The following is a 56,680-nucleotide window of genomic DNA, read 5'->3' as shown; positions in this document are numbered from 1 at the left end:
AGGCCTTTTCGTTCGGGTCGGTCGAGTGGTAGCGACGGGTCCACTCCGGGTCCTCAGTGGTTTCGATCTTGTGCCACAGCTCGACGGTGTCGGGACGACCGGCGCGCTCGGGAGCGTAGGAGTGCTCGTGGTGCCAACCCTGGTCCTGCATGGCCACGGCGAAGATGTACATGATCGAGTGGTCGAGGGTCTCGCGGCTGGCCTTGGGATCCATCTTCTGCGGATCGTTCGCGCCGGTGCCGATGACGTAGTGGGTGTGGTGCGAGGTGTGGATGACGACGCGCTTGATCTTCGTCAGATCCTCGATCTGTCCGCCGAGCTTGCGCGCAAGGTCGATGAGCGCCTGCGCCTGGTACTCGGCCGAGTGCTCCTTGGTGTAGGTGTCGAGGATCGCACGCTTCGCTTCGCCCTGGCCCGGCAGCGGGACGGTGTAGCGGGCCTCGGGGCCGGAGAGGATCCAGGCGATGAAGCCGTCCTCGCCTTCGTAGATCGGGTTCGGTGCGCCTTCGCCGCGCATCGCACGGTCGACGGCCTCGACGGCCATCTTCCCGGCGAAGGCGGGAGCATGAGCCTTCCAGGACGAGATCTCGCCCTTGCGCGACTGACGGGTCGCGGTGGTCACGTGCAGCGCCTGCTGGACGGCCTGGAAGGTGACCTCGGTGGGCAGGCCGAGCAGCGCGCCGATGCCGGCGGCCGCGGAGGGGCCGAGGTGGGCGACGTGGTCAATCTTGTGCTCGTGCAGGCACATGCCCTTGACCAGGTCGACCTGGATCTCGTAGCCGGTGGCGATGCCGTTGATGAGGTCCTTGCCGCCGATGCCCTTGTGCTGGGCGACCGCGAGGACGGCCGGGATGTTGTCGCCGGGGTGCGAGTATTCGGCAGCGAGGAACGTGTCGTGGAAGTCGAGTTCACGCACGGCCACACCATTGGCCCAAGCGGCCCATTCCGGAGAGAAGCGATCGGTCACGGGCAGACCGAAGATGTTGGCACCCGGGTTGAACGGATGAGCCTGCGCCTGCTCACGAGCGTGCGTCGGAGCGGAGCGGCGCACCGAGGCGGCTGCCACGGCGGCGTTGTCGATGATGCGGTTGATGACCATCTCGGTGACGTCTGCGTCGACCGGCGTCGAGTCGGATGCGACTTCGGCGATCTTCCAAGCGAGCTGATCTTCGCGAGCCAGGTTCTCTGAGCTCTTATGAGTGCGGACTTCATGATTGATCATGGATACCCCTTCATAGTCCTTGACCGGAACTGGTCGTCAGGTGCTGACCCCACTGTAGGTCACGGCACTCGGCAGATCTCTGCCGGTCGGAGATTTATCTCGACATCAAGATATTTTACCCGATGTGTGCGCTGGTTCACCAACAGGGTCCGATGCCTCTTCTGCACCGACCCCCGATATGGGACGATTGCCTCATGACCCGCACTGCATTGGACTTCGATGAGAACTGGTTCGACGATGCGGAGTTCGCCCGCCTGCGCAGACGGATCCCCATCCCCTACGTCAACGCGATCCCCGTGCGAGTCGGCGAGGCCGGCAACGTCGAACGCATCGGACTGCTGCTGCGCAGCCTCGAGGACGGAACCCTGGGCCGCGAGGTCGTGGGCGGGCGCATCCGCTTCCACGAATCGATCCGCTCCGCGCTCATGCGGCACGCCGAGAACGACCTCGGCCCGATGGCGCTGCCGGTCATCCCGCCGTCGATCTCCCCGTTCCACATCGCCGAATACTTCCCCACCGAAGGCTCCGGCCTCCTCCACGACCCCCGGCAGCACGCGATCTCGATGTGCTTCGTCCTCGAGGTCCGCGGCGAGTGCACTCCACGAGCCGATGCCCTCAGTCTCGACTGGCTGACCCCCGAGGAGACCCTGCGCCCCGATATCACCAGCGAGCTCTGCCACGGTCAGGATTTCATCCTCAAGGCCGCGCTCACCCATCTGGGCTTCCCGGTCTGAGACTGCGGTTCTCACAGACACCGTTTTCTACATTCCGTAGAATAACCTTGGTAGACTGGTGGCGACGCAGACGATACCGCTGGTCGGGGCCGTCGTCGGCGTCTGGGTTGGCCAGGCCCCGAGGGAGAGGTCCGAGATGTCTGCCCAGTCCCCAATGCCCGAGTCCCACACCCCCGAAACACGTCCGGCTGATGCCCAGCCGTCCGAGTCCGGTCTCAACCGAGAATTCGGCGTCCTCGTCGGCTTCGACGGCTCCGAACTCGCCGGTCTCGCGGTCCGGTGCGGCGCGCTGGAAGCCGAACGACGCAAGACCACGTTGACCGTCGTGACCGCATATCCGCTGCCGACGATGATCTACCCGAACATGGCGTCGATTCCCAGCGAGCCCGAGGACGCGATAGCGAAGCAGGAAGCGGAGAAGATCCTCGCCGAGGCGGTCGAACTCCTCCGCGATCATCCCGGAGAGAAGAGCTTCCGCACCGTGCCCGGCGATGCGGCCGGCTCGCTCATCGCGCTGAGCACCGATGCCGAGGTCATCATCCTCGGCGCGCGGGGCCGAGGCGGCTTCATGGGCCGCGTCCTCGGCTCGGTGTCCACCGCCGTGCCGGCTCACGCGCATTGTCCGACGATCGTCGTCCCCCACCATGCCGCGAACGCCGAGGCGGACGGACCGGTGGTCGTGGCCGTCGACGGTTCGGACACCGGCCGGGTCGCCATGGTCACCGCGGCCGCCGAAGCCGCCCTGCGCCGAACAGCACTCGAAGTCGTCGCGGTGCTTCCGGCGGGAGAGGAATGGCTCTACTGGTACCCCGAGCTCGAGCTCAGCTCCGAAGTCACGGGACGGCGGCAGAAGCAGATCGCTGCCGGACTGGAGGAAGAGATCGCGCAGCTGTCCGAGCAGTTCCCGGATCTCGAGGTGTCCTCCTCGGTGCCGGTCGGTGACCCCACGCAGACGCTCGTCGAGATCAGCGCCAGGGCGCAGCTGACGGTGATGGGCACGCGCGGACGAGGACGGTTCCGCAGCGTCCTGCTCGGCTCCGTCTCACGCGGAGTCCTCAATCATGCCGAGGGCACGGTGATGGTCGTCCCGAGCTGACAGCAACGGCACCTGACAGCGCGGCGGCACCTGAGGGTCCGCGGACCGGACAGCTCCGTGCCGGGGCCCGCTCTCCCCTGTTGTACAGTGGTGGCTACGACAGGGGAGCGCCGTCAGGGGCGCTGAGAGTGCAGAAGAAGCTGCAGACCCTCGAACCTGATGCGGCTAGGACCGCCGAAGGAAGTCGAGACTCTTCACCCCTCCTTGTATGAGGAGGCACAATGCCGAAAACCACCACACCGAAAACCACCTCCGCCGCGGCGACCGCACACACCAGGGCTCCGAAATCGAAGCAGTGGCGGGTCGTGGACTATGTCACCACCGCCGTGCTCGGCATCGCCGTCGGGCTCGTGTTCTGGGTGTTGGCGCTGAGCTGGAAGGTCCTCGAACTCGCCTTCCAGGCCTTCCCGCCCTCTATCGGGCTCATCGCTGGCCTGTGGGTCCTCGCCGGCCCCTTGGCCGCTGCGATCATCCGCAAGCCCGGAGCCGCGCTCCTGTGCGAACTCATCGCCGCCATCGTCGAGGCGGTCCTCGGCTCACACTTCGGAGCCACCGTGCTGCTGTCCGGGTTCATTCAGGGCCTCGGTGCCGAACTCGTCTTCGCCGCCTTCGGCTACAGGCGGTTCACGCTCTGGATCACCGCACTGTCAGGGGTCGTGGCCGCGGCGTTCATGGCTGTGAGCGAGAACATCATGTACAACGCCGAATGGCAGTTCGGCTATCAGGCGATCTACGCGGTGTGCGCCATCGTCTCCGGCCTCGTCCTCTCCGGCATCGGCGCCTGGTACGCGTATCGGGCGATCGCAGCCACCGGGGCGCTGAGCTCGTTCGCCTCCGGTCGCCTGCGCTGATGGCACTGCCGATCACGGCACGCGGATACTCGTGGACGCATGCCGATCGCGATACACCGGCTGTCGGGCCCCTCGACATCGACATCGCCGCGGGTGAGAAGGTCCTCCTCCTCGGCCCCTCGGGGGCCGGCAAGTCGACTCTGCTCCATGCCATCGCCGGCGTCCTGCCCGAGGAGTCCGGCGAATCCAGCGGTGAGCTCCTCGTCGGCGGCGAGGCTCCGAATCCTCGCCGAGGCGGCACCGGACTGGTCCTGCAGGATCCCGATTCGCAGGTGATCTTCTCCCGCATCGGCGACGATGTCGCCTTCGGGATGGAGAACCTCGGTCTGCCCGCCGAGACCATCGAGGCTCGGATTCCCTCGTCTCTGCGTGCCATGGGACTCGACCTGCCCGCCGAGCATCCGAGTGCGGCGCTGTCCGGCGGGCAGAAGCAGCGTCTAGCTCTGGCCGGCATCCATGCGATGTCGCCGGAGGTCATCGTCCTCGACGAGCCGACGGCCAATATCGATCCGTCTTCCGCGCCCGGCGTCCGTGATGCCGTCCTTGCCGTGCAGGCCGAGACTCAGGCGACCATGCTCGTCGTCGAACACCGCGTGGGGCTGTGGCTCGATCACGTCGATCGGGTGATCGTGCTCGGCCGGCAGGGAATCCTCGCCCAGGGCGCTCCGAGTCGGGTCTTCGGTCATCCGAATCTCTCAAGCGTTCTCATCGACTGCGGGATCTGGGTGCCCGAGGATCCCTCACGATCCCGCGATGACCGTACCCGGTCGCTGAGCGGATCCGGCCGGACCGATGGTGAGCCCGAACGGTCACGGGTCCTGTCCGACCGGGCGGACGACCGCCTCGGCGAGGTGCTGCTGCGCACGGAGGAACTCAGCGTTGCGCGACCGCGGATGCGCGCGCCCGCGGTCGCCGGCCTCGATCTGAGTCTGCGCGCCGGGCAGGCGCTCGGCCTCGTCGGCCCGAACGGGGCCGGGAAATCGACGACAGCACTGACCATGGCCGGGCTCATTCCCGAATTCGCCGGCGCGGTCCACGCCGAGGCAGAGCTGCGTGACGGACTCAGACGCACCCGCCCCTTCGCCTGGCCTTCTGCTCAGTTGGCCCCGCGCATCGGGATGGTCTTCCAGGAACCCGCGCATCAGTTCCTCGCTTCCAGCGTCGCCGGCGAACTCGAACTCGGTCCGCGACTGGCCGGCTGGTCGAGTGCCGAGATCGCGACACGAGTGGATGACCTGCTCGTGTCACTCGGTCTGGCCGAACTCTCGCAGACGCACCCGCAGAGCCTGTCCGGAGGAGAGAAACGGCGCCTGTCGGTGGCGGCCATGATGGCACCTCGACCGCGAGTCCTCATCGTCGACGAGCCGACCTTCGGTCAGGATGCGCTGACGTGGGCGGGACTGGTCGAGATGTTCCTCGATGCTCTCGCGCACGGATCTGCGGTCGTGGCGGTCAGTCACGATCAGGCGTTCCTCGAGGCGATCGGGGCCGATCTCCTCGATCTCGGCGACCACGGTGGTGGGGCCACGACTCTGTCCGCCGACGTCCAGGTCAGGGCCGGTGATCGCGGTGAGTAAACGACTCGTGCGGGTGCGCTCCTCCCCCACCGAGGCGGCCGTTCCGGATCCGGGCCAGCTCATTCCCGTCATGCGCAGCACCCTCGTGGTTCGGTGCAACCCGCTGACGAAGATCGGCGTGGCACTCATCCTCATGGTCGGGGCTCTGCTGAGCATCGATCTGGTCTCGGCCGGAGTCGTCTTCGTCTTCTGCCTTCTTGCCCTTCCGGCCACGGGTCTCGACCTGTCGGCCGCGGCGAAGAGACTGTGGTTCCTGCCTGCCGGCGCCCTGCTCGCGGCCTGGGGTACCGCCTTGCTGGCGGAGAAGACCGGACCCGTCGTCGTCGACTTCGGACCGATCCTATTCACCACCGGATCGCTGTCCGCAGCCGCCGCGATCTTCCTCCGGGCTCTGGCCCTGGCGATTCCGCTCATCGTGCTCGCCTCGACGATCGATCCGCGCGACCTGTCCGATGCGCTCATCCAACATCTGCGCCTGCCCGAGGTGGTCGTGGTCTCTGTGCTTGCCGCCTCGCGGCTCCTCGGACTCCTGGTCAGCGAATGGCAGGTGCTGTCGATGGCGCGGCGAGCCAGGGGTGTGGCCGGAGGTTCGCTGCTGCGGAGGACTCACAGCCTCTTCAGCGGGGTGTTCGTCCTGCTCGTAGTCTCGATTCGTCGCGCCACCACACTGGCGATGGCGATGGAGGGCCGTGCGTTCGGTCGTCCCGGCCGGACATGGCGCAGGCGCTCACACTTCGGGATCCGGGATCTCGTGGTCGTGCTCATCAGCCTGGCCGTCTGTGCACTGGCGATCGTCGCCGCGCACCTGCTGGGGACCTGGAATCCGATCATCGGCTGAAGCTGAGCCGAAGCGCTTCAGTCCCGGGCCGACGGGCCTGCGAGCCGGCTGAGGAAGTCCTTGCCGAAGGCCCGCCAGTCTTCGAGAGCGTCCGGGCTCGGCAGCTTCGAGGTGGTGAGGACGACGAGAGTCTTGTCGTCGCTCTTCGCCTCGGCGGCGACTTCGACCTTGATCCCGCCGTCGAGGTCCGCTCGCCAGAAGGAGCGCTTCGCGGTCTCGGAGGTGCGGGGTTCTCCCTCGAGGGCCGCTCCGTTGAGAGTGCCGTCGACGAAGGAGGCGAACTTCGCGATGAGGTCGCTGCGCTGACCGGAAATCGTGCGGGAGACAGCCACGTCGAAGGTGCCGTCGGCACGCTGCCCCGGCACCCGCCGACCGATCTCCTGCTCGTAGGCGACGACTGCACCTTGGACCCACCAGCCGTGGTTGTCGACTTGGCCTTCGAACTGCGGATAGAGAGCGTCGGCAAGTTCTCTGTGACTCGCCGACGCTCCCCCGGCCGCCTCGAGGCGAGCGCGGGTGTCCTCCCACTTCTCGCCGAGGGCGGTCTCGATCGCCGGAATGTTCATCCCTCTGGTCGCCATGGCAGAAGTCTAATCTCTGCGGCGCCCAATAGCGACGGTTCAGGCCGGTCCGGCGATCAGTCGATCTTGAGTTCGCCCATCTCGTCCCAGCCTTCGCCGTCGATCTTGCGGGAGATGATCTTCGGGGTCGAGGCCAGGTGCGGGCGCATCGCTTCGAGCCCGGCAGCGAAGTGATCGCTCGTGACATGCGGTTCGGCACCCTCGTCGGTGAATGCTTCGACGAGGACGAACTCGTTCGGGTTCTCCAGGCTCTTCGACCATTCGAAGAAGAGATTGCCCGGTTCGGCCCGGGTCGCCTCGGTGAAGGTGCGCACTGCCTCGGGGAACTTCTCGACGCTTTCGGGTTTCACGTCGTACTTCACAACGATGAAGATCATGGGATTCTCCTTCAGCTCTTTGGTGGATGGTTCGTCTTCAGCCTAGTTCGGTCGACCGCACGAATCGACTGGACGCAGCGAGAACGCCTCACAGTCGTGTGGCGATGAGGACGAGGAAGTCGCTGCCGGCGTCGAAGGGGTGCAGTTCCCAGGTGGAGAACCTCTGATCGACGAACATCCCGGTGGCCCTGAGATCGTCGGCGAAATCATCGAAATCGTAGCCGCGTCCGGCGCCGAACCCGGACACGAAGCGGCCGCCGTGCTTGAGCGTGGACTTGATGTTGCTCAGGGTCTGCCGGCGGGAGGCCGGGTCGAGGAAGGCGAGCACATTGCCGGCGCAGAAGGCCACGTCGATCTCATCGATCCCGGTCCCTGCGAAATCGAAGTCGGCGAGATCGCCGGTGTGCCATTCCCCGCTTGGGTAGTCCTCCTCGGCGACGGAGATGAGGAATTCGTCGAGATCGACGCCGTATACAGTGTGCCCTTCTTCGATGAGCAGACCGCCGGCCCGCCCCGTGCCGCAGCCGGCGTCGAGGATCCGAGCTTCGCGCGGAGCCATCGCGTTGACGAGTCGGGCCTCTCCCCCGATGTCGTGCCCGGCGGCGACCTGTTTGCGCCACATCTCGGCATAGTTCGCCGAATGCTCGGGGTTGACCCTGCGGACCTGGTTCCACTTGTGATCGAAGCTCATGGCCTCATCCTAGGACGATTTCACAGCTCCCGACGTCGAGGTCGGTGCTCACACGAACACTTCGGCGATGACCGCGGCCACGGCGCTGACCGGATCGCTCGGGTCCGGGGAGGTGAGCACGATGATCTCACGCCCTCCCGCCTCGGCGACGGGATGCAGATCGACATCGGGCCCGCTCAGGGACATCATGATCGGCGTCGCCAGGGTCAGGCCCAGCCCGGTCCCTGCGAGTGCAAGGGCGACCGCGGTGTCGGTGACGATGTGCGTCTCCTTCGCATTGATTCCCAGCGCCGAGGTGGCCAGACGCATCGCTCGGCCGAAGAGCTCCTCGGCCGGCGGGAGGATCCAATCCGCCTCGGCCAGTTCCGTCTCCCCCGGTCGAGCCCGGCCGGTGGGCACGACGATGCCGAAGTCCTCTTTCGCCACCGCCTCCCAGCTCAGCCCGCGCATCGGCGGCAGCGGCACCGCCGGATAGTTGATCCCGATCCCCAGATCGATGACTCCGTCGATGACGGCCGCTGACATCGACTCCACATTGATCTCCCGTGCCCGGACCTCGATGTGCGGGTGGCGCTGCGCCAACCGGTGCACGACTTGCGGCAGCGCTGTCATCGATGCGGATCCGAACACGCCGAGGGTGACGATCGCTTCGCTGCGGAAGTCGCGGCCGAGCATCGCCATCTCGGCCTGCTTCTGGGCGGCGAGGATGTTCCGTGCACGCGGCAGCAGGGTGCGCCCGGCCTCGGCGAGGATGAGCCCGCGGCCGCGGCGGACGAACAGTTCGGAGTCGACGACCTTGCGCAGTGCGGCGATGTGCTGGGACACCGCGCCCACGCTGTAGCCGAGGTGGTCGGCTGCGCGCGTCATCGATCCCAGTTCGGCCACCGCGACGAAGGTGCGCAGCTGCCCGAGTGTCCACGTCATGGAGGCATCCTAGCTGTCTTTAGGTTTCCTCAACAGAGTGTTCACAAACTCTCTCTTGTCCTTAACTGTGAGGGCGAGCACAATGGGGGAAAGTCGCAGTCCGCCGACATCGACGTCGGCGTCTTTCGCCTCTGCGGCGGCCAAAGGCGGTCGCCGCGGGGGCAGACAGGGAGGTCACAGTGGAGATCCCGACCGCACCGAACACGGATCCGACCACGCCCGAAGGGGTACCGGCGAGCGCATCGGTGGTCATCATCGGCGCGGGAGTGATGGGCGCGGCCATCGCCTTCCACCTGGCCGAACGAGGCGTCGAAGACGTCGTCATCGTCGAACGCGACACTCCCGGCTCCGGTTCGACGTCGAAAGCGGCAGGAGGTGTGCGCTGCCAGTTCTCCGACGAAGTGAACATCGCCTTGGCCGCGCACGGCCTCGAGGTGCTGCGGAACTTCGAAACCGATTTCGGAGTCGACATCGACCTCGTGAGCAATGGCTATCTGTTCCTCCTCGACTCCGAGGAGTCCGCGCAGGCCTTCTCCGAGAATGTGGACCTGCAGCAGCGGATGGGACTCGACTCGCGCATGCTCACCGTCGCTGAGGTGGCCGAACTCGCCCCGTACGTGAACACCGAAGGGCTCGTGGCCGGGGCGTTCAACCCCGGTGATGGCCATTGCACCCCCGAGGCGGTCGTGTCCGGGTACATCACGGCCGCTCGCGAACGCGGCGTGCAGGTGCTCAAGGACTGCGAGGTGACCGGATTCGAGACCTCAGCCGGACCCGACCGTGAGGTCACCGCGGTGGTGACGGACCACGGCACCATCGCCTGCACCCAGGCCGTGTGCGCGGCCGGTGCCTGGTCCGGACTCATCGGAGACCTGGCCGGGGTCGATCTTCCGGTGAAGCCGCTGCGACGGGAGATCATGGTCTCGGAACCGGTCGACTTCGACACGACCGGGATGCCCTTCACCATCGACTTCACGACCAGCTACTACGTCCACCCGGAAGGTCCCGGTCTGCTCTTCGGCTGCCCCGATGAGGTCGATGACTGGTCGTTCAATGACAAACGGGACCCGAATTGGCTGACCACCCTGGCCGAACGCATCGAAGCCCGCACGCCCGCGCTCATCGATGTGGAGGCCAAACGCGGGTGGGCGGGACTGTACGAGATGACTCCGGACCACAATGCGCTCATCGGTGAGGCCGAAGAGCTGACGGGATTCTTCTACGCCTGCGGGTTCTCCGGCCACGGTTTCCTCATGGGGCCGGCCGTCGGGGAGGTCGTCGCCGACCTCATGACCGGCCGCGCCCCCTTCGTCGACGTGACCCCGATGGACAAACGCCGTTTCATCACCACCGGACTGCGCAAGGAGCTCAACGTGGTCTGAACGCCCCACCCCACATACCTTCCTGCACCACCGTCACCGAAAGGACAGCAATGACCGCACTGCCCACCGACCAGACCATCTCCGACCTTCTCACCGCCGGACTCAGCGCCTGCGGCGTCGACCGATCCGTACTCGAAGGGTCGGTCGCCTCGGCGCATCTGCCCGCCCGCTCCCCCATCACCGGCCAGAGGCTCGGCACCCTCGCCGCCGACACCCCGGAGACGGCGGCAGGGAAGATCGGTGCCGCCGCCGAGGCCTTCGCCTCCTGGCGTGACGTGCCGGCGCCCGTGCGCGGACAGCTCGTCCAGAGGTGGGGCCAGCTGCTGAGTCAGCACAAGGAGGATCTCGCGAAGATCATCACCGTCGAGGCCGGAAAAACCCCCTCGGAGGCAGCCGGCGAGGTGCAGGAGATGATCGACATCTGCGAGTTCGCGCTCGGCCAGTCCCGACAGCTGTGGGGCAAGACCATGCCCAGCGAACGACCCGGACACCGGCTCATGGAGACCTGGCACCCGCTCGGCGTCGTCGGCGTCATCTCCGCGTTCAACTTCCCTGTGGCCGTGTACTCCTGGAACACTGCCCTGGCCCTGGTGGCCGGGGACTCCGTGGTGTGGAAGCCCTCGGAGAATGCCGTGCTCGCGGCCTTGGGCGCACAGTCTCTGCTGGCGCGGGCCGCCGCCGAGGTGGGGGCACCAGAAGGGCTCGTCCCGGTCCTCGTCGGAGGCAGGGACATCGGTGATGCGATGGTGCGTGACGAACGGGTGGCTCTGGTCTCGGCCACGGGATCGGTGCGCATGGGTCGTGAGGTCGGGCCCGTCGTGGCCGAGCGCTTCGGGCGGATCCTGCTCGAGCTCGGCGGCAACAATGCCGCCATCGTCGCGCCGAGCGCCGATATCGAACTGGCTCTGCGCGGTGTCGTCTTCGCCGCCGCCGGCACCGCCGGGCAGCGCTGCACGACCCTGCGCCGGCTCATCGTCCACGAATCCATCGCCGATGAGTTCGTCGACAAGATCGTCTCGGCGTATCGGACGCTGAGCATCGGCTCACCGACCGATGACGGTGTGCTCGTCGGCCCCCTCATCAACGCAGGCTCCTTCGATGCCATGCAGGCCGCCCTCGAACAGGCCACGGCCGAAGGCGGCGAGGTGCTCTGCGGCGGAGCACGGGTGCTCGCCGAGGAACGGCCCGATGCCCACTATGTCGAACCGGCGGTGGTGCGGATGCCCGCACAGACAGCGGTGATGGAGTCAGAGACCTTCGCACCGATCCTCTATGTCGTGACCTATTCGGATCTCGACGAGGCGATCGAGATCCACAACGGGGTCCCGCAGGGCCTGTCCTCGGCGATCTTCACCTCCGAACTGGCCGAATCGGAGAGATTCTTCTCTCGGTCGGACTGCGGCATCGCCAATGTCAATATCGGCACTTCGGGTGCGGAGATCGGCGGAGCCTTCGGCGGAGAGAAGGAGACCGGCGGCGGCCGCGAATCCGGCAGCGATTCATGGAAGGCCTATATGCGACAGGCGACGAATACGATCAACTACTCGGGCGAGCTGCCCCTGGCCCAAGGAGTGGAGTTCCTCTGACGAGCGGGCACTCGGTCCGGCTGACCTCGAACGGGCAGCGGCCCTGTGACGCGCAATCGCCTTCAGGTCACGCGAAACTCGAAAAAGTCGTCGCCAGTGATGACCTTTTCGAGCTTCGCATTGACTGAGCGAACCGGACGCCCACAACAGGACAAGGTTTCCTGATGACGTGAGTGAGAATCCGCTGCTACCAGCTGCCTATGATGTGATCTGGTCCGGCGTCGTCCTGCTGCTCGTCGTTCTGCTCATCTGGGCAATGGTGAGCATCGCCCGATCGGGGCTCGACGCCCGAGTGAGACTCGTCTGGGCGATCATCGTCCTGCTGCTGCCCGTCGTCGGGCCGATCTGCTGGTTCGTCGCGCGACCGCAGAAGGAGAACGGCGGCCTCAGCTGAAGGGCCGTGAGTGCGCATCGCGATCAGCCGCACGAGCCGAAGAGTTAGCGCGTCACTTCTCTCAGGTAACGCGAATCTCGAAAAACGCGTCGCCGGCGACGACTCTTTCGAGATTCGCGTTACCTGACGCCGGTCGCGGCGGGGTGAAGAGTCCGCAGCGCCAGCACGCCCACGGCGGGCCGGGTTCTCTTCCTGCGGCTGTCTCCTTGCCCACAGATGCGCGTGCGGCCGCGACTTCGGGACCGCCGAGGACTAAAATCGACACGAACCCCCTGCGCATCGTTGAAGGAGAACACCCGTGATTGAGCTGAAGACACCCGCCGAGATCGACAAAATGGCGGTCACCGGCCGATTCGTCGCGCAGACATTGGCCGAATTGTCTTCGACCGCGGAGCCCGGCATGAACATCATGCACTTGGAGAAGCGCGCGCGGAAGCTCATCGAGGACGCCGGGGCGGTCTCCTGCTACTGGGACTACGCACCCTCATTCGGTGAGGGCCCCTTCAGGAACGTCATCTGCCTGTCGGTCAACGACGGCGTCCTCCACGGCAAGCCCCACGATTATGTGATGAAGGACGGCGATCTCCTCACCCTCGACTTCGCGGTGTCCATCGACGGCTGGGTCGCCGATGCCGCCCGGTCCGTCGTCGTCGGAAACGGCAGCGAAGAGGACCAGAAGCTCATCGATTCGACGTGGGCCGGCCTCGAAGCCGGCATCGGTGCCGCCCAGGCCGGCAACCGCCTCGGCGACATCTCGAAGGCGATCGGCGATGTCGCCGATGCCCAGCGCATCCCCGTCAACCTCGACTTCGGCGGCCACGGACTCGGCCGCACGATGCACGAGGATCCGCACGTGCCCAATCGCGGCAAAGGCGGTCGCGGTCTCGTCCTCAAACCCGGACTGACGCTGGCAATCGAACCGTGGTGGTCCTTCACTTCGAAGAAACTCACCGTGGACAAGGACGGCTGGACCCTGCGCCTTGCCGACGGTTCCCACGGCGCGCATTCGGAGAACACGATCGCCATCACCGAGGATGGTCCACGGGTCCTCACCGCGCTCGACTGACCCGGCCGCCGCACTTCTGTCAACGGGGCGTCCGACGATGAGATCGTCGGGCGCCCCTTCATCGTCCGCAGATTCTCGTGTCATGGTCTCGTGCCAGAATTGCGGTATGTCTTTCACGTGTGCCGAATGCGGCTATTCGACGGTCAAATGGCTCGGACGCTGCCCCGAGTGCCAGGCCTGGGGCACCCTCGAGGAGAGGGGCGCGAAGACTTCGAAGGTGAAGACCAAGGTCAAGAAGTCCAGTGGGGCGAAACCGATCAATCAGATCGACTCGACGCTGGCGCAGGCGAAGGAGACGTATGTCTCCGAGCTCGACCGAGTGCTCGGCGGCGGAATCGTCCCCGGCGCCGTCGTCCTGCTCTCCGGCGAGCCGGGCGTCGGCAAATCGACGCTGCTGCTCGATGTCGCGGCGAAAGCCGCGATGTTCGGTGCCAAAGTCCTCTACGTCACGGGTGAGGAATCGGCCGGCCAGGTCCGGCTCCGGGCCGAGAGGATCAACGCCCTGGCAGACTCGCTCCTGCTTGCCGCGGAGACCGACCTCGGGTCGGTGCTGGGCATGATCGAGGCCGAGGAACCCGAACTGCTCATCGTCGATTCCATCCAGACTCTGGCCTCCTCCGAGGTCGAAGGCGTCCCCGGTGGTGTCACCCAGGTCCGGGAGGTCGCGGCCGCACTCATCCGGGAAGCGAAGGCCCGGTCCCTGCCCACGGTCCTCGTCGGCCACATCACGAAGGACGGCACAATCGCCGGACCCCGGCTCCTCGAACACCTCGTCGATGTCGTATGCACCTTCGAGGGAGAGAAGCACTCTCGCCTGCGTATGCTGCGGGCGGTGAAGAACCGTTTCGGACCCACCGACGACGTGGGCTGCTTCGATATGGCTGAGAACGGCATCCACAGCCTCGAAGACCCCTCGGGACTCTTCCTCTCCCGCAGCGGAAACAACCCGCCGGGCACCTGCCTGACGGTGACCCAGGAGGGCAAGCGCCCCCTGCTCGTCGAAGTGCAGTCGCTGATCACCGAATCCGCCGGCGGCCAGTCACGCCGGTCGGTCTCGGGAGTCGACTCCTCCCGAGTGGCGATGATGCTGGCCGTGCTCAGCCAGAACATCCCCGGCGTCCAATTGGCCAAGAACGACGTGTTCGCCGCCACGGTCGGCGGGGCGAAGCTGTCCGAACCGGCCAGCGACTTGGCCATCTGCCTGTCCCTGGCATCGGCGGTCACGGGCAGACCGCTGGCGAAGAAGTTCGTCGGCATCGGCGAAATCAGTCTGTCCGGGGAGATCCGCAATGTCCCCAACCTCGGACAGCGGCTCAACGAGGCCAGACGTCTGGGCATCACTCATGCCATCGTGGCCAAGGAGGCCATGCGCAATGTGTCGACACCGGACACTATGACAGTCAGGGAATGCGAACACATCGCCGAGGCGGTACAGGTCCTGCTGCTCAACGGCGGATGAGAACCCGGGGTAGAGAAAGTTCGGGACTTTCGCACGGTTTTAGAGCATCCTTGAGTCATGACCACAACAGTTTTTCCGGCACTGAGAACCACGGATGCGGCGGCCACGATCGCACTGCTGGTCACGCTCGGGTTCACTGAGCGTCTGATGGTCCGCAATGAGCAGGACCCCGAACTCGTCGACCACGCCGAATACGCACTCGGCGAGACCGGCGGGATCATGATCGGCTCCGTCCGCAATGACGGTTCGGCACTCGACGCCGTCGGCGGCAGCTCGATCTACGTCGTCGTCGACACGGAGCGCGAAGTCGATCGTCTCTACCAGGAGATCGTCGATATGGGGCATGCGATCGTCAGACCGGTGGCGACACAGTCCTACGGCGGTCGGGAATTCGACTTCCGCGACCATGACGGCAATTCCTGGGGTGTGGGCTCCTACCGCGGAGCCTGAGCGACACACCCCGAGGAGTCACCCCTGACGCCCTGCCGAGTGGGCTCGGTCGGGCGGGCTCAATCCTGCGCCGCGTGGTTCAGTCCTGAGGTTCCTCGGACTTCTCTTCCTCGGATTTCTTCTTCTCTTCGGCCTTCTTCTTCTCGTCCGCGGCCTTCTTCTCTTCGGCCTTCTCCGCGTCGCTCTTCTCAAGCTCGAAGCTCGTCGGCTTGCTCTCTTTGTCGTCGAGCTTGACGATGAGGTCGTACTCGCCGGATGCGAAGTCATCCTTCGCCCGGTTGCAGTTCTTATCGACCTTGACCCGATTCCACTTCAGCTTCGCCGTCTTCTCCGACTGCGGAGCGAATTCGGTCGAGACCTCGGCATTCTCATCCTTCGATGCCGCGCAGTACTTCGATGACCAGACCACATCGCCGTCCTTCTCGACGACGAACTCCTGCTGCTTGGTGCCGACCTCGATGAGGCAGGTCGCGGTGTGGCTGTTGCCGATGACCATGCCGAACTCGGGTTCCTGATCGTCTTTGACCGACTTCGGGTCGACCTTCGCTGTCAGCGAGACTTTGTCGTCGGGGCATTTGCCGCTCGCGGCCTTCTCATCCGGCACGGGTGCTGCGGTGCTCTGCTCGCTCGTCTGCTCCGGTTCGGCCGTGGTCTCGTCTTCGTCCGATCTGCCGCTGCCGAGGGCTTTGACGATGCCGACGATGCCCACCACCAGCAGCGCGAGGACGATGATGGTCAGGACGCTCAAGGTGATACGGCGTCTGCGGTACACGTGAGCAGGCAGCTTCCCGCTAGACTGGCGGGGCTGTCCGGCAGCTCTGTTCGGCTGCGAACCACGATTGGAAGGAGTCATCGCTTTGAGCCTAGGCCGAAGCGAATGAGCATCCAAATGACACACCGAGTCAGCCCCGAAACGAATCCCTCCGGGTCGGCATCGGCCTTCCCCGAGGTCGCCGAGCCGCTGGTCTCCCGTGTGCAGGACACGATCATCTCCTGGTTCGCCGCAGAGGCGCGCGAGCTGCCGTGGCGAGACCCGAACACCAGCGCCTGGGCCGTCCTCGTCAGCGAGATCATGTCTCAGCAGACTCCGGTGGGCCGAGTCGAACCGCGGTGGCAGGCATGGATGGAGGCCTGGCCGACTCCGGCTGACCTCGCAGTCGCACCCACCGCCGAAGTGCTCCACCGCTGGGATCGTCTCGGCTACCCGCGCCGTGCCCTGCGCCTGCAGGAGGCGGCCCGCGTCATCGCCGAAGAGTTGGACAACGAGGTGCCAGGAACCGCCGAAGAGCTGCTGAGCCTGCCCGGCATCGGCTCCTATACCGCCGCCGCCGTCGCCTCGTTCGCCCACGGACAGCGGACGACGGTGCTGGACACGAATGTGCGCCGGGTCCTCATCCGCGTCTTCGCCGGACGGGAGCGTCCCACGGCGTCACCGGGCCGCCGCGAAACCGAATGGGCCGCCGGTTTCGTACCCGAGAACGATCACGTGGCATGGAACGCCGGAGTGATGGAATTCGGCGCCCTTGTCTGCACGGCCCGCAGCCCCGGATGCCCCACCTGCCCGCTGCAGGACGTGTGCACGTGGTATCGACTCGGCAGACCCGCCTCGGCGACGAAGCCGAAGGTCCAGAAGTGGGCGGGCACGGATCGACAGCTGCGCGGGGCGATCATGGATGTGCTCAAGACCGCGCACTCCGCGGGAGGCGAACCCGCCGGTGTCAGCCTCGACCTCCTCACCACCTCGGTGGCGGTGCTCGACCCCGATCTCGTCTCTTCGCTTGACGAGCCGACCGCGGCGGCAGTGGCCCGGGTCCGCGAGCTCAGCACCGATGCGCAGAGGATCACCCGTCTCGTCTGCGACCTCGTCTCCGATGGTCTGGCGCAGGAGGACGAGGGCAGGCTGGCCCTGCCGGGACACTGACGACGCTCAACGGGAGTCGCTCAGTGCGAATGGGCTGAAGAACCTGGAGCGGGGCTGAGCCGAGAGATCGTCAGAGGTATTTGATCATACGCGAATTGCCCAAGGTGTTGGGTTTGACTCGGGCCAGGTCGAGGAACTCCGCCACACCTTCGTCGGTGGAGTGCAGAAGTTCGATGTAGACCTCGGGAGAGACCGGGATGCCCTTGATCGGTTCGAAGCCGAGGGAACCGAAGAATCCGGTTTCGAAGGTCAGGCAGAACACGCGGTCGACACCGATCTCGCGGGCGTCGGCGAGCAGCTGACGGATGATCGCCTTGCCCACTCCCCTGCCCCGGTAGTCCGGTGAGGTCGCGACGGTGCGCGCTTCGGCGAGGTCGGACCAGATGATGTGCAGCGCACCGCACCCGGCGAGCGCTTCCGAGCCGTCGGGCTGCGGGTCGACGACGAGCCAGAACTCCTGCAGCGACTCGAAATAGGTCACCGTGTCCTTGCCGAGCAGGATCCGTTCGCCGGCCAGGGGCGCCACCAGAGCTTCGATGCCCTTGACGTCGCTCGTCCTCGCCCTGCGCAGGAAGAGACCACCGGGCAGTTCGTGTGTGTGATGGTGGTTCCGAGAGACCTGGCGGTGGTCGAAATCGCCTTTGTGTGAACTCATGACCTCATTCAACACCATCACCGACTGCGGATAGGAATGAGTCCGGGGAGCCGGCCGCTGCCGACTCCCCGGACTCATTCGTCTCACCTTTTCGGGCGATGCTCGATCAGGCCGAAGTCTCCGAACCGTTCGCCCCGGAGGAACCGGCGCCGGCGAGCTCGCCGTGCTCGTCCTCGTCAGACTTCAGGCTCTCGGTCTCGACACCGTCGAAGGTGAATTCGGCGTCCTTTCCTTCCCCTTCGACATCGACCTTGATGGTCTGGCCCCGTCCGATCTCCTTGAACAGGATCTTCTCCGACAGAGTGTCCTCGATCTCGAGCTGGATGGTCCGACGCAGGGGTCGGGCTCCCAGGACCGGATCGTAGCCGCGGTCGGCGAGCAGGTTCTTCGCCGCATCCGTGACCTCAACCTTCATGCCCTGATCGGCAAGACGGGTATCGAGGCGCTCGAGGAAGAGGTCGACGATCTTGATGATCTCTTCCTTGCTCAGCTGCGGGAACACGATCGTGTCGTCGACACGGTTGAGGAACTCGGGACGGAAGTGCTGCTTGAGCTCTTCGTTGACCCGCTGCTTCATCCGGTCGTAGTTCGTCTTCGTGTCACCCTCGACCTGGAATCCAAGCTGGAGTCCGCTCGAGATATCACGCGTACCGAGGTTGGTCGTCATGATGATGATGGTGTTCTTGAAGTCGACCTCACGACCCTGCGAGTCGGTGAGTCGACCGTCCTCGAGGATCTGCAGCAGCGAGTTGAAGATGTCCGAGTGGGCCTTCTCCACCTCGTCGAAGAGGACGACGGAGAACGGCTTCCGACGGACCTTCTCAGTGAGCTGACCGCCCTCTTCGTAGCCGACGTATCCCGGAGGCGAACCGAACAGACGCGAAACGGTGTGCTTCTCCGAGTACTCCGACATGTCGAGGCTGATGAGCGAATCCTCGTCGCCGAAGAGGAACTCCGACAGCGCCTTGGCCAGCTCCGTCTTACCGACGCCGGTGGGACCGGCGAAGATGAACGAACCGGACGGACGCTTCGGATCCTTGAGACCGGCACGGGTGCGGCGAATCGCTCGCGAGATCGACTTGACCGCATCGTTCTGACCGATGACGCGCTTGTGCAGCTCGTCTTCCATCCGCAGCAGACGCGAGGACTCCTCCTCGGTGAGCTTGAAGATCGGAATGCCCGTGGCAGAGGCCAGGACTTCGGCGATGAGATCGGCGTCGACGACCTTCGAGGTGTCGGCACCGGATTTGCGCCACGCCTCGGTCTGCTCTTCCTTCTCCTTGACCAGCTTCATCTCGGAGTCGCGCTCCGAGGCCGCCAGTTCGAAGTCCTGAGCGTCGATCGCAGCTTCCTTGCGGTGGCGGGCCTCGAGGATCTTCTCCTCCAGGTCACGGACCTCCTGCGGAACCGACAGCCGCGAGATGCGCAGCTTCGCACCGGCTTCGTCGATGAGATCGATCGCCTTGTCCGGCAGGTACCGGTCGTTGACGTAGCGATCGGACATGTTCACGGCCGCGGCCAAGGCACCATCCGTGACGGTGACCTTGTGGTGTGCCTCGTACTTGTCGCGCAGTCCCTTGAGGATCTCGATCGAATGGGCCAGCGAGGGTTCGGGAACCTGGATCGGCTGGAACCGACGTTCGAGCGCGGCATCCTTCTCGATGTGCTTGCGGTACTCGTCCAGAGTGGTCGCACCGATGGTCTGCAACTCTCCGCGCGCCAGCATGGGCTTGAGGATCGAAGCGGCATCGATTGCGCCTTCGGCGGCACCGGCACCCACGAGGGTGTGGATCTCGTCGATGAAGAGGATGATGTCGCCGCGAGTCCGGATCTCCTTGAGTACCTTCTTCAGGCGCTCTTCGAAGTCACCGCGGTAACGGGAACCAGCGACCAGTGAGCCGAGGTCCAGCGTGTAGAGCTGCTTGTCGGTGAGGATCTCGGGGACATCGCCGTTGACGATGGCCTGTGCGAGTCCTTCGACGACGGCGGTCTTGCCGACGCCGGGTTCGCCGATGAGGACCGGGTTGTTCTTGGTCCGGCGAGAGAGGATCTGCATCACGCGCTGCATCTGCTCGTGGCGGCCGATGACCGGGTCGAGCTTGGCCTCCCGAGCCGCAGCGGTGAGGTTCGTGCCGAACTGGTCGAGCACGAGCGATCCCGAGGGGGTTCCCTCTTCGCGGCCGCCGGCGGACACGGGCTCCTTGCCCTGGTAGCCCGAGAGCAGCTTGATGACTTCCTGACGGACCCGACCGAGATCGGCTCCGAGTTTGACGAGCACCTGCGCGGCGACGCCCTCGCCCTCACGGATGAGGCCGAGCAGAATGTGCTCGGTGCCGATGTAGCTGTGGCCGAGCTGGAGAGCCTCGCGGAGGCTGAGCTCAAGAACCTTCTTCGCACGCGGTGTGAAGGGAATGTGTCCGCTCGGCGCCTGCTGTCCCTGTCCGATGATCTCCTGGACCTGGTCGCGCACCTGCTCGAGGGAGATGTCCATGCCCTCGAGAGCCTTCGCTGCCAGGCCTTCACCCTCGTGGATGAGGCCGAGCAGAATGTGCTCGGTGCCGATGTAGTTGTGTTTGAGAAGTTTTGCTTCTTCCTGTGCGAGCACCACAACGCGTCGTGCTCGGTCGGTGAACCGCTCGAACATATTCATCCTCCTCGGTTTCTTATTCTTCTGAGCCTAACGACCATGAGCGCGGTTCTATTGCACGTTTCGCCATGAGCCGAAAGCGTTTGGCTGAGGGCGAAATCCGCGCCACTGTTCCAGCGACCCCGGTCTTCGGCGGCAGAGGCACCGCGAACGCCTTCGTCCGCAATGCACTCGCCTCCTCCGTCGAGCCTGCTTTCAGCCGTTCCGCAGCGGAAGATCCTCGAAAGCTGACTCACCGCTGCCCACTGACACAGGGCCCCTTGATTTACTTCAGACCTCGACGAACCCTTTGCGTCTCGTTTGGCGTGGATCGCTTTGCCGCAGCGATTTCCTGGCAATTGTCTGTGACTGCTGACATTCCCGGTTCATCGCATTGTCGCTGCCGCTCCATTCGCGAAACCCTTGCGGGTCCAATATGAAAAGACCTGAGGGGCCAGCGATGGAATTCGCTGACCCCTCAGGTCTGTTTGGCTGATTTCAGCTTTCGAATGGCCTCTTACTTCTCGGCGGCTTCGTAGGCTTCGACGATCTCCAGTGGGATCCGGCCACGGTCACCGAGCTGGTATCCGTTGTTCTGAGCCCATTCGCGGATCTTCGCGGTGTCGCGTTTGGGGCCGGCGCTCGAACCGGCGCGCCGACCGCGGCCGCCGGTATTGGCTACACGACGTGCCTTCGCGATGAATGGGGCGAACGTCTCACGGAGCTTTTCGGCATTCTCTGTAGAGAGCTCGAGTTCATACGTAGCCTGGTCAAGGCTGAAGCGAACGGTCTCTGCCGCTTCGGATCCGTCGAAATCATCCGTGAGAACGAGGCGCATTTCCCTTGCCATGTTCACTCTTTTCGTAATCAGAAGTATTTGTCGCAGTCATCTTAACATCTGATTCCGGGGCATTGTCGACTTCGTTAACGTCAATTTCAGAATAGTATTTATCGACCTGTTCGCGTTCATTGCGATCTGCGCGCACGATATTCTTGAAGACATACCAGAACAGCAATGCCACGCAGATCGATGGAAGAAGCGCTTTGAGGATATCGAGCATCGTAATCAGCCCTCCTGAGCTGTATCTTCCTGTGAAGCCGCCAAAGGCTTGGTGAATGGGAACAGAATCGTTTCGCGGATTCCCAAACCGGTCAATGCCATGAGCAGGCGGTCCAGTCCCATTCCCATTCCGCCGGTCGGCGGCATTCCGTGCTCCATGGCCATGAGGAACTCCTCGTCGAGGCCCATGGCCTCGTCGTCGCCGCGTGCGGCGTCGGCTGCCTGCGCTTCGAAGCGCTCACGCTGGATGATGGGGTCGACGAGCTCCGAGTAGCCGGTGGCCAGCTCAAAGCCGCGCACGTAGAGGTCCCATTTCTCCACGACGCCCTTCTTCGTCCGGTGCTCACGCACCAGCGGTGAGGTGTCGACGGGGAAATCGGTGACGAAGGTCGGTGCCCACAGCCGGTCCTGGTAGAAGTGCTCCCACAGCTCTTCGACGTATTTGCCGTGTGAGCGGAAGACGCCGGACAGGTCCACGTCGTTGTCGGCGGCAATCTTGTCCAGCACATCGAGACCGGTCTCCGGGGTGACTTCGACGCCGGATTCCGCGGACAGGGATTCGTACATGCTCACCACGGCCCAATCGCCGCCGAAGTCGTATTCGCTGCCGTCTTCGAGGGTGACCACGAGCGAACCGGTCGCGTCCTGCGCGGCGTTCTGGATGAGAGTCTTCGTCAGATCCGCGATCGAGTGGTAGTCACCGAAGGACTGATAGGACTCGAGCATCGCGAATTCCGGCGAGTGCGTGGAGTCCGCCCCTTCGTTGCGGAAGTTGCGGTTGATCTCGAAGACGTTCTCGATTCCGCCGACGACGGCGCGCTTGAGGAACAGCTCCGGCGCGATGCGCAGGTACATGTCGATGTCGTAGGCGTTCATGTGCGTCGTGAACGGACGCGCCGAGGCACCGCCGTGCATGGTCTGCAGCATCGGGGTCTCGATCTCGACGAAGTCCTGTTCGGCGAAGGTCCGCCGCAGCGAGGTCATCACCTTCGCCCGGGTGAGCATCGTCTTCCGCGCCTGTTCGCGGGTGATGAGATCGAGGTAGCGCTGACGGACGCGGGTGTCTTCGGCCAGTTCGGTGTGCAGACCCGGCAGAGGGCGGATGGCCTTCGACGCCATCTGCCAGGAGTCCGCGAGCACGGAGAGCTCACCGCGCTTGGACTTGATGACCTTGCCGTGCAGGAACAGGAAATCGCCGAGGTCGACATCGGACTTGAAGTCGTCGAGTCGGTCCTGGCCGACCTCGCGCAGAGAGAGCATCCCCTGCAGACGGGTTCCGTCGCCGGCCTGCAGAGTCACGAAGCAGAGCTTGCCGGTGGTGCGGACGAAGACGACACGGCCGATGACACCGACGATGTCCTCGGTCTCCTCACCGGCTTCGAGCCCGTCATGGGCGGCGTGGACGTCGGCGAGACTGTGAGTGCGAGGCACCGAGACGGGGTAGGCTTCGGTACCGCCGTCGAGGAGACGCTGGCGCTTTTCCTTTCGGAACCGGATCTGCTCCGGATCGAGATGTTCGGGTGAAAGGTCTGCGTTCTCAGGTGTCTTCGAGTCGGTGTTCGCCATGCCTCAAGGCTACCGTGGACCGGGCTCGCGGGGGAATTCGGCGATCACTCGAGGACCGTCAGAATCTCCTGTGCCTGCGCATCTGTGATCCGTCCCATCGCCAGCGCCTTCGACGTCGTCGATCGGGCCAACGCGATGTAGCTGTTGCGGGCGGCGGGGTTGGAACGGCTGAGACTGAATTCGCTCAGCGCTGCCAGGTGAGCGGCCACGGTTCCGACATCGCCGCGACTGACCGGTCCGGTCAGGGCCTTCGGCCCGTTCTGGAGGGTGTTGGCCACACTCGCGTCGACAAGGGCGCCGAGGACATGGGCGGGATCGCTCACCCCCGCCTCGGTGAGCATCTCCATCGCTTCGGCGATGATCGTGATCGAGTGGTTCGAGGCGTGAGTGATGGCGGCGTGGTAGAGGGGACGGTCGGCTTCGGCGATATCGATCGGTTCGGCGCCGAGTTCGACGACGAGCGCCTCGCCGACCGGACGGATCGGTGCCGGTGCGGTGACCGCGATCGTCGCCTGCCGCAGGCGGGTGAGGTCGACGTCGGTGCCCGTGAACGTCAGCGACGGGTGCAGGGCGATGGGCAGTGCCCCGAGGCGGGTCCCGGCGTCGAGGGCCTCTGTGCCGTATCGACCCGAACAGTGCACGAGGATCTGACCGGGATGGAGGCGTCCGAGGTTCGCAAGCCCTGTCACCAGTGGCGCGATCTCGTCGTCCGGTACAGCCACGAGGACGAGTTCGGCGCGTTCGGCGATCTCATCGGGGTCGAGGACGGGGACTCCGTGAAGCATGTCAGCGGCTCTGTCGCGGCTGGCCTGCGAGGTGGCGCTGACGCCGACGATCGCGTGTCCGGCCTGTCGCCAGGCGGCGCCGATGCTCGCTCCGACTCGACCGCAGCCGATGATGCCGATGCCCAGCCGTGGGGCGTCGCTCTGGTTCATCGTTCGTCCTCCTCGGCGGGGTTCGGGCTGTGCTCGAGCACAGCGGCCTGTCCGGTCTTCGCGTCCTTGGTCACGGCATCGAAGTGCTGCCGGGCCAGTCGGGTGCGTTCGGCGTGTTCGGTGAAGAAGCGTTTGGCGTCCTCGGCGCTCTGGTGCGTGACTCGCGGGTCGACGGGACCGGCGGTCGAGTGCACGGCCACCGAACCCAGTCCCAGCGCCCGCATCAGTGGCCCCTGGTGGTAGCGCAGGGACTGCACCCGCACATGGGGGACGAAGTCGACGCGGCGGTTGAATGCCCCGAGGCGGAGCACAAGCAGCGATTCGGTCAGGGCATAGGCGCGACGCTTCCACACGAAGGGGTCGAGGATCCGCGAGGAACGCGGCTGCGGATGGAACATCGCCTCCGCCGCGGCGGCGTTCGGGTCGGCGGATTTCCGGTCATACATCGCCGAACGCACCAGAGTGTCGGCACCCACGCCTTCGTCCAGCTGCGGATCCGGCAGTGCCAGTCCGACCATGAGCAGCGCCTGGTCGAGGTCGCCGACGGGCAGCAGCAGGTTCGTATCGTGGTCTCCGCCGGCGCTGGCGATGTTGTATTCGGCTTGCCACCATCCGGCCCATCGCCACAGCAGAGGCTGATACAGACACACCGCTTGGATTCGGTCGAGCGGGATGACTTTGCGCGAGGTGGAGAAGAGTCCGTGGTTGACGGCCAGACCGGATTCGCCGAGGCGGACGACGAAGTTCGCGTTGTCGAGGTTCTTCCGGAACACGGAGAAGGCCGCGAAGATGCCCGGCAGGACACCGACGAGCATCGGGATGAATGCCTCTTTGATGCCCATGGCCATGAGCACGATGGCGATGACGATGACGATGACGACCACGGCCGCAGAGATCAGGGTCTCGGGCTTGAGCAGGGAGGCCACGACCACCCGGTGGACGGGCACACGGATGATCTCACCTTCCTTGCCGACGCTGGTCGAGAGGTTGTACGGCGCAAGGAGTTCGTTGAGGCTGCCTTCGGCCTCGTGTGAGACATCATCGGCCATCGCACCGAGTCGTTTGCTCAGCCTCACGCCGATGCTGTCGTCACGGCGTTCGGGCACGCTGCGGTCGACACCGGAGCTCGCCGGCTCGGCAATGTCCGCGGCGTTCTCGGCCTCGGGGAGGGCCTGCGCAGCGTGCGCTCCGCTGCCCGAGGGCCCCGCGACTGAGAGGTCCGCAGCTGAGGGACCCCCAGCTGAGGGGCGGTCGGGTCCGGCCGTCCCGGCGGTGTCGGTCCTCTTCTTCGCCCTGACCGCGGCCAGCAGTTCGTCACGCAGCTCTTCGGCGCGCTTCTTCGACAGGTACTTCAGTGAGATGTTCGAGTCACTGCCACCGGCGACGTCGAAGACGAGTTCGGCCATGCCGAGCACGCGGGGCAGCAGCTTCTGCTGCAGGTCGATCGACTGCACTCGGTCGAGTCGGGCCTTGCGCAGCTTCTTCGACAGCAGGCCTCGGCGGTAGTAGATCGCTTCGGCGTCGACTCGGTAGCCCATGACCCGCCAGGCCAGCCAGCTGAACATCGCGGTGAGCAGGAGGATGAGGATGATGCCGCCGACGATGCCGAGGATCGCCAGCGGGTGACCGCCGATCCACTCGGCGAACGTGAGGTCGACCGACCGGCCGGAGGCCAGATCCTCGACGGCGTTCTGGAAGACATTCTGCAGCCCATAGGCGGCAGCGATGAAGATGCCGACGAGGACGGCAAGACTTTCGATGATCGGCGTCAGCGGGTGGACGCGATGCCAGACCTCCGGAGCCGCTGCCCCTTCCAGCGCATCAGAGACGTCACTGTGGGACGCTGCGTGCACGGAGCGTTCGGCCTCGGCGGACTCGGGCAGCGCCGACGCGGCCGCTTCCTCGGTGTTCTGCTCGGGTTCGTCTGCGGCCATGTTCACAGCCCCGCCAGATTGGCCTGGCCGAGTCCGGCGAGGCTGTCGCGCAGCCGATCGGCTTCGGCGCGGGGCAGCCCGGGAATGGTGGCGTCGGTAGCGGCCGAAGCGGTGTGGAGTTTGACCGTCGCGAGGCCGAAGATGCGGTCGATCGGGCCGGCGTCGACGTCGACGAACTGCAGGCGTCCGTAGGGGACGACGGTGGCCTTGTGGAACATGATGCCGCGGCGGATGAGCAGGTCGTCTTCACGTTCGGCATAGCCGATCGCACGAGCCTGGCGCAGGACGATGATCGTCGAGGCGATCCCGTAGGCGAGAATCGCGATCCAGATCAGGTGCAGCCACGGCACATCGGCGGTGAAGATGATCGCGCACACGAGCGCCGCGATGAACATCGGCACCAGGAAGATCATGCTCGCAAGGACTTCCTTCACCCCATATTTCGGACTCACCCTGTTGAACGGCACATCGGCACCGATGGTGAAGAAGTGGTCGCGGTTCATGCTGTTTCAGCTCCCGGCGGGTCTTGGGGTGGGATTTCGCAGAATCCCTCGACGATGATGCCCACGATCATGAGGACCGCGGCAGAGATGACGGCGACAAGCATACCTGCTGCCAGATCGTTGCGGATGCCCGGTGTGGACAGGAAGTAGTAGCCGGCGTTGCCCAGATACCACCCGGCCAGTCCCGCTCCGGTCAGTGCGCTGGCCTTGGCCATGACGGCGACCCGTGCGGCTTGGAGGGGGTCGATCTCCTTGGTCCGGTCGCCGTCGTTCCATTTCTTGATCGGCCACCCCAGCAGCAGGAGGACGGCGGCGAGGACGAGCATGCCGATGATCGCGAACCACGGCACTCCCGGCAGGGAGAACCCTTGGCTTTCGAGCACCACATCGACCACGACCGCGAGAACCGTGCCGATCACGGCCCAGACGGCGAGGGTGGACGAGGAGGTTCTCTGCATGGTTCCCAGTCTCTCAGATCAGCGTCGGTTATCCAGATGTGATCCGGGCGATGTCCTGGTCATCGAGTTCGGCGAGGATCTCGCCGATCGGGCGCGCACCGTCCGGGGTGCGCACCATCGTCTCGCCGACGAGTTCGGCCCACGGGGCCAACACGAATGCCCGTTCGTGAGCGCGCGGGTGCGGAAGCGTCAGTCGATTCGTCTCGGTGACGAGTTCGGCGGTGTCGCTGCCGTAGCGGATGAGGTCGATGTCGAGGGTCCGCGGTCCCCACCGCAACTCCCGGGTCCGCCCACAGGCGACCTCGATGCCCTGGGCCACGGAAAGCAGCTCGAGTGCCGGCAGGGTGGTCGCGACGATCAGTCCGAGGTTGAGGAAGTCGTTCTGTTCGACGCCTCCCCACGGGGCGGTGCGGTAGAACGAGGATCGGGCCTCCACCGTGATGTCCGGGTGCCGGTCGAGGGCTTCGACGGCTTGGACCAGGGTCTCGCGGGCATCGCCCAAGTTCGCGCCGAGGTTGAGGTACGCCTCGGCGCGGCCCGTGCTGTCTCCGGCCGGGGTGCGGAAGCGTTCGACTCGGATGCGCACATCGTCGAAGGTGCGTTGGATCGGAGCCGAGGGTTTGTGGACGACGACTTCGACGTGTGCGCACAGGCTCAGGCAGTGCTCGGCGATGCGTTCGGCGAGGGTTTCGATGAGGTCGAAGGTGTTGTCCTCGACGATGGCGGCGACATCCTCGGCGAGTTCTCCGTAGTGGATGGTCTCGGTGAGGTCGTCGGTGGCGGCGGCCGCGGCGACCGAGGTGTGCAGGGTGACGTCGATGACGAAGTCCTGACCCTCGCGCTTCTCGAAGTCGAAGACCCCGTGGTTGCCGCGCACGGTGAGGCGGCGCAGTTCGATGCGGTCGGGTGCCGCCTCGGGCCCGGTCATGCCCGCTCCTCCCCCGCTGCGGCAACGGCCGCGATGACCTTGCAGGCGATCGCCGAGGTGGCCGGGTCGTGGACGCGGACGGCCCAGGCGCCCGCCTGCGCGGAGATCGCCGAGATCGTCGCCGTCGCCTGGTCCTTCGCCGCCTGCTGTGCGAGTTTCGGATCGTCGGGGCTGATGAGCGAGGCGATGAAGCGCTTCCGGCTGGCGGCGACGAGGAGCCGGTGGTCGAGCGCTGCGAATTCATTCAGGGCGGCCAGCAGCTGCCAGTTGTGTTCGGCGTTCTTCGAGAATCCCAGACCCGGGTCGACGATGATGTTCTCCGGCTTCACTCCCACGGCGATGGCTTCGTCGATGCGGGTCCGAAGCTCACCGATGACCTCGGCGACGACATCTTCGTAGTGGAAGGTCGCGGAAGCCTGGTCGAGGTAGCCGCGCCAGTGCATGAGCACGATCGGGGCGCCGGTCTCGGCGGCGACGCTGAGCATGGTCGGATCCGACTGTCCGGCGGAGACGTCGTTGATGATGTGGGCTCCCGCGGCCAGAGAGTCTCGGGCGACGCTGGCGCGCATGGTGTCGACGCTGATCACGGCGCCGGCGGCCGCGAGATCACGGACGACGGGGACGACTCGGCGCAGCTCTTCGGCTTCGTCGACGCGGGCCGATCCGGGCCTGGTCGATTCGCCGCCGACGTCGATGATGTCGGCTCCGGTGGCCATGAGTTCGAGGCCGTGGGCGACGGCTCGATCATGGTCGAAGTAGCGTCCGCCGTCGGAGAACGAGTCGGGCGTGACGTTGAGGACGCCCATGATCTTCGTGGCCGTCGCGGTGCTGTTCGTGGTCTTCTGCATGGCTGCTCTGCCCCTTTTGCCGACCCTCAGCGCCCGAGGATCAGGCTCATCGCTTCGGCTCGGGAGGCGCTGTCGCGCAGCTGACCGCGCACGGCCGAGGTGATCGTCGAGGCACCGGGCTTGCGCACCCCGCGCATGGTCATGCACAGGTGTTCGGCTTCGACGACGACGATGACGCCCTGCGGGTCGAGGTGTTCGACGAGCGCGTCGGCGATCTGCGCGGTCAGCCGTTCCTGCACCTGCGGGCGACGGGCATAGATCTCGACGAGGCGGGCGAGCTTCGACAGGCCGGTGACCTTGCCGTTCCTGCTGGGAATATAGCCGATGTGGGCGACGCCGTGGAAGGGCACGAGGTGGTGTTCGCACGTGGAGTACAGGTCGATGTCACGGACGAGGACGAGTTCTTCGTGACTGATGTCGAAGGTGACGCCGAGGACTTCGGACGGGTCGCGGTGCAGGCCGGCGAAGATCTCTTCATAGGCTCGAGCCACACGTGCCGGGGTTTCGACGAGACCTTCCCGGTCGGGGTCTTCACCCACGGCGATGAGGATTTCGCGCACCGCGGCGGAGATCCGCTCCTGATCGACGTTGTTCTCACGCCCGGCGGGGGCACGGCCGAGGCCCGCGGAGACCTCTTCGATATCGGCCATCAGTCGTTGCTTCCTCTGTTCTCGTCTGTATCGTTCGTCGTCGGTCCGGTGCTGCCGGGCCCGTCGTTCGGTCCAGTGGGTCCGGTCGGCCCGCCCGTCGGCCCGGTCGGGCCGGTGGGTCCGTTCGGGTTCTGCGGTCCGGGTGGGTTGTGCGGAACCTGTGGCCCGCTCGCTCCCGAGGGACCGGCACCAGGAATGTCGGTGGTATCGACCTCGGCTCCGCCGGGTCCTTCTCCGGCGTTTCGATCGTTCTGCGGTGCCGGCGGTTCGATGGGACCGCGTGCGGACACCGGACGTTCGTCGTGGGCCAGCCACACCTCGCGGATGGGACGTTTGACGACGTCGGCGAAGATCGCATCGAGTGCCGCCTGGTCGAGGGTCTCCCGTTCCAGCAGCTGGTATGCGAGGTTGTCGAGGACATCGCGGTTGTGCGTCAGCGCCCAGTAGGCATCGGCGTGGGCGGAGTCGATGAGCCCGCGGACCTCACGGTCGATCGAGGACAGGGTCGAGTCTCCGTATTCGTCGCCGCCGCCGTAGCCGCGTCCGGCGAAGGGCTCGGACTGGTCATCGCCGATCTTGACCATGCCCAGCTTCTCGGACATGCCGTACTGGGTGACCATCTTCCGGGCGATGTTCGTCGCCTTCTCGATGTCGTTGCTGGCCCCGGTGGTCGGATCGTGGAAGACGATCTCCTCGGCGACCCGACCGCCGATCGCGTAGGCGAGCTGGTCGAGCAGTTCGTTGCGGGTCGTCGAGTACTTGTCTTCGCTCGGCAGCACCATGGTGTAGCCCAGCGCCCGTCCGCGCGGAAGGATCGTGACCTTCGTGACCGGGTCGGTCTGATTCATCGCCGCTGCCACGAGTGCGTGCCCACCCTCGTGGTAGGCGGTGACGAGGCGCTCCTTGTCGTTCATCAGGCGGGTCCGCTTCTGCGGGCCGGCGATGACTCGGTCGATCGCTTCGTCGAGGATTCGGTTGTCGATGACCTTCGCATTCTCACGGGCGGTGAGCAGGGCCGCCTCATTGAGGACGTTGGCAAGGTCCGCACCGGAGAATCCGGGGGTGCGCTTGGCGACCTGCCCGAGGTCGACCTCTTCGGCCAGCGGTTTGTCCGCCGCGTGGACCTCGAGGATGTGCTTACGGCCCTTCATGTCCGGGGCTTCGACGGGGATCTGCCGATCGAAGCGGCCCGGGCGCAGCAGCGCCGGGTCGAGGACGTCGGGACGGTTGGTGGCGGCGATGAGGATGACGTTGGTCTTGACGTCGAAGCCGTCCATCTCGACGAGCAGCTGGTTGAGTGTCTGCTCGCGCTCGTCATGGCCGCCGCCCATGCCGGCGCCGCGCTGACGACCGACGGCGTCGATCTCGTCGATGAAGATGATGCACGGGGCGTTGTTCTTCGCCTGATCGAACAGGTCGCGGACACGGGAGGCGCCGACGCCGACGTACATTTCGACGAAGTCGGAGCCGGAGATCGAGTAGAAGGGCACTCCGGCCTCGCCCGCGACGGCCTTGGCCAGCAGGGTCTTGCCGGTGCCGGGCTGGCCGTAGAGGAGCACGCCCTTGGGGATCTTCGCCCCCACAGCCTTGAACTTCTCGGGCTCGGCGAGGAATTCCTTGATCTCTTCGAGTTCCTCGAGAGCCTCGTCGACTCCCGCGACGTCCCCGAAGGTGACGTCCGGGTTCTCCTTGTTGACGAGCTTCGCCTTCGATTTGCCGAAGTTCATCATCTTCCCGCCCGACATCTGGGAGATGAGGAACCAGAAGACGACGAAGATGATGACGAACGGAATGAGCGTGCCCAGCAGCGACATCAGCCAGGACTGCTTGGGCACCTCGTCGGTGAATCCCTTATCGGGTTGGGCGGAGTCGACGGCCTTGACGACCTGCTCCCCGCGCTGGTCGACGTAGAAGAACTGGACCTTCTTGCCGAAGTCCTTGCCGTCGACCTTGAAATCGTCCTTGAGAGTGAGGTCGACGCGCTGGTCCTTGTCGACGATCTTGGCCTGTTCGACCTTGTCGTCATCCAGCAGCTGCAGACCCTGTTCGGTGTCGATCTGGCTGAAGCCGCTCTGACTGAACAGCAGTGCACCGATCGACACCACGAGCAGCGCCATGACGATCCAGACCAACGGGCCCTTCGTCGCCTTGGTGAACAGGGGGCGACGTTTGTTCGACTCGGCCATAAGTCCTCTCAGGAAAAAGATATGGGCAACCGTTTCAGGCTACCGAGGCTGCCTGGGAACATCCCCCACAGCCTAGTACTTCACACCGGTACAGCCCGAATGCGCCGCTGATCTATTCCGTCACAGGCACCGGGCCGAGGTGAGGTTCGCCGCAAGCGTAAATTCGCGGCAGCATTCCACCTCAGCTGCAGCGGTGTTCCGCCTCAGCTGTAGACGTGCTGAGCCAGGGTCGCGACGAAGGGCACATTGCGGTACTTCTCCGCATAGTCGAGTCCGTAGCCGATGACGAATTCGTTGGGCACGTCGAAACCGACGTACTTCACGTCGATGTCGACCTTGAGAGCTTCGGGCTTGCGCAGCATTGTGCAGATCTCGACGGTGGAGGCTCCGCGGGTGCGCAGGTTCTGGACCAGCCAGGACAGGGTCAGTCCGGAGTCGATGATGTCTTCGACGATGAGGACGTGACGGTCGGTGAGGTCGGTGTCGAGGTCCTTGAGGATGCGCACGACGCCGGAGGACTTGGTGCCCGATCCGTAGGAGGACACGGCCATCCAGTCCATCGTCACCGGTGAGTGCAGGGCGCGGGCGAGGTCGGCCATGACCATGACAGCACCCTTGAGGACGCCGACGAGGAGGATGTCTTTGTCTTTGTAGTCTTCATCGATGGCGGCTGCCAGTTCAACGAGTCGTGCGGCTATCTGCTCTTCCGAGACGAGTACCTTTTCGATGTCATTGCCGAGATCGTTGATGTCCACGAGTGTCGATTCTCCTCAGATGGGGTCCTGGAGATTCCATTATGGGTCACTTGGCCTCACCGGTGCCACTGTGCCGGGTGTCCGGAGCCAACTCTTCGTCGACGTTGCCGGGACCGGCCGAGAGCCAGCCGGTGATCGCCATGAGCGCGGAGATGATGACCATGAACCACAGCGGCACCTGCCAGCCCCCGCTCCAGCCGAGCAGCCCGCCGACGGCCAGGGGGCCGATGGCCGCGAGCACATAGCCCGAGGACTGCACGAATGCCGAGGTCGAAGCGGTGACGGACACGTCTCGGGTGCGGGAGGTGATGAGGGCCAGGGCGGCGGGGAACGCGAAGCCGCCGTAGCCGAGCAGGACCGCCCAGACCCATGGTGTGGTGGCCGGAATGAGCAGCAGGCCCATGTATCCGATGACGGCGCTGACACCGAATGAGACGAGGAAGGCGCGTGGGGCGATGTTCCGAACGATGATCTGCGGGGCGAGGAACCCTCCGGGCAGACCGCCGAAGGTCACGATGGTGAGCATGATTCCGGCGAGGAAGGGGTCGAGCCCGGCGTCGCGGTAGATCTGCGGCACCCACCCGAATTGGACGTAGGCGTTGGCCGATTGGAGTCCGAAGAACATCGCCATGTACCGAGCTTTCGGTGAGGAGAGCACCGATCGCCGAGGCGGCCGTCCCTCCCGTTCGTCACCGGGGTCTGCGACCTGGCCGGAGAGGATGGGCACGGACTTCAGTGTTCGCAGCACCGTCCAGGTGATGAGGGCCGACAGCGGCAGCACGAGCCAGAACCCGAGGCCGACACGCCACCCGCCGAAACTCTCGGCCAAGGGCGCGGTGAACAGCGACGGCAGCATCGAACCGAGGCCGAGGGAGACGGTGAATGTCGTGGAGCCGAGGGTGGGTCGGTGTGGGAAGCGGGACTTGACGTAGACGGGCAGGATGACGTTGCCGATCGACATACCGGCCAGAGCGAGGACGGTGAGCAGAGCGAAGGCCACCCATTCGGTGACGAGGGCGCGCAGGCCGATGCCGACGACGATGAATGCCGCGCTCATGGCCAGAGCCGAGAACAGGCCGAGGCGTTTGAGCAGGGGCACGGCGATGATGCCGCAGATCGCGAACACGAGTCCCGGCAGTGCGGTGAGCAGGCCGGTCTGCCATTCGGCGAGTGAGAAGCCGTCTTTGACCTCGGAGAGCACCGGGCCGAGTGACGAAGCCGCGGGTCTGAGAGAGGCGGCGATGAGGACGAGGCAGGCCAGGGCCAGGATGTCCAGGCCCCGCGAGCGGCGGAACCCGAGCTCGGTCGAAGACGTCATGGGCTCATCCTTTCAGACCAGGGCCACTCGCCCGCGCGGCGGGTCGGCAACACGACCTGCCGCGCGGGCGAAGGGCGGTGAGAGGATCAGATCCTGCCGGGACGCCTGGCGATCGCGACTGCGACGGCGCCCAGACCGATGAGCACCGCACCGACTCCGAGACCGACAATGCCGCCTCCGGTCCGCGGAAGGTCTCCCACCGGGCGAGAAGCCTCCGAATCATCCGAGCCCGCGGTGCCGCCGGACGAGGTGTCATCGGACGAGTTGTCGGCAGAGCTCGCGGTGTCGACGGCCTTCGCCGAAGCCTCCGATGACGCCCCCGCGTCGGACGCCTCAGAGCCACCACCGGTGCTGCTCGAGCTGTTCGCATCCGAGGCCGAGGCGGAGTCCGCTTCTGCGGCAGCATCGGCGTCGACCTCGTCACCGCGGTCGGAGCCGCCGTCCGAACCGGTGTCGGCGTCGGCACCCTCTGCCGTCGAGTCCCCGTCATCGCCGGGCGTCGGCTCTTCGTCTTCGCCCCCAAGGCTGTACGTGATGAGGTTGCCCTTGTGGTCGGTGGGCCAGTCGGCCTCGGGCGTGAAGAATTCGTCCTGCGACTCCTCCTCGACGAACTCATCGCGCACGACCGAGGTGCGCGGTCCCACGAGTTGAGCAGAGGTGGCCTGAAGGTCGTCATCGCCGGAATGGAAGACGAAGTCGATGCGATCGCGTTCGTCCGCTTTCGGAGTCCAGCTCAGCTCGGATGTGGGGAAGTCGGTGTTGCCGGCAGGCCAGGTCACTCCGGGATGGGTGATCTCATCGGGATGGACGTCTCGATAGGCGTCGACGTATCCGCCCTTCTCCAGCTCCAGCGTCGAATCCCACGGCATGACGACGCCGTTGTGGTCGTGCTCGTCCTTGGCCCGTTCGGTCCAATCGAGATGCGAGGGTTCGTTGAAGTCACCTCCGATGAGCACTGAGCGGTCCTGGCTGCGGTCATCCTCGGCGGCTGCGACCGTTCGGGCCACGGCTTCGCTGCGGCCCGATTCGCGGTTGATCTTCGTGATCAGGTCGAGATCGGTGATGGGTCCGGTTGGAATCTCGTCCCAGCCGTATTCGCTCGTCGGCAGCGGGGGCGGAGTCCCTCCCCCGTATCCGCGAGGCAGGTAGTTCGCGTAGTACCGGTACTCGAGGTGACCGGAATACACCGCGAGCTCCTGATCGCCGACGTCGAGGACGGCTCGGGCGAAACCCTCAGCCACCGACGACTCGGTGATGGGGAACCGGGAGATGATTCCTGCGTCCGTGGAGGATCTGCTGGAGGTGTCGTGGCCGCGCCTGTTCAGTTCACGCCTGATCGAGTCAGCTGCGGGGCCGGCCTCGGAGAGCATGACGATGTCCGCTTCGGTCTCTTCGACGATGTCGGCGATGGTCGCGATCCCATCGGAGATCTGAGTCCCCTGATGCCAGATATTCAGCTGCAGCACTGTGATCTCGTCGGTGGGCTTCTGCGGTGGCTGCGCCTCCGCAGCCGCTGCGGGTACGGAACCAAGCGAATTCCCCAGAGCCAGAGCCAGCGCTGATCCAGCGCAGAGCAGGGAGCTTCGCCGTCGAAACACTCGGAACACAAGGAACCTTTCTGTCGGGAAGGGTGCTGACCTGGGACATCGTAGCTCTCGTGCCCATTACGGCGCAGACCGTCTCACCGTGCCTTCGCGGCAGCCTGGAACACCGCTCTGCCCGGCTCGACGAGGACCTCGTTGTCTCCCGGCAGGGAGAGTCGACCGCGGCCGCTGCCGCGGACGAGCGCGCCGAGCTCTGCCACCCGCACGGCGCCGAGGTTCTGGGCAGGAACTCCGCAGCGAAGCAGCCAGTTCCGCAGCACCCGGTGCAGGATCGCATCCGCACACTCGGTGAGGTCGGCCAGCGGCAGCTGCGCATCGACGCCGATCTCGGCGCTGATTTCCTCGGCCTGGGCGTCGAGGCAGTCGGCGTCTGCACGGCACAGGTCGGCGGTGCGGGCGAGGTTCGCCGTGATGGGTTGGCCGAGCTCGGTTTCGAGGCCGGCGAGCAGCTGTCGCGCCCGCACCCGGGTGAACGCGGTGTCGACGTTCATCGGGTCGTTCCAGACCTCGATGTCCTGCGCCCGGCAGGAGGCTTCCGTCTGCTCCCGGTCGAGGCCGAGCAGGGGACGCAGCAGCCGACCCGTCTGCGGGCTCATCCCCGCCAGCGACCGGGTGCCCGAACCGCGCATGAGTCCGAGGAGGACGGTCTCGGCCTGGTCGCTGCGGGTGTGGGCGGTGAGAATCCAGTCGGCACCTGCCGCTGTCCGTGCGGTCTCGAGCGCGGCGTAGCGGGCAGTTCGTGCCGCGGCTTCGAGTCCCTCCTCCCCCGCGGTGATCTCGACACGGACCAGGTCGGCGGGAACGCCCCAGGATTCGGCGGTGTCGACGACGTGACGGGCCACTTCGGCTGAACCGCTCTGGAGTCCGTGGTCGACGGTGAGGACGCGGGCACGCACTTCGCCTCGCCGGTGGAGGAAGGCACAGGCATGCAGCAGCGCCATCGAGTCTGCGCCCCCGGAGACAGCGACGATGATCCCGGGCGCCCGGGGCTCAGTTGCGCTCCCAACCGACGGCGGCCTCCGCGATTCGGAGGCCGCTGCGAGAGCGGATCGCACCGCGTTGCGGACGGCGCCGCTGGCCGGGTCGAGGGTGGGCCGCCTCGGCGAGGAGCGCTCAGAGTGCTCAGCCATGGATCCTCTCGAGCCAGAGCTGCGGTTCGTGGATCTCAGCGGTGCGCGGCAGATTCTCGGGTGCTGCGAAGATGCGGGAGAATCCCTTCTGTCCGACCTCGCTGCGGACGGCTCGGACGAACTTCGCCCCGTCGCGGTACTGGGCGAGTTTGAGATCCATCCCCAGCAGGTTCGTGAGCAGTCCGCCCTGCCCGGCGTCCCGGCGGGCTTCGAACTTCCGGCGCAGCTTCCGCACGCTCGGGATCACCCCGGCACCGACCTCGTCCATGACGACATCGGCATGGCCTTCGAGCAGGGACAGGATCGCCGTCGCCTCATCGAGTGCCGCGCGCATCTCTTCATCGCGGATGAGATCGACGAGGCTGGCTTCGCCCTTGACGATCCGCCCGAGCGTGGCGAAGAGCTCGACGATTCCACCGACTCCGGGCATCTTCACCCTGGTCGACACCGCCCCGGAGAGCAGGGAGCGCATGTGGTCGCGCAGCCAGGGCGCGGTGGCGAACTGCACCTGGTGGGTCGCTTCGTGCAGCGCCACCCACATCCGGAAGTCGCGCTCGTCCACGCCCATCGCCTCCTCGGCGATGAGCACCGCCGGAGCGACGAACATCAGCCGTCCGGCTTCGACGGCGAAAGGGTCGAACTGGCCGAGCACGCGCGTCGAGAGCAGAGACAGGACACCGGCGACCTCGACCGCGGCCCCCTTCGCGGTGGCCGGTGTCACGGGGGCGGGCAGGGCCGCCTCGTCGACCATCCCGTTGAGGGATTGCGCATTGGCCTTGACCCAGCCGACCTGGTCGAGCACGAGCACGGACCCGGCCGCCAGGCGCGCCCGCACGTCATCGGCGTGGGCGGGTTCGAGCAGGAACGAATCGAGCACGAGGTCCTGCGCGGTCAGCGCATTGTCCTTCATCCCGGCCACGAGCTCGTCGAGGACGCGGGCATCGGGGACCTTCGCCGCGGAGACGAGCTCACGTGCGGTGCGGGCGGCGAACTTCTCATCGACGATCATCGGCAGCCGCAATTCGCGAGTGCGGTGACGATGTCGTCCACGGTCTTTCTGGCTTCCAAGATCTTGTCCTTGTCCACGTCGTCGATTTGGATGGAGAACACGAGGTAGCGGCCTTCGGCATCGAGGACCCCACCGGCCAGGGAGGTCACGGTCGACAGTGTCCCGGTCTTCGCATGCACACTGCCGGAGGCGTTCTTCTCGTCCACAAACCGGTCGTGCAGGGTGCCGGTGAGACCGCCGACCGGAAAGTAGCTGATGAGGCCGGCCAGGGAGTCATCGGCGACGACGGAGGCTTGGAGGATCGTCGTGAGGTCGTGCGGGGCGATCCGGTTGTCATAGGACAGGCCCGAAGTGTCCACGAGGCGGGTGCGGCCGAGGTCGACCGAATCGCCGAGGGTTTTGAGCACGGCCTGCGGTCCGGCCTCGAGACTGCCGTCCTCGCCCTGGGCGATGGCAACCTCGTTGCCGAGCACCTCGGCGACCACGTTGTCACTGTGGACGAGCGCGTATTCGACGATCTCGGAGATCGTCGCCGACTCGACCCGTGCGAGCTCCTTCCCGTTCGCGCCAGCACCGTCCTCGGACTCCTGCGAACCAGCATCACTGTCGGCGCTGCTCTTCGCTTCTGCGTCGTCGTCTGCTGCGGTCGTGGTGATCCCGGCTTTCTTCAGTTCCTTCGCGAAGACCTTCAGCGCGTCGGCGGCCGGGTGCTCGCTGCGGGCTCGCCATTCCCGGTCCTTCGGTCCGATGTAGGCGGTGTCGACCATGAGCGGTTGGATCGGGGTGATCACACCCTTGGCGATGTCAGCGCGGTCCCATCCGGAGTCGAAGTCCTCACCGGTGTACCTACTCGTGTCCAGCGCGAGCGCCACCTCGGTGATGTCGTCGTCTTTGAGGGCCTGCGCAGTGTCCTCGGCCAAGGTCCGCAGCCCACCGTGCCCGTTGACCGAACCGGGATCGGAGTCCCCGGCTCCCAGGAGCACGTCCCCTCCTCCGGTCAGGGTCAGGGTGTTGGCATCGGCGTCGAAGTCCGCCGTCGTCGCCAACCGCGCCTGACCGCCGATGGATTTCAGCGCCGCTGCCGCGGTGAGCACCTTCGTCACCGAGGCGGGAGTGCGCGGTTTCGTTTCGTTCTTCGCATAGAGGACCTCGTCGGAGAGTCCGTCCCGGACTTCGAGGCCGAAGCCCTTGACCTTCGAATCCTTGAGGATGGGCGCGATCTTCTTCTCAACCTTCGTCGGCACGGAGGCGGAGTCTGCCACCGCCGAGGCGGGGGCGGGCACTTCCTTTGCCTGCGCTTGGGGATTCGGCACAGCTTGGACGGAGATCGGCGGCTCCGTGGTCAGCACGCCGGGCAGCCCGGGGACGAGGTCGAAGGCGTCGACGGCCGCGTAGGCACCGAGTGCCAGGACGAGGACCCCGGCAGTGATCGCCCCGCCTCTTCCCCTGCGGCGTCGACGCTTCACGGCATCGGAGCGCGGGGAATCGGAGTCCGTCGAGTCCGCAGTCTTCGGCTCATCGGGGATGTCGTTCAAACGCGCTTCTCATTCCTCGACGGCCGAGAAGGCCGCCGTCGGTGGACGGTGACGGGGACTTGTACCATCTATTCTAGTGATGCACCCCTAACGTGAAGGAGCACTATGGAACTGTTGGCCACAATCGAGATCCCGCGCGGATCCCGCATCAAGTACGAAGTCGACCATGAGACCGGTCGTGTCAAGCTCGACCGCTATCTCTACACCTCGATGCAGTACCCCGCCGATTACGGCTTCATCGAGGACACGCTCGGCAACGACGGTGACCCCCTCGACGTTCTCGTGCTGCTGCCCGAACCGCTGTTCCCCGGTGTGCTCATCGACGTCCGCCCCATCGGCATGTTCCAGATGGAGGACGAGGCCGGAGGCGACGACAAGGTCCTCGCCGTGCCCGCCGGTGACCCCCGCTGGGAGTCCTACACGGACATCTCGGATGTGGACAAGTTCATGCTCGACTCGATCGAGCACTTCTTCAACCGCTACAAGGACCTCGAGCCCGGAAAGTACGTCAAGGGTTCGAGCTGGGCCGGCCGGGAAGCCGCCGAGGCCGAGGTCAACGCCTCCATCGAGCGCTTCAAGGCGGAGGGCCACTGAGCCGCTCCCCCCTCAAACGCACCTGACCGCCCGGATGATGTCATCCGGGCGGTCGTGTCATGTGGGCGGGTGACCTGCTGACCGGCACCGACGAGTGACGATGCTCACGATTTCTTAGGTCACCCTAAGGGGCAGTGTGAGCCAGGTTATGCCATCGTCGAGTCATGAAACTCGATCATGTGTCATACGCCAGTGAACCTGATGGCTACCGTGCGACGGCCGAGCGGATCTCGGAGAAGCTCGGTGTGGTTCCCTACGACGGCGGTGTGCATCCTCGATTCGGCACCAGAAATCTCATCTTCCCCCTCGCGAACGGCCACTATCTCGAAGTCGTAGAAGCCTTGGAGCACCCGGCCGCTCTCTCAACCCCTTTCGGTCAGGCAGTGCGAGCTCGCTCCGAGCTCGGCGGCGGCTGGATGGGCTGGTGCGTCTCGGTCGAAGATCTCGCCGCGGTCGAAACCCGCCTCGAGCGCAAAGCCGTCGACGGCAACCGCACACCGGAGTCCGGTTTGGAACTCAAGTGGCTGCAGATCGGCATCAAGGGGCTCATCGCCGACCCCCAGCTGCCGTTCTTCATCAAGTGGTCTGCCGATTCCTCACAGCATCCGTCGACCTATAAGACGAATCCCGCTGTCGCCATCGACACGCTGCAGATCGCGGGCGACCGTGATCGACTGCGTGATTGGCTGGGTACTCAGGACGCGAAGCCGATCCCGGAGATCCACATCGACTGGTCCGCACCCCACGGGACGCCGGGCATTATGTCGGTGAGCTTCGAGACGAAGAACGGGTCCGTCACCATCTGAGATGGCCGACCTCGAGGCGTCGGTGCCGGCCGCGACGCCGGCCCCACGCCGCGGCGCCGGCCGACTATGGCCGAAGACCGGTGATGCGACGGAGTTCAGGACGGTCTGTGCTGAATCCGGTACTGGATTCCATCACAGGCCGTCCTGAACTCGACGTCAGCGGTTTCTCCCGCGCTGCCCTTCTGCATCTTTCAGCCAAGTGGCGGCCGAACTGGGGTCACTCGGCGTGGGTCTCCTCGACCGACTCCCCGGTGCCGTCCGCGGGTGATGCATTCTTCCGACGCATATGAGCGGCCGTGGCCATGGCTCCGCCGACGGCGAGCAGCCCGGCACCCCCGCCGAGCAGAGGCAGCGTGCTGTCCGAACCGGTCCACGGCAGCTCGCCGCCGGATCCCGAACCGCCGCCTGAGCTGCTCGATCCGGAGCCTGCGCTGCCGGCGGAGGAGCCTGCGTCACTGCCTCCGCTCGAGGCCGCTCCCGCGGCTGCGGCGTCCTTCGCTCCGTCCTGGGATCCAGCCGTCGACCCCGAGCTGTCAGCGCCGCTTCCGGTCGTGTCACCTTTCGCATCGGCGTTCTCATCCGATCCGGTGCCGTCGGCGCTGCCGTTCTCACCGGCATCGGCACCACCGGCATCTGAACCATCGGCCTCGGCGTCCTGGTCCTTCGGCGGATCCGTCGGGTCCGGCGCCGAGCCGCCGTCTCCCTTGATCACCTGGACAACGGTCGGTCGCGGCAGCGCAGCCACCCCCTTTTCGACATCGGTCTCATCCACATAGTCGGGGAAGCGCGAATGCTGGTCTGACCAGGACCCGTCTTCGCCCGGGTGTTGGACGGCGACGAACGCCGAATCGTAATCGTCGTGCACGAGCGGCCCGCAGACCTCTGCCTCGCGTGGAACGGAGAGGAACTGTTCGACCCGTCCGCGCTGGCTGCCGTCGATCGTGACCTTGAACAGACCATCGCAGTACCCGATGCCGTCGGGAGCGCCGTCGGTGGAGATCCACAGGTTCCCGGCCGTGTCGAAGGCGACGTTGTCCGGACATGAGATCGGTGAGACCTGATCTTCGGGGAATCCGGAGAAGTAGGTGGCGTCTCCCTGTTTCGGGTCACCGCAGACGATGAGCAGCGTCCAGTCGAACTGGGTGCCCGTATGGTCGCCTGAGCGTTCCGTGATTTCGACGATGTGACCGTCGCGGTTCTCGGTCCGCGGGTTCGCTTCGTCGGCGGCCGCCTTTCCGTCGGTGCCGCGATCGGAGTTGTTCGTGCAGGCGACGTAGATGCGACCGTTGACCGGGTTTGGTTCGACGTCTTCGCACCGGTCCATCTTCGTCGGACCGACCTTATCGGCGGCGAGGCGTGTATGGACGAGGACCTCTTCGACGGAGAATCCCGAGACCTGGGACTGGCCGTCCTTGAGCAACGGCAGCCACTGTCCGCTGCCATCGAATTCGCCGTCGGCGGGCACTTCGCCGCTCCCGTCGATCTCGGACTTCGGCGAGTTGCCGGTGAACTTCGCGACGTAGAGGTCGCCTGCGGTCAGCAGGGTCTTGTTGTGTTCGCGGTCGCCTTCGACATAGGTGCCCTTCGACACGAACTTGTACAGGTAGTCGAACTTCTCGTCGTCTCCCATATAGGCCACGGCGTGCCCCGAGTCGGAGATCGTGATGTTCGCGCCTTCATGTTTGAACCGGCCCATGTTCGTGTGTTTGTGCGGAGTGGAGGTCGGGTCCCACGGGTCGACCTCGACGATCCAGCCGAACCGGTTCGCTTCGTTGGCGTAGCCGGCGTTGTTCGTGTCGAATCGGTCGAGATCGGCTTCCCAGCCATTCGCCGATTCGTCGCTGCTCAGGCCGTAGCGTTTGTCCTCCGCCGAGGTGCCCGGTGTTCTGAAGTACGAGTTGAAGTTCTCCTCACCGGAGACCACGGTGCCCCACGGGGTGAGCCCACCAGAGCAGTTGCCGACGGTGCCCTGGACCTTGTCGCCGTTCGGGTAGTCCTTCGTCCGCAGCAGATCGGTTCCGGCGGCGGGACCGGTGAACTCGTATTCGGTGTCGATGAGGAACCGGCGGTTCTTCTTGCCATTGACGTCGACCGTCCACGTCGACTTCTCGTCCTTGCGGGTGAGTTCGGCCACGGTCAGTCCGTGTGCTTCGCGGCTGATCGCTCGTTGGTCGTCCCCATCCATGTCGTCGGGGTACATGATGGCGTCGTTCGTGTACTCCTGGTTGGAGAACAGCAGTGCCCGGTTCGAATCGCTGTCGTCGACCTGGATGGACAGATAGTCGTTGTTGTAGCCGAATTGGCGACGCTGGGCCTCCGGGGTCTGGTTCTCGGGATCGAACTTGGGGGCGTCGGGGAACAGTGGGTCGCCCCAGCGCACGATCGGGTGCCACGTGTAACCGTCGGGGACGATGAATTCGTCGACTTCATGCTGGACGGGGTCGATGGCAGTGAAGGCGAGGCTGCCGGCGGTCGCGGCCGCGGCGCTGCGCGCGGTCGGGCTGGGCGCAGTGGTCACAGCGATCGCCAGGGCACCGGCGGCGGAGGCGCCGAGGACCGCGCGACGGCTGAGCTTCGCATTGACGATATCGCGGAAGTAACCGTTCGCCGATGTGTTGCAGGTGGCCTTGAGACACGCGTTGTCGCACTTGAGAGCGCAGGTGACGGGGCTGCGCTTGCCGCGCACGTGGTTGGCCATCGGCAGCAGGGTTCTCATCGGTTCTCTCCTCGTATCGGATTGTCTCTCCCCTTCCGCGGCCCGCACCGGATGACGGCACGACCCGGAAAGGCTCACCCGATCGAGACTTCCATCGGCAGGAAGCCCTGTGACGACCCGTCGGTGAACTGAGGATGAATCCGTGTGGACGAGTGCATGTTCGGGCCTCAGCCGAAATCGATGAGTGTGAGCACTCCCGGGGCCAGGAAACCGACCGCGTCGATGATGAAGTGCGCCCACACCAGCGGCATCAGTCGACCGCGGCGCAGGAAGTACCAGCCGAAGATGATGCCCATGGCGATGTTGCCGAGGAACGGCCCAATCCCCTGATAGAGGTGGTAGCTGGCCCGGAAGACCGCCAGAGAGATGATGATCGTCCACGGCCCATATCCCAGCCGCCGCAGACGGTCGGCGCCGAACCCGAAGATGAGGACCTCTTCGAGGATGCCGTTCTTCGCCGCGGCGAGGATGAGAACCGGAATCGTCCACCAGTGATCGCCGAGGTTGGACGGTTGGAGCTCGGCAGTGATCCCGAGTGCCCTCCCGGTTGCGTACATCCCGAGGGTGCCGATGCCGATGATGACGAAGAGGAGACTGCCGTGCCCGAGGTCTCGGAGTCGGTGCCCGTCGACGCCGAGGCGGCCGCTCAGGCTCCGATTCCCGGCATCGCGGGTGAGCAGGTAGAGGGCGAGGAGGACGGGAACGAGGCTGAATCCGATGTCGAACAGCTGGTAGATGAGGTCGAAGCCGGGCCGCGGGGACTGCGAGGTGTTGAGTTTGGCTTGGGCTTCGCCGATGGGTCCTCGGGTGAGGATATCGGCCAGCCGCACGACCGCGTAGACGGCCGATTGGCCCAGGGACAGGGCCGCAACGACACCGAGCTCGAACCACAGGCGCTTTCTCTCCTGCCGTTCGAGCTCGGTCGTCATGCACCCCACTGTAGCCGGGTCGGCTCAGTGCTTGGGTTCGCTGCCTCCGTCGTCGTGACGCGGGTTGTGGCTGCGCAGTGTGAAGTCCGAATCCGCGCTGCCGCGTCCGGCTGCCCCGGGACGGCCCGTTCTGGGTTCATCCGAGCCGGGCTCACCCGTGCCGAGTTGGGACGCGTCTGGCTCATCCATGCCGGGTTCGTCCGAGTCGGACTCTGCTGCTCCGGATCCGCCTTCGTCTGCTGCCGGTGTGGGTTCGTCCGTCACCGAGGCGGCTGCACCGGAATCGGTCGGCCGCGGCTCGTCCTCCGGCCGAGTCGAATCCCGATCGGGCGCTTCCGCACGTGCCTCGGCCGAGTCGAGGACCTCGCCGCGGGCCATGTTCTTCACGTACCGCTTCTCCGCACGCCGTTCCTTGACTCCCTCGAGCAGGAGGTAGAGCACGGGCACGAGGATGAGCGTGAGCAGCGTCGAGCTGACCAGGCCGCCGATGACGACGATCGCCAACGGCTTCGAGATGAACACTCCCCCACCGGTCAGACCCAGTGCCATGGGCAGCAGCGCGAAGATCGTCGCGGCTGCGGTCATGAGGATCGGACGGAAACGCAGCCTCGCACCGTGGACGACCGCCGTGCGCAGATCCACTCCACGCAGACGGAAGTGGTTGATGAGGTCGATGAGCACGATCGCGTTCGTGACCACGATGCCGATGAGCATGAGCAGACCGATCATCGATGTCAGCCCCAGTGGGGTGTCGGTGATGAGCGAAAGCGCAACCGAACCGGTGGCCGCGAACGGGATCGAGACGAGGAGGATCAGCGGCTGCAGCAGCGACTTGAACGTGGCGACCATGATGACGAAGACGATGAGGATCGCAGCGAGCATCGCCAGGCCCAGCTGAGCGAACGCGTCGTTCTGCTCCTGAGTCGCACCGCCGGTGTCGACGCTGACCGATTCGGGCAGGTCGACATCGTCGAGAGCGGACTGCACCTCTGTCGACACGGCACCGAGGTCATCACCCTCCGGGGTCACAGACACGGTCGTCGAACGCTGCGCATCCGTGTGACGGATCGTTGGAGCGGTCTTGACCTCCTTGACCTCCGCAACATCGTCGAGCTTGATGAACCGCGGCTCCCCGGTCACCGCGGGAGCACCCGCGTTCGGGTCGCCGCCGGCCGCACCGGCACCGCCCGCACCGCCAGCGTCTCCGGCAGCACCAGCGTCTCCGGCACCTCCAGCCGCTCCGGCGCCTCCGGCCGCTCCAGCATCACCGGCTGCGCCGGCATCGTCCGCACCGCCGGCTGCCCCTGCCCCGCCGGGAGCGGGGGCCGCTTCCTTCGGCTTGCCGGGGATCTTCAGATCGCGCAGCTTCTTCACCGTATCGGCATTGCGGTCGAAGAGCAGCACCGAGTGGGAGACATCGTCGATGACGACCTCGCCCACCTGCTGACCGTGCATGGCACGCTGCACATACTGTCCGATGGCCGCCTCGGTGAGGTTCTCTTCTGCGGCCTTCTTATGATCGACTTTGACCTCGATGACGGGCTGAACCGACTCGATGTCGCTGGTCACCGACTGCGCGCTGGAGACTCCCTCGAGCTGGTCAGTGACCTTCTTCGTCGCGGCCTCGAGCTCCTTGGGGTCCGTGGCCGAGAGCGTGATGTCGATCGTCTGCGCCCCGGGTGTCGAACTCTGGCTGAGCACCTCGACCTCACCGACGTCCTTGAGACCGTCGAAGTCCTTCTGCAGGTCGGTGGAGATCGACTCCGCAGAGACACCGGATTTCGTGTTGACGATATAGGTGCCCGTCAGCGAGGAGTCATCGGTGAACCCGAATGTCGTCCCGCCCAGCGACAGCTGGTAGTTGTCGACATCAGAGTTGTCGGCGAGGACGTCTTCGACCTTCTCCGCCTGTTTCGACGCTTCGTCGAGGTCGGTGCCCGGATCGAAGGCCTGCGAGACCTGCAGGGAGTCCTGTCCGGTGTCGCCGAACAGTTCGGTCTTCAGCTGCGGGATCATCGCACCGGTGCCGGCGAGCACGAGCACGGCGATGAGGATCATCACCAGCGGGTGCTTCGTCGAGAAGGCGATGGCCGGCATGTAGGTCTTCTGCAGACGTGTCACCGGCGAATGCATTCCGGCGAGCTCGTCGACTTCCTGTGTGCCGTCCTCGGATTCGCCGTAGCGCGGGCCGTCGGCGCTCACACCGACAGGTCCACCGGCGCGTGCCCCTTCGGCCTCGTCGACGGCTGCGGTGTCTTCGGCGTCGGCGCCGGCAGCGACCATGTCGCGGTTCTTCTCCGCCTTCTTCGCGGCCTTCTTCTCCGTCCGCCACTGCGCGAGCATCGACTTGCGGCTGCGGCGGATCTCCGCCTTCTCCGCCCGGGTGAGCTTGACCTTCGACTCGCGTTGGCGCAGGAACCAATAGGCAAGCACCGGAACGATCGTCAAAGCGACGAACAGCGACGACAGGAGAGCGATCGTGGCGGTCAGCGCGAAGGGACGGAACATCTCACCGGTCTGCCCGGTGACGAACGCCAGCGGCAGGAACACGGCGACCGTCGTCAGAGTCGAGGCGGTGATCGCGCCGGCGACTTCGGAGACTGCAGCGAGGATGTTCGAGAACTTGTCACCGCCGGAGGCGTGCCGTCGTCTGATCGCTTCGATGACGACGATGGAGTCATCGACGACGCGGCCGACGGAGATCGTCAGCGCGCCGAGGGTGAGCATATTCAGAGTCTCCCCGCCCATCCACAGGCCGACGAGCGCGATGAGCAGCGACAGCGGGATCGAGATCGCGGTGATGATCGTCGCCCGCACCGAGAGCAGGAAGACGAGGATGACGAGGACGGCGAAGATCAGGCCGAGTCCGCCCTCGTTGAGCAGGTCGTCGATGGACTGTTCGATGAAGGGTGCCTGGTCGAAGGCGGAGACGAACTTCGTGTTCTCGCCCATCATCTTCTCGAGCTCGGGCAGTTTGTCGGCCACCGCGTGCGAGACATCGACGGTGTTCGCGTCGGACTCCTTCATCACCGACACCGACAGCGAAGGCTGGCCGTTGGTCCGGGAGATCGACTCGACCGGTTCGTCGACGAGTTCGACATCCGCGACGTCGGAGACCTTGATCGGGCCGTCCTTGCCGGAGATGACGAGATCCTTGATCGCATCGATCGACCGGATCCGGGTGCCGACCTCGACAGGAGCCGCACCGTCGGCGCCCTTGAGTTCACCCGCCGAGGTGGGCACACCGTTGGACTGGAGGATTCCGGCCACCTCGTCGAGGTTCGCCCCTTCATCCTCGAGATCGTCACGACGGATGCTGATCTCGACCTGTTTGGTCTTCGCACCGGCGATCTGGACCTGGGAGACTCCGTCGATCTTCTTCAGTTCCGGTTCGACGATGTCTTCGAGGTTCGCCGCCAGATGGTCCTCATCGGCGTCGGAGGTCACCGACAGGGCGAGCACCGGGATATCGTCGGTGCCCATCATCATGACATTGGGTTCGACCCCGTCGGGCAGGCTCGGCTGCACCTGGGACACGGCGCGCTGCAGGGCTCTGACGACATCGTCGGAGTCGTCGCCGTACTTCGTGCTCACCGTGATCTGCGCACTGCCGGCAGAAGAGGTCGAAGTCATGTCTTCGACCTCGGGCAGGGCGGTCAGCGCACCTTCCAACGGGTCGGTGACTTCGGATTCGACGGCCTCGGGGGTGGCGCCTTCATAGGAGGCGGTGACCGTCGCCTGGGGATTGTCGAGGGATGGGAAGAGCTCTTGCTTGAGCGCACCGGCTCCGATGACGCCGAAGATCACGGCAACGACGGAGATGAGCGCGATGAGCGCCCGGTTCTTCAAGCTCAGCCGGGTCAGGAAACTCACAGAGGGGACTTTCTGGTCGTAGGCAGGGCGACGACGCAGCACGTCGACTCCACCATCCTAGTGAATGTCCGCTGGGCGGCACATGAGGAAAACCTGACTCCTCAGGACTCTTTCTTCGTCTCCCGCACCTGCCGCGGACGAGTCTCACGACCGAAGAACCACAGCCCCGCAGCGATGACGCCGAGGAGGCCGGTGAGCAGGAACGCCCACGAGTAGTCGAAGCGGTCGACGATCGCACCGGCGATGATGGGCCCGATGATCGCACCGCCGTCGAGAGCCATCTGGTACCGCGCGAGCACTCGACCGCCCTTGCGTTCGCGGCCGATGACATCGGCCACGGTCGCCTGCTGGGCGGGGTTGGCCAGTCCGGAGCCGACTCCGGCGATGACGGAGAAGACGAAGAAGACCCAGATCGCGTCGGTGAACGCCAACGCCGCAGTGGTCACGCCGAGGACGAAGAGTCCCCATTGGATGAAGGGTTTGCGGCCGAGCGTGTCGGCGAAGCGTCCGACGACGGTCACAGCTGAGGCGTTGCCGATGGCGAACATGGTCAGGGCCAGTCCGGCTACGGCAGTGTCGGCCTTGAGGGCTTGGATCGCGAACAGCGGGTAGATGGCCACGCGGATGCCCATCGCCGACCAGCCTTGGACGAAGGCAGAGATGAGAGCCGAACGGTAGGCCGAGTCGCTCCACGCCTGGCGGAAGGTCATGACTTCCTGCTGCTTCTCATTCTTCGTCGCCTCCAGGCGGGCACGCCCGGATTTCGTCGAGGATCCGAACGCCGCGGTCGAGGCGAGGAAGACGCGCACGACGATCGCGGCCAGCAGCAGACCGACGGCGTAGATGATGAACGGCACGCGCATGCCCCAACCGGCCATGGCCCCGCCGAGGACGGGGCCGGCGATGTTGCCGACGAGGAAAGCGGTGGCGTAGGTCGATGAGGCTTTCGCGCGCGCATCGATCGGTGCGAGACGGACGATGAGCGCCATCGCGGAGACACTGAACATCGTCGACCCGATGCCGCCGAGGCCGCGGAAGACCAGCAGCTGCCAGTAGTTCTGCGCAAAGGCCACGGCCGCGGTGGAGGCAGCGACGATGAGGAGTCCGGTGATGTAGATCCGGCGTTCGCCGAAGGCGTCGACGAGGCGGCCCGACGACGGTGAGAAGACGAACCGGAAGAATGCGAAGGAGGAGACGACGATCGTAGCGGCGGTGACGCCGAAGTCGAAGCTCGCTGCGAACTGCGGCAGCACCGGGGCGATGATGCCATAGCCGAGTGCCACGATGAATGCCGCGGCCACGAGGACGTAGATCTCCTTGGGCAGCCGGCGTGCCTCGTCCTCGAGGGCGGGGGCCGTTGAGTCGGTGTCGGCTCCCGGTGATACGGCGCTGTGGTCCCGGTCGTCGTGGCCTGTCACAGGGTATCGAGGAACTGTTCGGGCGACGGCAGCGGTCGGGTGCTCGTGGCCAGGCGCTGTCGGTACCGTTCGGGAACGGCACCGATGTAGAACCACCCCATGAGCAGTTCGGAATCCTTGAGCCGGTGGAGCCGGCGGACCGGTTCGCTGTTGGCCAGGGTGCCCGAGCGCCACATCACTCCCCAGCCGGCCTGCCACAGGGCGAGTTCGAGCAGATGACCGGCTCCGGCGGCGGTGGCGTGCTGCTCCCATTCGGGAACCTTCTCATGCTTCGTCGGTGAGGCCACGAGCGCGAGCAGCAGCTCGGCCCGCAGGGGCTTCTGGTTGACCTCGCCGGGTTTGCGTCTGACTCCCCCGGCTTCGTCGAGGGCTTCACCGAGGCGGTGCCGGTCGTCTCCGCGGATGATGAGGAATCGCCAGGGGCGCAGTCCCTTGTGGTCGGCGACCGAGGAGATCGAGCGGATGAGTTCGAGCAGGTCGGCGTCGTTCGGGGTCTCCGGATCGACCTTGGAGATGGAACGACGCGTCGACAGGGCGTGGAGGACGGGGTCGGCGACGAGGTCGATCGATGACGGCACGGAGTAGTCAGGCCCGCGCCGGGTCGGCAGCCCGGATTCGCTGCTGCCGTTCCCGGCAGCAGCGGCCGCCCCGGCGGGCTGGGCGTTCTTCGCCTCCTCGGCGGCGAGGTTCTTCGCCCACGGTCCGGTGTTGCCGTCGAGGAAATGCGCGCGGACGCGTTCCTTCGTCACCTGACAGGCACCGTCATCGTAGGCACGGTCCGTGTCCTTGCCGGTGGAGCCTTTGGACTTCTTGTGCTTCTTGTCTTTGTGTTTGCCCTTCTTGTGCCCGCCCATCAGCTCACCCATTCGGCGAAGGCGGTGCGGGCTCGGTGGAGCTTCGGATCGATGATGACACGGCAGTAGCCGTTGTCGGAGTTCGCGGTGTAGAAGTCCTGGTGGACCGCCTCGGCGGGGTAGAACGTACCGAGCGGTTCGAGGGTCGTGACAATCGGGTCGTCGAAGAGCGCCTGCGCGGATTCGATGGCCTGCGCGAAATGCTGCTTCTCGGCCTCATCTCGATAGAACATCGCCGAACGGTATTGGGTGCCGACGTCGTAGCCCTGCCGGTTGAGGCTCGTCGGGTCGTGTCCGGTGAAGAAGAGCCCGAGGATGACCTCTTCGGGAACGATATCGGCGTCGAAGGTCACCTGGAGTGCTTCGGCGTGACCGGTGGTGCCGCTGCAGACCTCACGGTAGCGGGGATCGTCGGTATGACCGCCCGTGTATCCGGAGATCACTTCTCTCACGCCGGTGGTCCGTTGGTAGACGGCGTCGAGGCACCAGAAGCAGCCGGCGCCGAGGGTGAGGGTACGAAGATCGCTCATAACTCGTATAACGATGACACACGCGAGTTATTCCCGGCAGACTCCGCCTGCCTTCGACTCTCGATCGGGTCATCGTCGGGGCCGGCCGTCTGCTCGAAAATGGCCGTCTTCTCGAAAATGACGGGGCCCTCCGGCTCATTGCCCGTCGACGCGGATGCTCAGTTCCTCCGGTCGCGGCCAGGACTCCAGCGTGTGCACCTGTTCGTCGAAGACCTCGTCCGTGATCTCGAGACTCGACCAGTAGGCGGCTTCGTCCTCGTCGCCGGTCTCCTCGGGGTGGAGAGTGCCCGGCACGGAGTCGCGCAGGGCCGCGGCGGTGAGCATGTCTGCGTCGGTGTCCGCAATCGGTTCGCCCAGGTCCAATCGGTTCAGGCGCCCGTCGACGATTTCGATGCTGAGTTCCATGCTGCCCTTCGCCTCACCACCGGCTGCCCGGTCCGCACTGTCATCGGCATGGTCGGCGACACAGGTGAGACCGGTGATCGGGTAGGTCTGCATGGCCGGCACGATTGAAGGACTCACCGTGCGGGGACGAACTTCGATCGAGACGATGTCTTCTCCTTCAAGCACCTGCGCAAGCTGCTGGGAGTCGAGGCGGACCGGCTCGTCCCCCGAATGGAGAGAGTCCGGGTAAGTCACCCACACGAAGAACTGCGCGGAGTCGAACTGCTTGCGGACCGCCTCGGCGGTGGAAGGGGAATTCGGGTGCGGCTGGGACAGCAGGAGCTCGACCGATTCGCGGATATGAGCGGGCAGCTCGATTTCGACCGGGGCCCAGTTCGTCTCCTCGCCGTCGTCGGCCCAGGATCCGACCGTGTCGATGACCGCACCGGTCAGTGCCACGAGCCCGCCGCTGGCCACGGCGTTGAGCCCACGGCCCACGCCCTTCGGCAGCCGCTTGTCGACGGCCGCGGCGATGTTCTCTGTCAAAGGCCACAATGCCCAGCCGGCTGCCCCGGCCGCCACTGCGGTGGCTGCATTGAGAAATCTCGGTGACTTCAGGTCCGCGCGCTCATCCCACCACGCTTCGGGGTCGACACCGCCCTCACGCCCTCCGGTGCGGCCCTCTGCGTCGACTTCATAGGAGTAGCTCACCGGCCCGGTGCCCCGGCCTGTGAAGGATTCGAGGAATTCATCGATGCCGCTCGATCCGCCGACCTTGCCGAGGAACGCGGTGGTTCCGGTGAGCCAAGTCAGACCGCCGGTTGCCAATGCGGTGCCCAACCGCAGGCACCGCTGGTTCTCGGCCGAGACGTCACGCCTGCGGACCAGCGCGAGGGACGCTGCCGCCAGCGTGGCGGCAGTGCGGACGATTCGGTGATGACGCTGGGGGATGTCGGGAAGACGCATGCCCTCATCCCAGCATGTTCACCTGTGTTATTGGTGGGAACCGTCCTCACATCACCATGCCGCTGGGCAGGGCGAAGCCGAGTTCGGCGGCGGCCTTCTGCGTCGAGGGCTGATTCCAGAATTTCGCCACAGAGTCGTTCGTCGCCAACGACCGCATTTCGGCCTTGTCGAGGAACAGGATTCCGGACAGGTGGTCGGTCTCGTGGGCGACGATGCGGGCGGACCAGCCGGTCACCACCTCGGCGATGGGCTCGCCGTCCACAGCGGTGCCGCGCAGTTCGACCTCACGCGGGCGAGCGACGACGGCTTGGTATCCGGGGATCGACAGGCAGCCTTCGTAGAAGGCGACGTCCTCACCGGTGGCCCGCTCGTACTCGGCGTTGAGGACCACGCGCAGGGGCATCGGCTCGCGCTGGCGTGCCGCGGCGACCTCCGGGTCCCGAGCTCCCGGATCCTCGGCGACGAACATCGACAGGCCGATGCCCACCTGCGGGGCGGCGAGGCCGACGCCGGGGGCTGAGAGCATGGTCGCCCGCATCACCTCGGCGAGCTTGGCCAGCTCCGCGTCGTCGACCTGTCCGTCGAAGGGACGGGTTTCAGCGCGCAGCGCCGGGTCGCCGGCCTCGACGATGTCCGCGATCCCGCCGCCTGCCTCGGCGGCGGCGAGGACGGTGCGGATCTGGTCGGCGATGATCGCATCGGCTTCGTGCATCTTCCGTGTCCCTCCGTGGATCAGTCCGCGCGGGCGACGATGAGTTCGGCGTGCTTGAGCAGCGGAGCGTCGATCATCTTGCCTTCGAACGCGAACGCGCCCTTCTCCGTGGTGGCGAGTTCGAGGACGGACTTCGCCCAGGTCAGCTGTTCCTCGCTGGGACGGAAGGCGTCCCGGACGACGGGCACGTGGTTGGGGTGGATGGAGACCTTGCCGGAGAACCCGGACTGCACGGCGTCCTCGGCCTCGTCCGCCAGCCCCTCGAGGTTGGGGATGTCGGCCCAGATCGAGTCGAGGGCGTACTTGCCGTGAGCACGCGCAGCCAGCAGGGTCTGGCTGCGCACGTGCTTGGCCACGTCACGGTAGGCGCCGTCGGCGGTGCGCGAGGATCCTCCGCCGAGATCGGCGATGAGGTCCTCAGAGCCCCACATGAGCGCGAAGGTGTTCGGGGCCGCAGCGATCTCGGCGACGTTGACGGCCCCGAGCGCGGTTTCGATGAGCGCGATGACCTGGTAGTCGGCGAGGATCGTCAGGTCGGTGCCCCGTTCGGACTTCGGCAGCATCACGGCCGTGTACTCGGTCTGCGCGAGCATCTTGAGATCCTCGCCGAGGTGGTCCGAATCCCTGGCATTGATGCGCACGACCGTACGCGTGGGGTCGAGCGGGAAGTCGATGATCGCCTCACGTGCAGCGGCTTTGTCCCCGTCGTTGACCGCATCTTCGAGGTCGAGGATGACGATGTCGGAGCGTTCGGCGGCCTTCGTGTACCGGTCGGGGCGGTCGCCGGGGCAGAAGAGCCAGGCGGGTTTGAACTCGAGGGCCATGGGAGTGCTCACTTTCCTGATTCGGTCTGGTCGTCTGCGGTCGCGTGTCCCGCGTCCTTCGCGTGGCTCGAGTCGAACATCATGGTCTGACGCACGGCTTTGGCCACAAGGGTGCCGTCCTGGTTGTAGCCGCGGTGTTCGAGGGTGACGATGCCCTGCCCGGGACGGGACTTCGAGTTGCGCTTGTCGAGGATCGTCGTCTCCGCGTAGAGCGTGTCACCGTGGAACAGGGGTGCCGGGAAGCTGACCTCGGAGAAGCCGAGGTTGCCGACGATCGTGCCCTGGGTCAGCTGGGTCACGGACAGGCCGATGAGGGTGGCCAGGGTGAACATCGAATTGACGAGGCGCTGGCCGAAGGGCTCGGTCTCGGCGAAGGCCGCGTCGAGGTGGAGGGCCTGCGTATTCATGGTCACGGCGGTGAACCAGGTGTTGTCCGCCTCGGTGATGGTGCGCCCCGGCGCATGCTTGTAGGTCGCTCCGACTTCCATCTCGTCCAGCCACAGACCTCGTTGTTCGATGACCTTCTCACTCATGTGTCACTCCTCACTCGTCGTGATTTGAGCTTATCGTCTGTCTCCGGCCCGCTGCGAGTCAGGGCCGGGTTTCGGTAGGCTCACACCCATCATGGCCATTGTGCGCACGCTCTACGTCGCCACCCACCCGGAGTCCGAGCACCATGTCGACGGTTGTCTTCCCTCCCGTGCCGGCCGGGCCCTGCGGCCACGATCTGCGCCTCGATCATTTCGAAGGCATCGAAGGCGCGGAGACCCGGCGTGAGGCGGGTGCCCGCGTCTATGCGGCGATGGACCGGATTCTGACGCGCCCGCGTGACCACCAGGTGGTGGTCACTCATGGGTTCTCGCACACCTTCGTCGTCGGCCGCTGGCTGCAGCTGCCGCTCGAGGCGATGGGACGGGCAGCCTTCGCGGCCTCACCGGGGTGCATCACCGAGCTGGTCGAGGATGACGTGTTCGGCAACCGCACTCTGCGCACACTGGCGGCCGTGGACCACCTCGACGATGTCTGAGGCGATCCACGGTCGTTGTGATGTTTCGTGCGGACGCTGCGGACTGTTGGGCGGATGAGCGCTGCTGCCTCATTCCCGGCGGGCCGAGGCAGGCTGTTTCCGGTCTCGGCTCAGGAGCCGAGCTCTGCATCGAGGACTCTGAATGCAGAGTTCCATCCGTCGTAGGCGCTCGCTTCGGAACCGGAATCGTTCGGGATGCCGGTCACGGAGAATGTCATGCGGGTGGTGGCCTCGTCGATCTCGTCGAATTCGATGCTCACCCGCGGCGATGCGTCGATCTCCTCGGGACTGCCCCAGGTGAAGTCCAACCGCCGGGGCTGCTCGACGCGCAGATATCTGCCGGCGACCGGGAACTCCTGACCGGTCTCCTCGATGACCATCGTGTACGCGTAGAGGCCGCCTTCGCGGAGGTCGACGCTCACCGAGTCGCGTGGGGTGACGAGGGTCTCCGGGTGGAACCAGCGGGCCATGACGTCCGGGGTGGTCCAGGCCCGCCAGACCTGTGCGCGGGGTGCGGAGAAATCGCGGACGATGGTGAAGCCGGGCTCCTCGGTCTCGGTCGGGTTCGTGTCGGCGGTGGTGTCATTCGTGTTCATGATGCTCCTCCTTGAGTCGATCATCTTCCGTATAGGACTGCACGGGTTCAGGACGTCTCAGCCTGCTGGTCGGCGGCCAGAACCTGGTCGAGATTGTCGAATCGCTGCTGCCATTCGTCGTGAGCGGCCTGCAGCCAGCCGGTTGCAGCGGACAGCCTATCGACGTTCAGCGACACGATTCGTCTCTGGGCGCTCTTCGACCTCGTGATCAGGCCGGCACTCTCGAGCACCTTGAGGTGCTGGGAGACTGCGGACCGGCTGATCGGCAGCGGATCCGCCAGCTCTCCCGAACTCAAATCCCCATCACGGAGTCGATCGATGATCGCTCTGCGCGTGGGGTCGGCCAGAGCCCCGAAAACGAGATCCAAAGTCATTGAAGCACCTACTTAATTAAGTACCGCCTACAATACAGTCCTCAATGCAGGTGTCAAGGGTTCTGCACGGTCAGTGTTCACGTGATCGCCCCCCGTCTCGGCCGACCGGATCCGTCCCGGCATTCGTTTCCGGCAGGGGCATCGATTCCGACTAGGCTGGGAGTGTGCCGTTTCGGCCCACCCCTGAGTTCGAGGAGAGACATGGATCGCGATTCGATCGAATGCTGGCTGACCGATATGGACGGCGTCCTGGTCAAAGAGAACAACCCCCTGCCCGGGGCCGCTGAACTGCTCGCCCAATGGCGGCAGGCTGACATCCCCTACCTGGTGCTGACGAACAATTCGATCTACACCGCCCGAGACCTCTCGGCCCGGCTGCGTTCGAACGGACTCGACGTCCCCGAGGCGAACATCTGGACCTCGGCCATGGCCACCGCGGACTTCCTGTCCAATCAGGTCGATCACGGCACCGCCTATGTCGTCGGCGAGGCGGGGCTGACGACGGCTATCCACGAAGCTGGGTTCGTCATGACCGAACACGACCCGGACTTCGTCGTCGTCGGCGAAACGCATTCGTACTCGTTCGAAGCGATCACGAAGGCGATCCGCCTCATCGATGCCGGTTCCCGCTTCATCGTCACGAACCCGGACGCCACCGGCCCCAGCCCCGAGGGTGTCCTTCCGGCCACCGGCGCCATCGCCGCTCTCATCACGAAGGCGACGAACCGCGATCCCTACGTGGTGGGCAAGCCGAATCCGATGATGTTCCGTTCAGCCCTGAACAAGATCGGCGCGCATTCGATGAGCACTGCAATGATCGGAGACCGCATGGACACCGACATCATCGCCGGCATGGAAGCCGGCATGCACACCGTGCTCGTACTGTCGGGAATCTCCACCGTCGAGGATGTCCGCGCCTTCCCGTTCCGCCCCAACGAGATCGTCGACGGAGTCCACGAGCTCCTCGACGTCCCACTGGAGGCGCGCAGCGAGCTCGGCCCGGACGTCACCGGCTCCGCCTGAGACTCGCTGGCCCCGCTGGTTCGCTGGCCCAGGACGCGATGCCCCCAAAAACATAGGTCACTATCGGATACTTTCAAGCGGGCGGTTTCTATCTTCTAGTGCAACACCCGGCCTGACCAGCACGGTCGGGTCGGGACAGCACTTGAGAAGGAGCCCATCATGCGACCAGTCCCTTTCGACCACCTCGACGCGTTCTTCGTCTGCC

General features: G+C 65.5%; 53 protein-coding genes and 1 riboswitch (1 of these 54 cut by a window edge). Of the genes, 16 read left to right on the top strand and 37 right to left on the bottom strand.

The annotated features are described in order from the left end of the window. On the bottom strand, positions 1-1,222 hold the 5' portion of the coding sequence (locus tag ACPUD7_RS14705) for an MmgE/PrpD family protein (RefSeq protein ID WP_135537214.1). Its footprint begins 275 nt before the window's first position; only the first 1,222 of its 1,497 coding nucleotides appear in the window; the start codon lies at positions 1,220-1,222; its stop codon lies off the left edge, out of view. A 194-nt stretch (positions 1,223-1,416) separates the two neighbouring features. On the opposite strand from ACPUD7_RS14705, the gene ACPUD7_RS14700 reads away from it, so the two are divergent. The 5 genes from ACPUD7_RS14700 (at position 1,417) to ACPUD7_RS14680 (ending at position 6,318) form a co-directional block, all read left to right on the top strand. Then, complete coding sequence (locus tag ACPUD7_RS14700) at positions 1,417-1,956, top strand: DUF4916 domain-containing protein (protein ID WP_135537215.1); 540 nt, start codon at positions 1,417-1,419, stop codon at positions 1,954-1,956. A gap of 136 nt (positions 1,957-2,092) precedes the next feature. Further along, positions 2,093-3,052: a universal stress protein gene (locus ACPUD7_RS14695; RefSeq protein WP_425120303.1), complete on the top strand. Its 960-nt coding sequence runs from the start codon at positions 2,093-2,095 to the stop codon at positions 3,050-3,052. 91 nt (positions 3,053-3,143) lie between these two features. Then, positions 3,144-3,252, top strand: a riboswitch (TPP riboswitch). Positions 3,253-3,273: 21 nt separating this feature from the next. Next, positions 3,274-3,903, top strand: coding sequence for an ECF transporter S component (locus ACPUD7_RS14690; RefSeq protein WP_425120302.1), 630 nt, complete (start codon positions 3,274-3,276; stop codon positions 3,901-3,903). Next, positions 3,903-5,480, top strand: coding sequence for an ABC transporter ATP-binding protein (locus ACPUD7_RS14685; protein WP_425120301.1), 1,578 nt, complete (start codon positions 3,903-3,905; stop codon positions 5,478-5,480). The genes ACPUD7_RS14690 and ACPUD7_RS14685 overlap by 1 nt, the downstream gene beginning before the upstream one ends. Continuing rightward, complete coding sequence (locus tag ACPUD7_RS14680) at positions 5,473-6,318, top strand: energy-coupling factor transporter transmembrane component T family protein (protein ID WP_425120300.1); 846 nt, start codon at positions 5,473-5,475, stop codon at positions 6,316-6,318. Before ACPUD7_RS14685 ends, ACPUD7_RS14680 begins: the two co-directional genes overlap by 8 nt. Positions 6,319-6,335: 17 nt before the next feature. On the opposite strand, the gene ACPUD7_RS14675 is transcribed toward ACPUD7_RS14680, so the two are convergent. The 4 genes from ACPUD7_RS14675 to ACPUD7_RS14660 all read right to left on the bottom strand — a co-directional run bounded on the left by ACPUD7_RS14675 (position 6,336) and on the right by ACPUD7_RS14660 (position 8,891). Then, entirely contained in the window at positions 6,336-6,899 is a 564-nt protein-coding gene (locus ACPUD7_RS14675) for a hypothetical protein (protein ID WP_425120299.1), read from the bottom strand. A 56-nt stretch (positions 6,900-6,955) separates the two neighbouring features. Further along, on the bottom strand, positions 6,956-7,276 hold the full coding sequence (locus ACPUD7_RS14670) for a putative quinol monooxygenase (protein ID WP_135537219.1): 321 nt from the start codon (positions 7,274-7,276) through the stop codon (positions 6,956-6,958). Between the two features lie 88 nt (positions 7,277-7,364). Then, a complete protein-coding gene (locus ACPUD7_RS14665; RefSeq protein ID WP_425120297.1) occupies positions 7,365-7,967 on the bottom strand; it encodes a class I SAM-dependent methyltransferase in 603 nt (200 codons plus the stop codon). Positions 7,968-8,015: 48 nt separating this feature from the next. Next, entirely contained in the window at positions 8,016-8,891 is an 876-nt protein-coding gene (locus ACPUD7_RS14660; protein ID WP_425120296.1) for a LysR family transcriptional regulator, read from the bottom strand. Positions 8,892-9,070: 179 nt separating this feature from the next. Between ACPUD7_RS14660 and ACPUD7_RS14655 the strand changes: the two genes are divergently transcribed. From ACPUD7_RS14655 to ACPUD7_RS14630, 6 genes are all read left to right on the top strand, one after another. Further along, positions 9,071-10,273: an NAD(P)/FAD-dependent oxidoreductase gene (locus ACPUD7_RS14655; protein ID WP_425120294.1), complete on the top strand. Its 1,203-nt coding sequence runs from the start codon at positions 9,071-9,073 to the stop codon at positions 10,271-10,273. Positions 10,274-10,323: 50 nt separating this feature from the next. Next, positions 10,324-11,859: an aldehyde dehydrogenase family protein gene (locus ACPUD7_RS14650; RefSeq protein ID WP_425120293.1), complete on the top strand. Its 1,536-nt coding sequence runs from the start codon at positions 10,324-10,326 to the stop codon at positions 11,857-11,859. Positions 11,860-12,028: 169 nt separating this feature from the next. Next, positions 12,029-12,253 (top strand): PLD nuclease N-terminal domain-containing protein, encoded by a 225-nt coding sequence (locus tag ACPUD7_RS14645; protein ID WP_135537223.1) that lies wholly within the window; start codon positions 12,029-12,031, stop codon positions 12,251-12,253. Positions 12,254-12,551: 298 nt separating this feature from the next. Next, the gene (gene map / locus ACPUD7_RS14640; RefSeq protein ID WP_135537224.1) at positions 12,552-13,319 is read left to right on the top strand and encodes a type I methionyl aminopeptidase; all 768 of its coding nucleotides are present in this window, start codon (positions 12,552-12,554) and stop codon (positions 13,317-13,319) included. Between the two features lie 106 nt (positions 13,320-13,425). Beyond that, positions 13,426-14,778, top strand: a complete 1,353-nt coding sequence (gene radA, locus ACPUD7_RS14635) for a DNA repair protein RadA (RefSeq protein WP_425120292.1) — start codon at positions 13,426-13,428, stop codon at positions 14,776-14,778. Between the two features lie 57 nt (positions 14,779-14,835). After that, the gene (locus ACPUD7_RS14630; RefSeq protein ID WP_240689518.1) at positions 14,836-15,228 is read left to right on the top strand and encodes a VOC family protein; all 393 of its coding nucleotides are present in this window, start codon (positions 14,836-14,838) and stop codon (positions 15,226-15,228) included. Between the two features lie 79 nt (positions 15,229-15,307). Here the strand turns inward: ACPUD7_RS14630 and ACPUD7_RS14625 are convergent, their stop codons facing one another. Next, the gene (locus ACPUD7_RS14625) at positions 15,308-15,976 is read right to left on the bottom strand and encodes a hypothetical protein (RefSeq protein ID WP_425120291.1); all 669 of its coding nucleotides are present in this window, start codon (positions 15,974-15,976) and stop codon (positions 15,308-15,310) included. 141 nt (positions 15,977-16,117) lie between these two features. Between ACPUD7_RS14625 and ACPUD7_RS14620 the strand changes: the two genes are divergently transcribed. Then, complete coding sequence (locus tag ACPUD7_RS14620; protein WP_425120290.1) at positions 16,118-17,149, top strand: A/G-specific adenine glycosylase; 1,032 nt, start codon at positions 16,118-16,120, stop codon at positions 17,147-17,149. A gap of 70 nt (positions 17,150-17,219) precedes the next feature. Here ACPUD7_RS14620 and ACPUD7_RS14615 read toward each other — a convergent pair whose 3' ends face one another. The 19 genes from ACPUD7_RS14615 to dacB form a co-directional block, all read right to left on the bottom strand. Further along, the gene (locus ACPUD7_RS14615) at positions 17,220-17,804 is read right to left on the bottom strand and encodes an amino-acid N-acetyltransferase (RefSeq protein WP_425120289.1); all 585 of its coding nucleotides are present in this window, start codon (positions 17,802-17,804) and stop codon (positions 17,220-17,222) included. Between the two features lie 106 nt (positions 17,805-17,910). Continuing rightward, positions 17,911-20,448, bottom strand: coding sequence for an ATP-dependent Clp protease ATP-binding subunit (locus ACPUD7_RS14610; protein ID WP_425120288.1), 2,538 nt, complete (start codon positions 20,446-20,448; stop codon positions 17,911-17,913). A 499-nt stretch (positions 20,449-20,947) separates the two neighbouring features. Next, the gene (locus ACPUD7_RS14605) at positions 20,948-21,280 is read right to left on the bottom strand and encodes a histone-like nucleoid-structuring protein Lsr2 (protein ID WP_135537235.1); all 333 of its coding nucleotides are present in this window, start codon (positions 21,278-21,280) and stop codon (positions 20,948-20,950) included. Continuing rightward, positions 21,246-21,491 (bottom strand): hypothetical protein, encoded by a 246-nt coding sequence (locus ACPUD7_RS14600; RefSeq protein ID WP_135537236.1) that lies wholly within the window; start codon positions 21,489-21,491, stop codon positions 21,246-21,248. The genes ACPUD7_RS14605 and ACPUD7_RS14600 overlap by 35 nt, the downstream gene beginning before the upstream one ends. A gap of 5 nt (positions 21,492-21,496) precedes the next feature. Then, positions 21,497-23,056 (bottom strand): lysine--tRNA ligase, encoded by a 1,560-nt coding sequence (gene lysS, locus ACPUD7_RS14595; protein ID WP_135537237.1) that lies wholly within the window; start codon positions 23,054-23,056, stop codon positions 21,497-21,499. 44 nt (positions 23,057-23,100) lie between these two features. Beyond that, on the bottom strand, positions 23,101-23,991 hold the full coding sequence (locus ACPUD7_RS14590) for a Rossmann-like and DUF2520 domain-containing protein (protein WP_135537238.1): 891 nt from the start codon (positions 23,989-23,991) through the stop codon (positions 23,101-23,103). Next, positions 23,988-25,925 (bottom strand): PH domain-containing protein, encoded by a 1,938-nt coding sequence (locus ACPUD7_RS14585; RefSeq protein ID WP_425120287.1) that lies wholly within the window; start codon positions 25,923-25,925, stop codon positions 23,988-23,990. The genes ACPUD7_RS14590 and ACPUD7_RS14585 overlap by 4 nt, the downstream gene beginning before the upstream one ends. 2 nt (positions 25,926-25,927) lie before the next feature. Next, on the bottom strand, positions 25,928-26,428 hold the full coding sequence (locus ACPUD7_RS14580) for a PH domain-containing protein (protein WP_135537240.1): 501 nt from the start codon (positions 26,426-26,428) through the stop codon (positions 25,928-25,930). Beyond that, the gene (locus tag ACPUD7_RS14575; RefSeq protein WP_135537241.1) at positions 26,425-26,886 is read right to left on the bottom strand and encodes a DUF3180 domain-containing protein; all 462 of its coding nucleotides are present in this window, start codon (positions 26,884-26,886) and stop codon (positions 26,425-26,427) included. Before ACPUD7_RS14575 ends, ACPUD7_RS14580 begins: the two co-directional genes overlap by 4 nt. A gap of 28 nt (positions 26,887-26,914) precedes the next feature. Next, complete coding sequence (gene folK / locus ACPUD7_RS14570) at positions 26,915-27,814, bottom strand: 2-amino-4-hydroxy-6-hydroxymethyldihydropteridine diphosphokinase (RefSeq protein WP_425120286.1); 900 nt, start codon at positions 27,812-27,814, stop codon at positions 26,915-26,917. After that, on the bottom strand, positions 27,811-28,662 hold the full coding sequence (gene folP / locus ACPUD7_RS14565; protein ID WP_425120285.1) for a dihydropteroate synthase: 852 nt from the start codon (positions 28,660-28,662) through the stop codon (positions 27,811-27,813). The genes folK and folP overlap by 4 nt, the downstream gene beginning before the upstream one ends. Positions 28,663-28,688: 26 nt before the next feature. Then, the gene (gene folE, locus ACPUD7_RS14560; RefSeq protein ID WP_135537243.1) at positions 28,689-29,312 is read right to left on the bottom strand and encodes a GTP cyclohydrolase I FolE; all 624 of its coding nucleotides are present in this window, start codon (positions 29,310-29,312) and stop codon (positions 28,689-28,691) included. Continuing rightward, positions 29,312-31,498 (bottom strand): ATP-dependent zinc metalloprotease FtsH, encoded by a 2,187-nt coding sequence (gene ftsH / locus ACPUD7_RS14555; protein ID WP_135537244.1) that lies wholly within the window; start codon positions 31,496-31,498, stop codon positions 29,312-29,314. The genes folE and ftsH overlap by 1 nt, the downstream gene beginning before the upstream one ends. A 203-nt stretch (positions 31,499-31,701) precedes the next feature. Beyond that, positions 31,702-32,253, bottom strand: coding sequence for a hypoxanthine phosphoribosyltransferase (gene hpt / locus ACPUD7_RS14550; protein ID WP_135537245.1), 552 nt, complete (start codon positions 32,251-32,253; stop codon positions 31,702-31,704). A gap of 46 nt (positions 32,254-32,299) precedes the next feature. After that, positions 32,300-33,571: a CynX/NimT family MFS transporter gene (locus ACPUD7_RS14545; protein WP_425120284.1), complete on the bottom strand. Its 1,272-nt coding sequence runs from the start codon at positions 33,569-33,571 to the stop codon at positions 32,300-32,302. Between the two features lie 86 nt (positions 33,572-33,657). Further along, a complete protein-coding gene (locus ACPUD7_RS14540; RefSeq protein ID WP_167854309.1) occupies positions 33,658-35,037 on the bottom strand; it encodes an endonuclease/exonuclease/phosphatase family protein in 1,380 nt (459 codons plus the stop codon). A 215-nt stretch (positions 35,038-35,252) separates the two neighbouring features. Further along, the gene (gene tilS / locus ACPUD7_RS14535; protein ID WP_135537248.1) at positions 35,253-36,305 is read right to left on the bottom strand and encodes a tRNA lysidine(34) synthetase TilS; all 1,053 of its coding nucleotides are present in this window, start codon (positions 36,303-36,305) and stop codon (positions 35,253-35,255) included. Next, entirely contained in the window at positions 36,298-37,326 is a 1,029-nt protein-coding gene (locus tag ACPUD7_RS14530) for a zinc-dependent metalloprotease (protein ID WP_240689520.1), read from the bottom strand. The genes tilS and ACPUD7_RS14530 overlap by 8 nt, the downstream gene beginning before the upstream one ends. Beyond that, entirely contained in the window at positions 37,311-38,849 is a 1,539-nt protein-coding gene (gene dacB / locus ACPUD7_RS14525) for a D-alanyl-D-alanine carboxypeptidase/D-alanyl-D-alanine endopeptidase (protein WP_240689521.1), read from the bottom strand. The genes ACPUD7_RS14530 and dacB overlap by 16 nt, the downstream gene beginning before the upstream one ends. A gap of 105 nt (positions 38,850-38,954) precedes the next feature. On the opposite strand from dacB, the gene ACPUD7_RS14520 reads away from it, so the two are divergent. Both ACPUD7_RS14520 and ACPUD7_RS14515 read left to right on the top strand, forming a co-directional pair. Further along, positions 38,955-39,443: an inorganic diphosphatase gene (locus ACPUD7_RS14520; protein ID WP_135537249.1), complete on the top strand. Its 489-nt coding sequence runs from the start codon at positions 38,955-38,957 to the stop codon at positions 39,441-39,443. Positions 39,444-39,607: 164 nt separating this feature from the next. After that, positions 39,608-40,249 carry a VOC family protein gene (locus ACPUD7_RS14515; RefSeq protein ID WP_135537250.1) on the top strand — a complete coding sequence of 214 codons (642 nt, stop codon included), beginning with the start codon at positions 39,608-39,610 and terminating at the stop codon, positions 40,247-40,249. Positions 40,250-40,466: 217 nt separating this feature from the next. On the opposite strand, the gene ACPUD7_RS14510 is transcribed toward ACPUD7_RS14515, so the two are convergent. The 10 genes from ACPUD7_RS14510 to ACPUD7_RS14465 all read right to left on the bottom strand — a co-directional run bounded on the left by ACPUD7_RS14510 (position 40,467) and on the right by ACPUD7_RS14465 (position 53,988). Further along, positions 40,467-42,965, bottom strand: coding sequence for a PhoX family protein (locus ACPUD7_RS14510; protein WP_135537251.1), 2,499 nt, complete (start codon positions 42,963-42,965; stop codon positions 40,467-40,469). 167 nt (positions 42,966-43,132) lie between these two features. Continuing rightward, a complete protein-coding gene (locus tag ACPUD7_RS14505) occupies positions 43,133-43,894 on the bottom strand; it encodes a CPBP family intramembrane glutamic endopeptidase (RefSeq protein WP_425120282.1) in 762 nt (253 codons plus the stop codon). Positions 43,895-43,918: 24 nt separating this feature from the next. After that, entirely contained in the window at positions 43,919-47,767 is a 3,849-nt protein-coding gene (locus tag ACPUD7_RS14500) for an efflux RND transporter permease subunit (protein WP_425120281.1), read from the bottom strand. 101 nt (positions 47,768-47,868) lie between these two features. Continuing rightward, entirely contained in the window at positions 47,869-49,092 is a 1,224-nt protein-coding gene (locus tag ACPUD7_RS14495; RefSeq protein ID WP_135537492.1) for an MFS transporter, read from the bottom strand. An 89-nt stretch (positions 49,093-49,181) separates the two neighbouring features. After that, a complete protein-coding gene (locus ACPUD7_RS14490) occupies positions 49,182-50,051 on the bottom strand; it encodes a nitroreductase family protein (RefSeq protein ID WP_240689524.1) in 870 nt (289 codons plus the stop codon). Next, positions 50,039-50,569, bottom strand: coding sequence for a peptide-methionine (S)-S-oxide reductase MsrA (gene msrA / locus ACPUD7_RS14485; protein WP_135537253.1), 531 nt, complete (start codon positions 50,567-50,569; stop codon positions 50,039-50,041). Before msrA ends, ACPUD7_RS14490 begins: the two co-directional genes overlap by 13 nt. Before the next feature lie 135 nt (positions 50,570-50,704). Next, positions 50,705-51,919 (bottom strand): hypothetical protein, encoded by a 1,215-nt coding sequence (locus tag ACPUD7_RS14480; protein ID WP_135537254.1) that lies wholly within the window; start codon positions 51,917-51,919, stop codon positions 50,705-50,707. Positions 51,920-51,965: 46 nt separating this feature from the next. Beyond that, positions 51,966-52,631, bottom strand: coding sequence for a peptide deformylase (locus ACPUD7_RS14475; protein ID WP_135537255.1), 666 nt, complete (start codon positions 52,629-52,631; stop codon positions 51,966-51,968). Positions 52,632-52,651: 20 nt separating this feature from the next. Beyond that, positions 52,652-53,455 carry an HpcH/HpaI aldolase/citrate lyase family protein gene (locus ACPUD7_RS14470; RefSeq protein ID WP_135537494.1) on the bottom strand — a complete coding sequence of 268 codons (804 nt, stop codon included), beginning with the start codon at positions 53,453-53,455 and terminating at the stop codon, positions 52,652-52,654. Between the two features lie 8 nt (positions 53,456-53,463). Continuing rightward, a complete protein-coding gene (locus ACPUD7_RS14465) occupies positions 53,464-53,988 on the bottom strand; it encodes a MaoC family dehydratase (RefSeq protein ID WP_135537256.1) in 525 nt (174 codons plus the stop codon). A 143-nt stretch (positions 53,989-54,131) separates the two neighbouring features. Between ACPUD7_RS14465 and ACPUD7_RS14460 the strand changes: the two genes are divergently transcribed. Then, entirely contained in the window at positions 54,132-54,482 is a 351-nt protein-coding gene (locus tag ACPUD7_RS14460) for a histidine phosphatase family protein (RefSeq protein ID WP_135537257.1), read from the top strand. 110 nt (positions 54,483-54,592) lie between these two features. Here ACPUD7_RS14460 and ACPUD7_RS14455 read toward each other — a convergent pair whose 3' ends face one another. Next, complete coding sequence (locus ACPUD7_RS14455) at positions 54,593-55,078, bottom strand: SRPBCC family protein (protein ID WP_135537258.1); 486 nt, start codon at positions 55,076-55,078, stop codon at positions 54,593-54,595. A 47-nt stretch (positions 55,079-55,125) separates the two neighbouring features. Further along, complete coding sequence (locus tag ACPUD7_RS14450) at positions 55,126-55,452, bottom strand: ArsR/SmtB family transcription factor (protein WP_135537259.1); 327 nt, start codon at positions 55,450-55,452, stop codon at positions 55,126-55,128. A 201-nt stretch (positions 55,453-55,653) separates the two neighbouring features. Here ACPUD7_RS14450 and ACPUD7_RS14445 point away from each other — a divergent pair, with 201 nt between their 5' ends. Then, a complete protein-coding gene (locus tag ACPUD7_RS14445) occupies positions 55,654-56,475 on the top strand; it encodes an HAD-IIA family hydrolase (protein ID WP_135537260.1) in 822 nt (273 codons plus the stop codon). Positions 56,476-56,680: the final 205 nt, after the last annotated feature.

The organism is Brevibacterium sp. FAM 24630, assembly GCF_049804075.1.
Lineage (GTDB): Bacteria > Actinomycetota > Actinomycetes > Actinomycetales > Brevibacteriaceae > Brevibacterium.
The sequence above is the reverse complement of the archived record's forward strand: the minus strand, read 5'-3'. Positions and strand labels throughout refer to the sequence as shown.

What these genes read in the sequence shown, in the direction of transcription:
- ACPUD7_RS14465 (WP_135537256.1), bottom strand. Translation starts at nt 53,988, where the DNA reads ATGAGTGAGAAGGTCATCGAACAACGAGGTCTGTGGCTGGACGAGATG.
- msrA (WP_135537253.1), bottom strand. Translation starts at nt 50,569, where the DNA reads ATGAGCGATCTTCGTACCCTCACCCTCGGCGCCGGCTGCTTCTGGTGC.
- ftsH (WP_135537244.1), bottom strand. Translation starts at nt 31,498, where the DNA reads ATGGCCGAGTCGAACAAACGTCGCCCCCTGTTCACCAAGGCGACGAAG.
- folE (WP_135537243.1), bottom strand. Translation starts at nt 29,312, where the DNA reads ATGGCCGATATCGAAGAGGTCTCCGCGGGCCTCGGCCGTGCCCCCGCC.
- ACPUD7_RS14630 (WP_240689518.1), top strand. Translation starts at nt 14,836, where the DNA reads ATGACCACAACAGTTTTTCCGGCACTGAGAACCACGGATGCGGCGGCC.
- ACPUD7_RS14585 (WP_425120287.1), bottom strand. Translation starts at nt 25,925, where the DNA reads ATGGCCGCAGACGAACCCGAGCAGAACACCGAGGAAGCGGCCGCGTCG.
- ACPUD7_RS14575 (WP_135537241.1), bottom strand. Translation starts at nt 26,886, where the DNA reads ATGCAGAGAACCTCCTCGTCCACCCTCGCCGTCTGGGCCGTGATCGGC.
- ACPUD7_RS14450 (WP_135537259.1), bottom strand. Translation starts at nt 55,452, where the DNA reads ATGACTTTGGATCTCGTTTTCGGGGCTCTGGCCGACCCCACGCGCAGA.
- ACPUD7_RS14675 (WP_425120299.1), bottom strand. Translation starts at nt 6,899, where the DNA reads ATGGCGACCAGAGGGATGAACATTCCGGCGATCGAGACCGCCCTCGGC.
- ACPUD7_RS14490 (WP_240689524.1), bottom strand. Translation starts at nt 50,051, where the DNA reads ATGGGTGAGCTGATGGGCGGGCACAAGAAGGGCAAACACAAAGACAAG.
- ACPUD7_RS14505 (WP_425120282.1), bottom strand. Translation starts at nt 43,894, where the DNA reads ATGACGACCGAGCTCGAACGGCAGGAGAGAAAGCGCCTGTGGTTCGAG.
- folP (WP_425120285.1), bottom strand. Translation starts at nt 28,662, where the DNA reads ATGCAGAAGACCACGAACAGCACCGCGACGGCCACGAAGATCATGGGC.
- ACPUD7_RS14590 (WP_135537238.1), bottom strand. Translation starts at nt 23,991, where the DNA reads ATGAACCAGAGCGACGCCCCACGGCTGGGCATCGGCATCATCGGCTGC.
- ACPUD7_RS14685 (WP_425120301.1), top strand. Translation starts at nt 3,903, where the DNA reads ATGGCACTGCCGATCACGGCACGCGGATACTCGTGGACGCATGCCGAT.
- ACPUD7_RS14615 (WP_425120289.1), bottom strand. Translation starts at nt 17,804, where the DNA reads ATGAGTTCACACAAAGGCGATTTCGACCACCGCCAGGTCTCTCGGAAC.
- ACPUD7_RS14670 (WP_135537219.1), bottom strand. Translation starts at nt 7,276, where the DNA reads ATGATCTTCATCGTTGTGAAGTACGACGTGAAACCCGAAAGCGTCGAG.
- ACPUD7_RS14515 (WP_135537250.1), top strand. Translation starts at nt 39,608, where the DNA reads ATGAAACTCGATCATGTGTCATACGCCAGTGAACCTGATGGCTACCGT.
- ACPUD7_RS14600 (WP_135537236.1), bottom strand. Translation starts at nt 21,491, where the DNA reads ATGCTCGATATCCTCAAAGCGCTTCTTCCATCGATCTGCGTGGCATTG.
- folK (WP_425120286.1), bottom strand. Translation starts at nt 27,814, where the DNA reads ATGACCGGGCCCGAGGCGGCACCCGACCGCATCGAACTGCGCCGCCTC.
- ACPUD7_RS14455 (WP_135537258.1), bottom strand. Translation starts at nt 55,078, where the DNA reads ATGAACACGAATGACACCACCGCCGACACGAACCCGACCGAGACCGAG.
- ACPUD7_RS14610 (WP_425120288.1), bottom strand. Translation starts at nt 20,448, where the DNA reads ATGTTCGAGCGGTTCACCGACCGAGCACGACGCGTTGTGGTGCTCGCA.
- ACPUD7_RS14510 (WP_135537251.1), bottom strand. Translation starts at nt 42,965, where the DNA reads ATGAGAACCCTGCTGCCGATGGCCAACCACGTGCGCGGCAAGCGCAGC.
- radA (WP_425120292.1), top strand. Translation starts at nt 13,426, where the DNA reads ATGTCTTTCACGTGTGCCGAATGCGGCTATTCGACGGTCAAATGGCTC.
- ACPUD7_RS14545 (WP_425120284.1), bottom strand. Translation starts at nt 33,571, where the DNA reads ATGACGTCTTCGACCGAGCTCGGGTTCCGCCGCTCGCGGGGCCTGGAC.
- ACPUD7_RS14700 (WP_135537215.1), top strand. Translation starts at nt 1,417, where the DNA reads ATGACCCGCACTGCATTGGACTTCGATGAGAACTGGTTCGACGATGCG.
- ACPUD7_RS14445 (WP_135537260.1), top strand. Translation starts at nt 55,654, where the DNA reads ATGGATCGCGATTCGATCGAATGCTGGCTGACCGATATGGACGGCGTC.
- ACPUD7_RS14650 (WP_425120293.1), top strand. Translation starts at nt 10,324, where the DNA reads ATGACCGCACTGCCCACCGACCAGACCATCTCCGACCTTCTCACCGCC.
- ACPUD7_RS14605 (WP_135537235.1), bottom strand. Translation starts at nt 21,280, where the DNA reads ATGGCAAGGGAAATGCGCCTCGTTCTCACGGATGATTTCGACGGATCC.
- lysS (WP_135537237.1), bottom strand. Translation starts at nt 23,056, where the DNA reads ATGGCGAACACCGACTCGAAGACACCTGAGAACGCAGACCTTTCACCC.
- ACPUD7_RS14690 (WP_425120302.1), top strand. Translation starts at nt 3,274, where the DNA reads ATGCCGAAAACCACCACACCGAAAACCACCTCCGCCGCGGCGACCGCA.
- ACPUD7_RS14665 (WP_425120297.1), bottom strand. Translation starts at nt 7,967, where the DNA reads ATGAGCTTCGATCACAAGTGGAACCAGGTCCGCAGGGTCAACCCCGAG.
- ACPUD7_RS14470 (WP_135537494.1), bottom strand. Translation starts at nt 53,455, where the DNA reads ATGGCCCTCGAGTTCAAACCCGCCTGGCTCTTCTGCCCCGGCGACCGC.
- ACPUD7_RS14460 (WP_135537257.1), top strand. Translation starts at nt 54,132, where the DNA reads ATGTCGACGGTTGTCTTCCCTCCCGTGCCGGCCGGGCCCTGCGGCCAC.
- ACPUD7_RS14580 (WP_135537240.1), bottom strand. Translation starts at nt 26,428, where the DNA reads ATGAACCGCGACCACTTCTTCACCATCGGTGCCGATGTGCCGTTCAAC.
- ACPUD7_RS14660 (WP_425120296.1), bottom strand. Translation starts at nt 8,891, where the DNA reads ATGACGTGGACACTCGGGCAGCTGCGCACCTTCGTCGCGGTGGCCGAA.
- ACPUD7_RS14475 (WP_135537255.1), bottom strand. Translation starts at nt 52,631, where the DNA reads ATGCACGAAGCCGATGCGATCATCGCCGACCAGATCCGCACCGTCCTC.
- tilS (WP_135537248.1), bottom strand. Translation starts at nt 36,305, where the DNA reads ATGGCTGAGCACTCTGAGCGCTCCTCGCCGAGGCGGCCCACCCTCGAC.
- ACPUD7_RS14520 (WP_135537249.1), top strand. Translation starts at nt 38,955, where the DNA reads ATGGAACTGTTGGCCACAATCGAGATCCCGCGCGGATCCCGCATCAAG.
- ACPUD7_RS14695 (WP_425120303.1), top strand. Translation starts at nt 2,093, where the DNA reads ATGTCTGCCCAGTCCCCAATGCCCGAGTCCCACACCCCCGAAACACGT.
- ACPUD7_RS14620 (WP_425120290.1), top strand. Translation starts at nt 16,118, where the DNA reads ATGACACACCGAGTCAGCCCCGAAACGAATCCCTCCGGGTCGGCATCG.
- ACPUD7_RS14480 (WP_135537254.1), bottom strand. Translation starts at nt 51,919, where the DNA reads ATGCGTCTTCCCGACATCCCCCAGCGTCATCACCGAATCGTCCGCACT.